Consider the following 57,671-nt stretch of genomic DNA (forward strand, 5'->3'; position numbering starts at 1 on the left):
CCACAATTGTACCTGTTAAATCTGTTAACTCTTCTGTTCCAATTCCACCAGTTACTGATGCATTGTTACCTTCTTGAGCATAATAACTACTTAAAAAATCGACTTCGGTAGTTTCTAAAACTCTTTTTTTATAAACATTGGTTGAGTCTTGCTGTGCAAATGAAAACCCAAAAAGTGAAATAAACACAAAAAATAAGATGTTCCTCATTAGATACCTATTATTAATTACAACCACATCCACCACCAGACTTACCACCATTTGCTCCTGATGCAGCTTCTCTATAGACTTGATAACTCGTTTCAAAGCGATCAAATTTCTTCTGAGCTAAAGCCATATCTGGATCACTTAAATTTACTTTCTCGTATTCTTTTACAGCCACACAAGATGAAAGTGTTGTTGTAATTAAGGCGATTATTAATAGCTTTTTCATAATTACTCTTTATTTTGTAATTCTATATTTGATGAAGATACAATTTTATTGTCTTGATTAACAATAATGCATTCAACTCCTTTTAATTGATTTATAAAGTTTAAGCCAGCTTCTTCTCCCATCACAAATACTGACGTTGCTAAAGCATCTGCTAATTCTGCATTTTTTGTAAAAATAGTAACACTTAAAATTCCTGTGGCTGGATAGCCAGTTCTTGGATCAATAATATGTGAATATAATACATCATTAAAGGTAATATACTTTTCGTAATTACCAGAAGTTACAACGGCACTATTTGTAACTGGCATCCAAGAAAACACTTTTTCTTTATTCAGCGGGTTCACAATAGCAACCATCCATTCTTTTCCATTAGGTTGTGTTCCCCAAGTATTTAAATCACCAGAAGCATTAATTATACCTGCTACCACACCAGAACTCATAAGTAAAGATTTAGCCCTATCTGCAGCATAACCTTTACCAATTGCTCCAAAGCCAATTTTCATACCTTTGAGCTTCAAAAACACAGTTTGTTTCTCTATATCTAAAACAATGTTTTCATAACCTACTTTCTCAACAGATTTTGTAATGGCTTCTTCTGAAGGCATTTTGGTCATAGAGCCATCAAATTTCCAGATTTTATCCATAGACGCATAGCTAATATCAAAGGCTCCATCTGTGAGTTTTGAAATCTTTAAAGCACGTTGAATAAGTTGAAACAATTCCGAATCAACTTTTACAGCTTTTATACCTGCAGCCTTATTTATTTGAGTTGTTTGTGAGTTTTCATCCCAAGAAGAAATAAGACGCTCAATTCTTATTATTTCATCTATGGCCAATGAAATGTACTTTTGCCCTTCAATAGAATCATTTGCTACGACAGAAATATCGAAGCGACTTCCCATTAATTTTAGAGATTTTGAATATACATCTTGACTATAGCCTAACGTATAAATAAAGACACTTAATATAAAAAGTTTAATCTTCAAAAGACACTATTTTTTCGAAATACTTAGTTGGTGTTGTTTTCTCGTAGCCTAAACTACCTATTTGGTTTCCATCAGAATCTAAAATTACAACATATGGAAAATATCCATTTTTATTGTATTTATCAGCTAACGTATTGTTGTGTTCTTGTTGTTCATTAGACAACTTATTCTTTTTACGTCTAGGAAAATCTGCCTGTAACATTATTAGCTTATCCTTAGCCAAATCTTGAAATTCTTGTGTATTCCAAACTTCTCTATCTAATTTAATACATGGTGCACACCAATCTGAACCTTGAAAAACGAGAACAATTATTTTATCACCTTTAGAAGCCAATTCTTTAGATGTTTCAAAATCAGTTTGCCAATTTTGCGAATATACTTGAATTGAAAGAAGTAGAAATATTATAAATATGAGTTTTGTTTTCATAGTTCAAATTGTATTATATAACTATTATTAAACGTAAACACTTCCTATAAATTATAATTACATAAAGTAATTGCTCCGTGTTTATTGTTTATTCTATTAAATCAATATGTCGATCGTGATAACCTAACAAATATAACACACCATCTAATCCTATGCTAGAAATAGAACTTTGTGCATTATCCTTAACTTTAGGTTTTGCATGAAAAGCAATACCTAGTCCTGCTAAGTTAAGCATTTGTAAATCATTTGCGCCATCACCAACAGCAATAGTTTGGCTAATATCAATTCCCATATCATCCGCTAGTAATTGCAAATACTCTGCTTTTTTACTACCGTCAACAATATCGCCAAGATATCCACCAGTTAAAGCACCGTTTTTAATTTCTAATTGGTTAGCAAATACGTAATCGATATCTAATTTTTTCTGTAAATAATGGCCAAAGTACGTGAAACCACCAGATAAAATAGCTGTTTTAAATCCGTAATTATGTAATGTATCTATTAGACGCCTTGCTCCTTTTGTAATCGGTAAACGTTCTGCAACTTCTTGTAAAACAGATTCGCTTAAGCCTTCTAAAAGTTTCATTCGTCTTTTAAAACTTTCATTAAAATCAATTTCACCTTGCATTGCAGATTCTGTAATCGCTTTTACTTCATCACCTACACCTGCCAATTCAGCTAGTTCATCTATAACTTCAGTTTGAATTAAAGTAGAATCCATATCAAAACAAACTAAACGCCTGTTTCTTCTAAAAATATTATCTTCTTGGAAAGCAATATCTACATCTAATTCATTTGAAATATCCATTATTTTCTGAGTAAAATTAGATTTATCATCAATTTTACCTCTAATAGATAATTGAATAGACGCTCTAGGATATTCTGTCTCTTTCACTAATGACAAACGACCTGTTAATCGTTTAATAGAATCGATGTTTAAATCTCTACTTGATATTACTTTTGTGACTTCAGAAATTTGTTCTGCAGTTAGCTTCTCACCCAGAATTGTTATGATATAACGATCCTTTCCTTGGAGACCAACCCAATTTTCATAATCTTGAAGCGAAATTGGCGAAAATTTAGCTGTAATCCCTAATTCATACGCCTTAAACAATAAGTCTTTTAGTACTGCTGCCGATTTTTTACCAGATTTTATTTCAAACATTATACCTAATGATAAGGTATCGTGAATATTGGCTTGTCCTATATCTAAAACTTTAGCATCATATTCTGCTAAAACACTTGTTAAACTAGAAGTTAAACCTGGTTTATCTTGTCCTGAAATATTAAGTAAAAAAATGTCTGTTCCCACTGTACTTTAAGTTAATGATTGTTGATTATGAATATTCTAATCTATTTTAAAAATCTACTATGCCAACTTTCGCTTGCCGGAACTTCCCAATTTTCATTAAATTCTGCAATATTGGTGACCAAATTGTTAAAAACGATTGTGTTTTTAGATACTGCTTTCTGTTGTGCCATTTTTTTAAAATCTAGCAATGGTTTGTATGCTATAAATTCACCTTGTTTATAAGAAACATTCATTTTATCCATTAAATCAACGTTATATTGCTTTTCTAATTGCTGAATAAAATTAACCGATGAGTCTATAGAACAACCTGTAGCATTATTTAAGTTTTGATCCATTGCTATCACAATAAACCTTTTGTAAACTATTTTATAGCCAGCTTTTAAATCTTTTCCATGTGCTGTCCAAGCTTCGATAAACGTTTCTAACTGCGAATTTAGCTGTTCTAATTCTGTATCTGAAAACGAACGATTGGCTTGGTATATCCAGACTCTAGATTCTTCTGGTAAGGTATTAAAATCAACTAGCATAAATTTCTTTTTTTATGAGCACAAAAATAAGGTTTTACATCCAATTTTTATCTTGAGATTCCACCTTATATAACAAGTAATTATAAATAGACAAAGCTTCAGTTTTTGTGATATAAGGAATTGTAACTGCTTTTGAAGCTGTTAAAATCACCAAAGAAGCAATACCGCTTCGCTTTTGAAATAAGGTTTGTTTTAATTTTATGCCTTGAATTTTATGAATTTCAAGAATGTTAGTAATTGTATCTATTACACCGCTTCCTATGGTAATATAATTATCCGAAATTCTGTAATACGCTTTTTTATAAGCAAAGTATACATACAAAACTGCTAATGGAACAAACACAAAATTTATCAATAGCATTTCAACACCAAATAAAAACAATAAAACTGTATTAATTAATATTCCTAAGGACAACATTTCCAAAGCCGAAATACGCATAAAATAAGTGCTCGGTTTTTCGGTTTCACCTTCAGCAATATAATTTAATAAAAGCTTATTAATTAAATAATTGAGCTGTTCCTTCTCTAATGCAACAATATTAAAATTCTTTTGCTGCTTTTGGTTAACCATTGCTTGTTTTACAGATAAACTATGTAATCCTAAATATTGCTTCACACGATTAGTTGTAATAACCAAATTCTGAATACGACTAGGCATTAAACTCAAAGACACTTTATTGAATAGTCCTTTGTTTATTTCTACTGTTTTTTGATGCTCAACAACTTCGAGATTAAAATTTATAATAAACGTTTTTACTACAGAGAATAAAAGCGAAATCAATACAACCACAATTACAATAATAACGTTTGTAATCAGTAAATTAAAAAGTGTATCCTCATCGAGTTGAACAAAGTCATCAATATGTTCTTCTAGTTTCAATTCTTGCAAATACTCCTCAAACTCATTATACAAACTAAATACAAAAGTGAAAATAAGTAAAAAGCTTTTAAAATGATTTTGAGACAAACCCTCTAATAACAAACGCTTTAAAGTTACTTTAAAGAAAATCTCTGGTTCTTCTATGTGATCTACTAAATCTAATTCTTCACTAGCAACAGATAACTTATTAAATAATCTCTTTTTAAGTAATATTGCCGTTGGTCTATCTAATGCACTTATTTCTATTTCAGATTTTTTATCTCCTGCCGTTTCTATTTTAAGAGAAACAACATTAATTATTTGTTGCAAGAAATTTTGTTTAATGTAGACATTCTGAATTTTGGACTTCGGAATAATAGTAGTGTCTTTATTTATAATTCCAGAGGATAAATGGAAATCCTCTTTACTTAAATAGAATTTAAAATTTAAATATTTTAAAATAGCAATAACTAGAATTATAACTATAATGCCAATAATACCTAGCAAAATCATTGTAGGTGTAATATTGGCAAAGGACTTCCCTCTTATTAAGGACACTCCAAATGCAATGAAAAGGACAAAGAATTTCTTAAAAAACTGAAAGACCTTGAACCCAAAAATTACGATTATACCTTTAGAAGATTGCCTTAAAGGCTGCGAGAAATCAGTTATTTCCATTGATTTTATCGCTAATAATTTCTTTAATTTGCTTTGCTTCTACATGTGGCAAACCCTTAATACTTAAATCACTACCTGTTTCGCCAGCCGTAAATATTTTTAGTGTTGAAAGCCCAAAATGCCTAGCTAACCAACTTCTTGATTCTTCAACATGCTGAATTCTAGAAATTGGTACAGTTATCATAGAATGAATAATTATACCTTTTGAGTAAATAACATCATGCTCTCTTATAGCATACTTTCGTTTTTTAAATGCTAATAAGCTTACAATTAAATTAAGGATACAAAATACTATGACTACAAATATCATGTACCATAAATTAAGCTCAACGTCTTCCTTTTTTTCAATAAAATATTTAAAACCAAACACTAAAGCAATTAAACCAGCATAAAGCGCCAGTTTATTGAGAATTATTATTTTTAAGTACGAGTTAGAAATTGGTTTTAAAACCAAATCTTCAACCTTGGGTAAGCTTTCGGTTTGTATTTGAAGGTTTGTAAAGTTCATTGGTTAACATAAGTTTTTTTGAAAGTGTTGAAGTTGAAATTAATTCAATTTTATGCGTTAATCATCCTCAGGATTACAAACCAAAAACACCTGTAAAAGAATAACTTATTCGGTAAAAATTATTATGCATCCGCAATCAACTCAGCAATATCCATTACTGTGATCTGACCTTCTTTTTCTTTAAATTTCACACCGTCTGTCATCATAGTGTTACAATAAGGGCAACCTGTTGCAATGATTTCTGGCTGTGTTTCTAAGGCATCTTCGGTTCTAAGCACATTGATTTCTTTATTCCCTGGTTCTGCATCTTTAAACATTTGTGCGCCTCCTGCTCCACAACATAAGGCTGTTCCTTTGTGTCGTTTCATTTCTATTAAAGTCGCGTTTGTTTTTTTAAGCACTTCTCTTGGTGCATCGTACACACTGTTTGCTCTTCCTAAATAACAAGGATCGTGAAAAGTAATGCGTTTCCCTCTAAATGTATTGCCATCTAATGTTAAACGGCCAGAACTCATTAGTTCTTTTATAAATTGTGTGTGATGAATAACATCGTAATTACCACCAAGACTTGGATACTCATTTTTAAGGCAGTTAAAAGAATGCGGATCACAAGTAACAATACGTTTTATTTCGTAAGCATTAAGTACTTCAATATTCATAACGGCTTGCATCTGAAATAAAAACTCATTACCAGCTCTTTTTGCTACATCACCTGTATTACTTTCTTCAGTTCCTAAAACAGCAAAATCTACGTTTGCTTTGTTTAATATCTTAACAAAAGCCCTAGTTATTTTCTTAGCTCTATCGTCGTAACTACCAGCAGAACCAACCCAAAACAAAATTTCTGGTTGTTTGCCTTCTGCCATCATTTCTGCCATGGTTGGCACTTTTAGTTGCTCGCTCATACTTTAATGTTTAATCGTTTATTTTTTAATTGTTAAACCGTTATCGCGCTCTTATCAGCAATGTTTTAACAACTAAAATTTTAACCTATTAACAATTCTATTCTTCGTCTTTCCAATTTAAACGGTCCATTTGGTTGTATGGCCATGGTGCTCCGTTGTTTTCTATATTGGTCATCATGTTATTAAGCTCCATTGGTGCTGCACTTTGCTCCATTACTAAATAGCGTCTCATTTCTAATATAATGGATAATGGATTGATGCTTACAGGACACTCTTCAACACAGGCATTACATGTTGTACAAGCCCAAAGTTCTTCGTTTGTAATATAATCTCCTAGAAGTTGTATACCATCATCTACAAACTTCCCTTTATTTAAATCAATATTTTTACCAACCTCTTCTAAACGATCACGCGTATCCATCATAATTTTACGAGGCGACAATTTCTTACCTGTAAGATTTGCAGGACAGGCAGAAGTACAACGACCACATTCTGTACATGTATAGGCATTTAATAGCTGAACCTGCGTTAAATCCATAACATCGCTTGCTCCAAACTTAGCAGGCACTTCATCTTCTGAAGTTTCTTCTGGTACGGCATAAGGATCTGCATCTGGATCCATCATAAGTTTTACTTCGGCTGTTACAGCTTCAAGATTATTGAGTTTTCCTTTTGGCTCAACACTTCCAAAATAAACATTAGGAAACGCTAAAAGAATATGTAAATGTTTAGAAAAATATAAATAATTTAAAAATATTAATATACCTACTATATGTAACCACCAAGCTGCTCTTTCTATAGTATGAAGTGTTTCTAATTCAAAACCATTAAACCAAGGTGCAATAAATTGTGATATTACGTTACCAGAATTGGCTGTTTGAAAAACAGTATCTGTTGCATTCATTACTAAAAACAAACACATTAATACAACTTCAAAATAAAGAATAATATTACCATCACTCTTTGGCCAGCCTTTCATTTCTGAACTTAAGAAACGTTTAATTTTAATCACATTTCTTCTTAGCCAAAACACAATTACAGAGACTAAAACCAAAACTGCTAGTACCTCAAATGCGCCAATTAAGAAACCATATAATGCTGCTGGCAAAAATTCTTGACCAATACGATGTGTTCCAAAAAGTCCATCGATAATAATTTCTAAAACTTCAATATTTATAATTACAAAACCAACATAAACGATAACATGAAGAAAGCCAGAAACTGGTCTTCTTACCATTTTACTTTGGCCTAACGCAATATTTACTACGTTTCTCCAACGTTCTGATTTGTGATTGTTGGCATCTACTTTATGACCTAATTTAATGTTTCTGATTAATTTTTTAACATTATTTGCAAAATAGCCAATGCCTGCAATTAATAATAACGCAAAAATTATATTTGGTAAATATTCCATAGAGTTGGATAGATCTAATTGTTGTTTAATTCAGCTTCTGTAGGTTCCTCGTAAGGAATTTCTTTTTTAGATAAAATACGTCTGTAACGTGCAGGATGTAATTTAATATCTAGAAGTAACAACTCTAATTCTTTAGTTGCATTTTCTAAATTATCGTAGAGATTTTTGTCTTTTAATAATTTACCCATAGACCCTTCTCCTGCTTCTAAACCAGATGCAATTTGATTAAATTTTAGAATCATTTCATCTAAATTCTTAACTGTATTTGAAAGCTTAGCCTCATTAAGGTCTTTCATTAAAACAGCTAATTCACTACTCGTTTTTTCAAAATTCTCTAATATAGTAGCAATTTTTTCATCATGTTGACTTAAAAGTTTATTGGCTTTTAATCCAACGCTGTTAAATGTTTTAAGAGTAGCATTAAGTTCTGCAATAGTTTGTTTTAAACCTTTTTCTGAATCGTCTTCTACCAATGCATTTAGATTAGTTAATAAGGTATCTGATGATCGTAATGTAGAACCTAAATCATCACTTATGCCTGAAAAATTCTTTTCTAAAGTAGTAATCATACCTGGTTTTACTTCAGACTTTATAAAATCTCCATTTTTGGCAATATCACCATCATTGGCATCAATAATAGATAGTGCGTTGCCTCCCATTAACCCATCTTGATATAATCTTATAATACTATTCTTTGAAAATTTTAATTCTGGAGTAACATTAAATGCTACTTTGGTTTTACCCGATTTAAAATCGTACTTTATTTCTTCTATTTTACCAATTTTATTGCCCTTTACTGTAACTGCTGAAGCCATAGACAAGGCATTATAATCGAATTCTGTATAGTAGGTATTTGTGTTTGTAAATAAATCCTCACCTTTAAGATATGTGAATAAATAAATACAAAAAGCAATACCAGCTATGACCAGTACGGCTGTTTTAACTTCTCTTGAAATTTTCAATGGGCTATTCTTTGGTTTAAAACAAAATTAGGAATAAATATATTAATAATATTCTTAATCCTTTGCGGATTTTAAAGCTTCCGTCATGCTAATTCTTTTACCGCCTTTAAATGCTACAATAAAAGCACCAGAATAATCTTTACGAGCCTCTACTAATTGCTTCTGAATCTTATTATAGTCTGAAGTTTTACCACAATAATACTTATAAATGTTTCCAGATTTTTCTCTAGAAATATCACTAAGCCCTTTAAAATTATAGGATTTAGCTTCTAATTCTCTAGAGCTAGCCGCAATCTGAATTTTAAAAGTAACATCTTTAATTATATGAGCAGTATCATCCTCTTTTTCATCTATTGCTTCCTCTCCAGCTATAGAAAATGAAGTACCTACATTTAAATCTAATTCTTTTTTATAATCTATAATAGCATCTTTTATCGCTGTTGCTATTTTGGTTTGTCCATTTTTAGAATTTAAAAAAGCACCTTCGGTTTTATTGGTAATAAAACCTGTTTCTATAAGTACACTAGGCATATAAGTATTATGTAAAACCCATAAACTTAATTGCTTAATTCCTCTACTCTTTCTTTTTAATTTTCCAGCAAAATTATCTTCTACTTTACGAGCTAAAACAATACTTTGCTCTACGTAAAACTCTTGCTCAATACCTAATGCTATTACAGATTCTGGTGAACTAGGATCAAAACCTTCATAATGCTCTTCGTGATTATCTTCTAAAAAAATCACTTCATTTTCTGCTTTCGCAACAGACATATTTCTTTCGTCATTTTTGGCACCTAAAACATAAGTTTCAGTACCATAAGCTTGCGTGTGATGAGCATTACAATGCACCGAAACAAATAAATCTGCATCTGCTTTATTAGCTATAGCAGAACGTTCATGCAACTCTAAAAATACATCTGTTTTTCTGGTATATATTACTTTAACATCTGGATCTTTTTCTAATTGTTTACCCAATTCTAAAACTACTTTTAACGCTATATCTTTTTCCTTATAACCATTTTTAGTAGGTCGACCTGGATCTTTACCACCATGACCAGCATCTAAAACCACAACAAACTTATCCGCTTGCGCATGCAAAACTGTATAAGATGTTAAAGAACTTATAAATAAAAGAAGTAAGAATACTATTAAAGGTTTTTGGTTCGTTTGCATATTTAATTAACGATTTATAATCTCGGATTATTACATTTCACTGATTGTTACAGCCTATTTATTAACTTTATTATTTTAATAAATTAATCACAAAAAATAACTGTACTTTTGGCGTTTCAAAAACCGAGCCATACTTTTACAAAAATACATTTAAAAGGATTGCGTACAAATAGAATAAACATACTTTTTCTCTTGAGTTTTACAGTGTTTATAAACACTTTGAGCTTCGCCCAAGAATTACCTAAACCCAACTCATCAATTCCGGCTGAAAAACAAAAAGACACCGTAACAATCCCTGTAGATTCTATTAAAATCCCTCCTGTTAATACAAAAGAAATAGATTCTACAAAAAAAGATTCCCTAAAGAAAAAAGAATTTTTAACAGGAATTGTTAGCTACAGAGCTTCAGATTATGTTTCTATGAACCAACGGAAACAAAAAATCTATATGTATAATGAGGCAGTAGTTACCTACGAAGATATGGAGATTACAGCAGGTGTAATAGAAATTGATTACAGCAAAAACTTAGTCTATGCAGGAAGAATAAAAGATTCTACAGGTTATTCTCAACGTCCTGTTTTTACACAAGGTGAAAATGTTATTGAACCAGATTCTATAGTCTTTAATACCGAAACAAAAAAAGCATTAGTTTTTAATTCTCGAACAGAACAGCAAGGCTTTAAAGTTTATTCTCCAATTACAAAAAAGGAAAATGACTCCGTTTATTTTATGAAAAAAGGTCGATTTACTACGGCCGAAAGTGAAGAAGACCCAGAATACCAATTTATTGCTTCAAAAATGAAGCTAGTTCCTAACAAAAAAGTTATTGTTGGACCAACTTATATGGAAATTTATGGTGTTCCAACGCCTATTGCATTACCATTTGCGTTTTTTCCTATGACACAAAAACAGACTTCTGGTATCATTTTCCCTTCCTTTGGTGAGGATTCAGGAAATGACAGAGGATATTTTCTACAAAATGGTGGTTATTATTTTGCAATTAGTGATTATTTAGATTTAGCTGTTCTTGGAGATTACTACACTAATGGTAGTTATGGCCTACGTATAGAAAACAACTATGCAGTTCGCTATAAATACAGAGGAAATATTAGTTTTAGATATGAAAACTTACTGAATAGCGAACGTGGTTTTTCTGATTTTAGTCAAAGTACCATTTATAATATTAGATGGTCACATAGCCAAGATACCAAAGCTAATCCTAATGCACGTTTTTCGGCATCTGTAAATTTAGGAAGTAGCTCTTATTTTCAAGAATCGGTTAACCAACTAAATCAATCTAGTTTTTTAAACAATACTTTAGCTTCTTCTGTTTCTTATTCAAAAACTTTTATTGGAGAACCACAAGTTAATTTAAGTTTAACAGCATCTCATAGACAAAACACAAATACAGGTGATATAGATGTCACCTTACCTACTTTGCAGGCCTCAATGGGTAGAGTTTATCCTTTTGCTCCAAAGTCTGGATCTAAGAAAGGTGCAATTCAGAATATTAATTTTCAAGTAACAACAAGAGGTGAATATTCTATTAGCACAAACGATTCTATATTTGGAAAAAGTGAAATGTTTGATGATGCCGAAATTGGTATGAAACACAGCATACCATTAACCACAAATTTTAAAGTGTTTGACTATTTTAGTGTTAGTGCTAATGCTAACTTAGATGAAAATTGGACACTTAAAACCGTGAGTAAATATTATGACCAAAATGAAGAAGAAGTCGTAGAAATAGACAAATACGGTTTTGATCGTTACATGACCTATAATTTTGGTGCAAGTATTGGCACTACAATCTATGGAATGTACAATTTTGAAAAAGAAGGTAAAGACCCAAAAGTACAAGCCATAAGGCATGTTATGAGACCCTCTTTAAGCTACTCTATTTCGCCTGCTTTTGACCAATATTACGAAACCTATGATGTTATAGATGCTGATGGAACAACCTCTGAAGTTGAATACACTCGTTTTGAGAATTCGTTATATGGCGTTCCAGGAAATCGATATTCTAGTAGCATAGGTTTATCTATAGGTAATAATCTCGAAGCTAAAATAAAACCTAAAGATTCAACAAAAACAGAACCAGAAAAAAGATTTATTTTAAACAACCTAAACTTTTCTACATCTTACGATTTAGCTGCGGATTCTCTTAATATAAGTCCGGTTAGAGTTACTGGAGGAACTCAAATCTTAAATAATAAGATGAGTATTAACTTTGGGATGACTTTAAATCCTTATGCTTTAGATAGTAACAACAGTGTTGTTAATACCTTTAATATTAATAATGGTGGTAGTTTATTTCGTTTAACCTCTGCCAATTTAACAATGAGTTACACATTATCTAATGAAAGTTTTTCTGGAGACGAATCTGCACAAGACTCGGCATCGTCTAGAGAATCTGCGCGATCCGGAGGAAGAACGGATGACTTATTTGGTACATCTGAGGATTATGCTGATAGAAGGCTCAACGATCAAGACAAAAGCAAAAAGGAAAAAGACGAAAAAAGTGATTTTTATAATTACAAAATGCCTTGGAGTCTAAGATTGGCCTACTCTGCAAATTATAACAATACACAGCGACAAAACGAAATTTCTTCGCACTCCTTAATGTTTTCTGGTGATGTAGACTTATCACCTCGTTGGACGGTAGGTGCATCATCTGGATTCGATTTTTTAAATCAAGGATTTACCTATACGCAATTACGTTTTGAACGTGACTTATTAAGTTGGCGAATGAATTTTAGTTGGATTCCTTTTAGCGAGCGTAGTTCGTGGAATTTCTTTATTGGTATTTCATCAAGTCTTCTTAAAGATTTAAAATACGATAAGCGTCGTCAAGCAGATAAAACTGTAGGAAATTAAATAATTTTCGAACTTTTTTAATGTTAAAAGACCGCATCGTTCGTTATTGAATTTATTCAAAAATATATTAAATTTGAAACTATATTTTATTAAGAATTACACACTACTTTTAAACGGAATAAAATCTAATTAAAATCAACTTAAGATGAAAAAAATAATAAACACTCCAAAAGCTCCTGCTCCAATAGGACCATATAACCAAGCTGTTTTAACAGGAAACACATTATATACATCTGGTCAAATAGCTTTACACCCAGAAACAATGGAGTTAGTTAATGAAGATATAAAAACAGAAACAAAGCAAGTAATGGAAAACATGAAAGCTGTTTTAGAAGCCGCAGATATGTCTTTTAATAATGTTATAAAATCTTCAATTTTTATAAGTGACATGAATACGTTTAAGCAAATTAACGAAGTTTACGGTAGTTATTTTGATGAAGCTACTGCTCCAGCACGAGAAACTGTAGAAGTCGCCAATTTACCAAAGTTTGTGAATGTTGAGATTAGCATGATTGCCGTAAAATAAAAGACCTACAATATTTTATTTCTAATTCTGATATAAACAATTGTTAATAAATCATTCTTACAAAAACACAAATTTTAGACCTGTAGATTTTAAAGAATTGTATTTTTGGTTGTAACCAAATTTTCTTCTAAAATGCGCATTGAACACGATATTAAGTTAGGCTTTAAAGATGTAATGATTAGACCTAAACGTTCTACCCTAAAAAGTAGATCACAGGTAACCTTAGAGCGCGAATTTAACTTTTTAAATAGCAATTCTAACTGGAAAGGTGTACCAATAATGGCAGCTAATATGGATACCGTTGGTACGTTTGAAATGGCTTTAGAATTATCACAACACAAGCTATTTACAGCTATACACAAACATTACAGTATTGAAGAGTGGAACAAATTTTTATCAGAAGCTCCAGATGGCCTTGAAGATTATATTGCCATTAGCACAGGAACAGGAAAAGAAGATGCCCTAAAACTGAAAGCTGTTTTTAAAAGTAACCCAAAATTAAAATTTATTTGTATCGATGTTGCCAATGGCTATTCTGAGCATTTTGCAGAATTTGTAAATCAAACGCGAAATCAGTATCCTGATAAAGTAATAATTGCTGGTAATGTGGTTACTGGCGAAATGGTAGAACAACTTATACTCTCTGGTGCAGATATTGTAAAAGTTGGTATTGGACCAGGTAGTGTTTGTACAACACGTGTTAAAACAGGTGTTGGTTACCCTCAATTATCTGCCATTATTGAATGTGCAGATGCTGCACATGGTTTAGGTGGACAAATTATTAGCGATGGTGGCTGTACAACTCCTGGAGACGTTGCTAAAGCATTTGGCGCTGGCGCAGATTTTGTAATGCTTGGCGGCATGTTTGCCGGACATACAGAAAGTGGTGGCGAACTGGTATTAAGACATGGAGAACAATACAAACAGTTTTATGGCATGAGCTCATCTACTGCTATGGATAAATATGTTGGTGGTGTTGCAGAATACAGAGCTAGTGAAGGCAAAACTGTAGAAGTACCATATAAAGGTGATGTTAAAGATACGCTACAAGATATTTTGGGCGGTTTACGCAGCACTTGTACTTATGTTGGTGCACAACGCTTAAAAGAATTAACAAAGCGCACAACATTTATTAGAGTTGCGGAACAGGAGAATCAGGTTTATAATTCTTAGAAATTGCTTGTTTCTACATATCATTATTTATCCAGATAGTTTTAAACCACTCACAAACAACTAACATATTTTCCGTTGGCTTTTTATTGCTGTCTATAAATACGCTTGAAAAAAAATCCCAATGTGCCTTTCTCCATTTCTTAAGTGGTTCAATATTGGTGCCTATATCTATAGAAGCATACTCTTTTGTTATTTTATTGAAAGGAATGGTATCAACTTTTACAATTTCAATAATGGCTTTTGCTTTTCCTGAAAAATTTGTAATAATATGTTTAGTTCCAGAACGCGGTAAATCTACTTTTGCTTCCTTATACATGTAATACAAACCTGAACCAGCTTTCTTTTTACCCGAAACAACTAATTCTGCCAATCGATTAGCATCAGCTTCGTTGTTATGAAAATACGAAGATTCTGGCATGTCATCATTTTTAAATTCAGGATTTGAACTTGTATAGGATTGCCACATATCCGTAACACTTTGGTCTATTGTATTTTTAGCATTTACTTCTGAATTTACTGTGTTTTCAACTGTATTTACAGTTTCGTTTTTACAATTTATCAAAATCAAAAGCAGAATTATTGCTGTTCTTTTCATACTTTATTTATTTTCATTTTTCTTTAAAATTTGTTCTTTCAGTTGCGTTATTATTAACGATGCTGTTTCATTTGCACTTAATTTACCTTTCTGTAATTCAGCAACCATTACAAAATTTGGTAACATACCTAAGTCTTCTTTTGGGTTAATTAAAGAATCAATTTTTATAATTGTATTTAATATATATATCGACTTTAAATTAGTTTTTAAGCTCTCGTTAATATCAAAATATAGATTACTAATTTTATTCTTAGACTGTTTTGTATGATGATTATTTAATTGTAATTCGTTAATTAACGAATCTAAAACTATATTATATTGTTGAATAGAATAATATATACGAGCAGAGTTTTCTCCTTCGAATTTTTTTATACGTTTTGAATTAATTTCCTTAAAACTCTTTTCAATTTTATTAAATTCAACCATACTAAGACTATCCATTTTATTACCTAAAATAGTAAAAGAATTCTCCACATCTTGTGATATTTTATTACAAGATACTAAAGCAAAAACAGAAAATAAATAAAGAATATTTTTCATAATAAAGTGAATTTACAACTTAAAAAAGTAACATAAAAAATTGCAATTGTTTTTAATATTTTTGTAGTACTTATGTCAAAACTAAAAAAACAAGAATTAAAAGACTTCTTAGAAGAAAAAGTTATTCTTTACAATAACCCTAAGTTTATTGAGAGTGACCCTATTCAAATTCCGCATCAATTTACAAAAAAGGAGGATATTGAAATTGCAGCATTTTTAACGGCTACAATTGCTTGGGGAAATAGAAAAAGTATTATAAAAAATGCTAACAGAATGATGGAAATGTTAGATCATTCACCTTTTGAGTTTATAACACAACACCAAGAATCTGATTTAGAAAAACTAAATCCTTTTGTTCACAGAACTTTTAACGGCAAGGATTTTATACAATTTGTACAAAGTCTACAGCATATTTATAAAAACCACCAAGGTTTAGAAGCTGTATTTACTGTAAATGCAGAGAAAGACTCAATTCAAAATGGTATACATTATTTTAAAACTAAATTCTTTGAAATTCCGCATTTAGATCGCACTAAAAAACATATTAGTGATCCACATAAAAACTCTGCTGCAAAACGAATTAATATGTTTTTGCGTTGGATGATTAGAAACGACAAAAATGGTGTTGATTTTGGTATTTGGAACTCACTTTCACCTTCTCAATTAAGTTGCCCTTTAGATGTACATTCTGGAAATGTAGCCAGAAAACTAGGTCTATTAAAACGAAAACAAAATGATGGAAAAGCATTGACTGAATTAGATAAAGCCTTAAGACAGTTAGATGCTAACGATCCTGTAAAATATGATTTTGCACTCTTTGGATTGGGTGTTTTTGAAGGCTTTTAGATATGCTTTTTATGCTATTTTCCATTCTAAATGAGAACCTAATAAATTCTCATAATTAAAAAACCTATAACCATTGATTTATCAAACAAAAAAGGCTTCCGTATTGGAAGCCTTTTAAATGATATAAAACTTATTGCTTTTAACTCATAAGTATAATCTATCCTTTTAACCAAGCAGCTCTTAAAGCTTTTTGAGCTTCAGTTGCATTTACATCTTCTATAATAGACTCGCCTGGCGCATAAGCTTTAGACAAGGTTGCTTTAATATGTATTGGTTGGCCATCTCTATCTAAATCCATTGTAATTTCTTGTCCTTCTTGCCATTCAAACATACCTGTTATAACATCATTAGCGTTCATTAATGTTAATTCGGTTCCGTTTACTTTTTTAATTACATCACCAGCTTTTATTCCTTGTGCTTTCCAGAAGGAATTTTTTAATGCCATTTCAGAAAAAACTATTGCCATTTTTGCTTGATCTCCATCAAAAATAATATTCTGTCCACCTGCAAAAATATAATTGGTTTCTACCTCTGCTTCTCCAATAGTTAAACCAACCATTTTTAAAAACTCATTGTAATTTATTGGTACATCACCTGCTACATATGTTGTTAAAAAATCTCCAACACTTGGGTAAGTCATTGCTGTGATTTCTTGTATTAATTTATCGTCTTCAAAAGGCTTGTCTTTTCCATATTTAGCAGACAGCTCTTTCATTAAACTTAACATGCTTCTGTTACCATCACTCTCTTTTCGCATTAAAATATCAATACACATACCAATTAATGCACCTTTCATATAAACATTATAATAATTGTGTGCATAAGGTTCTACCAATACGTTTTCGCTCATAATTGTAAAACTCATAGCGTCATCTAATCCTTTAGACGATTGTATTTTAGTGTACATGGTGTTATAAAATGAATTTGCATCAACTAAGCCTTCATATATCTGAAAATGTTGTGCAAAATATTCTGTTACACCTTCATACATCCATAAATGTTTAGAAAATGTTGGCTTGTTATAATCAAAATAGTGAATATCTTCAGAATGAACAGATAAAGGTGTTACTATATGAAAAAATTCATGAGATATCACATCAATCATAGATGCCTTAAGACCTTCGAGGCTGCTATCTTCGGCAAAAACAGCTACAGTGGATTTATGATGTTCTAAAGCACCATAACCCTTAGGAGAGGTTTCATCACCTCTAGACAAATACACATATATATCATAACGTGCTGTACTATTTACATCACCTAGATATTTTTTTTGTGCCTCCATCATCTTATAAACAGTTTCCTTTAAACTAACTGCAGTGTGTTTACCCGTTGGAGAATAAAGACTTAATACAATTTTTATGTCACCAACCATAAATTCTTCAACATCTAATTTCCCATACATCATTGGGTTATCTGTAATATCAAAATAACGTTGTGCAAAATAACTGCTTGTAATAGCTGTACCATCTGCACTCGATTTTGTTCCTTTATCTTCTAGAGCAGACGTTCTAACAAAATCTGCTGGTGCTGTAACATCAAGAGTATATTGATTATTTTTTAAAGAATCGAAATAGCCAATAAATCCGTGAAGATTTAATACAAAATTATCTTCCTCTATGTTTGTTCCGCTTGGTGAAAATGGATCTTCTCCTCCTATTCCACCAGTTATTTCAATATCGAAAGTATCATTAACATAATAATTAATTTTGTCTAATTTAGTAGCATCAGTAATAGTCCATGTATTATCATCAACTTTAGTAGAAGCTAATTCATTACCATCATAATCTAAAGCTTTAAAATCGTCTACATATTTCCCAAAATCACTAACAGAATAGGTTCCTTGCACAACTCTAGGTAATCTATATGTAACCGTTTCTGTAGTAAAACGACCAGGATTAATGGTTACCGGAACTCTATCATTATTTACTGCAGTTAAATCTAAGGTTGTAACTATTGGGTTGCTAACTGCTAAATCATCAGCATTTGGTTTTGCAGATCCACAACCTACTAAAACGACACTTAAGCCAAGAATGGCCAAATAATTCTTCATGTTTAAATTTTTAATTTTTTATAAGACGCACAAATCTACAATGAGTTACTATTAAAAACCTAAAGGTTTTGTTAAATTCGCAGTATGTTACAACCTTTAGTGAGCATTTTAATCCCTTTTAAAAACACGGAAGCATTTATTGCTGAGTGTCTTAATTCCATTTTAAATCAATCTTACTATAATTGGGAAGCCATTTTTATAGATGATAATTCTAATGACAATTCATATACTATTGTTGAGAATTATGCTGTTAAAGATTACAGAATCAAAGTTTACAAAAACCATAGCCAAGGCATTATAGAAGCTTTAAAAACGGCTTATCAGCACTGTTCTGGAGACTATATCACAAGAATGGATAGTGATGATATAATGACACCTATCCGACTTAATATTATGGTCGCTAATCTTGAAAAACATGGCAAAAAACATTTAGCCGTAGGCCAAGTAAAATACTTTAGAGCAGATGGATTAAGCGATGGCTTTGCTCGTTATGAAAGCTGGTTAAATGCTTTAACTGCAGTAGGAAAAAATTATTCCGAAATTTACAAAGAATGTGTTATTCCTTCCCCTTGCTGGATGCTTCATAAAGATGATTTTGAAGCATGTAATGGTTTTAATTCAGACATTTATCCAGAAGATTACGAACTAGCTTTTAGGTTTTATAAAGCAGGCTATACCTGTATTCCTTGTGACAAAATATTATTACATTGGAGAGATTATAGTACAAGAACCTCTAGAACTCACGAGCATTATGCAGAGAATTCCTTTTTAGACCTAAAAGTGAAATACTTTTTAGAATTAAATTACGATGCATCAAGACCATTAGCAATTTGGGGCGCAGGACACAAAGGCAAAACACTCGCAAAAATACTGTTGAAAGAAAATATTCCGTATTTCTGGATTTGCGATAACCCAAAGAAAATAGGAAAACACATCTACGACCAAGAGCTATTTAATTTTGATTATATAGCCGAACTTAAAAATCCACAAAGTATAGTTACGGTTGCCAATTCTAAAGCACAACAAGAAATTACTAGTTATTTTGAAACTCAAAAAATGCAATCTATGATTGATTATTTCTTTTTCTGTTAAATTTCTCAAAAGCTGAACGAGGTTATCTCTAATGATTATTTATATTTGAACAATTGGGACCTGCTAGGTTTTTTAAACTCTATATCTGTAGTTCCGTTAATTAATATGAAATTAAAACTATTAATTTTATTTCTCTTTTTTATTTCCTTCTCTGGATGGTCACAAACCAAAAAGCATGACTACAAAGATGGATATAATTTCATATCTAAAGCTGAAAAGTATTTTAAAAAAAATAAGATTATAAAAGCTGAAGAATATTTGATAAAAGCTAGAAATAGCAATTATGGTTTTTGCGGTAATGCTTGGGCTGGCGCTTTTAGTTCAATCCAGCTATTAGAAGCCGAAATCGAAAACAAAAAGGGCAATCATAATAACGCTTTAAAAATTTTAGATTCGATAAATGGATGCAGTTATGGTGCAGATTGCAATCGTAGGGACGTAATAAAAATTGAAACACTTTTCCTTAAACATGGCAAAAATATTGTGATTAACTCATTTAAAAATATATCAGAAGTAAAAGAGAATCCTGATGATGAGAATAATCCATATTCAGTATTTTTAAAAGAACTAAATTACAATTTTACTTTTGGCGGTAGTTTTACTTGGGTAAGTTTAGATGAAAATGGGGAACCAATTGAACAAGAACCGACTGATAATAAATTCATTCTTATTGCCAGAAAATATAATTTTTATAAATTAATTGAAAATTAAACTGTATCCAAAATGACAGTTGAATAAAAACTCAAACAACGAATGCAGTTTAAAAATCCCGAATTACTTTACGCACTATTTCTGCTGGTTATTCCTATTCTTATACACTTATTTCAGCTTCGTCGTTTTCAGAAAGTTGAATTTACCAACGTTAAGTTTTTAAAATCTGTAAAGCTACAAACACGTAAAAGTTCTCAACTAAAAAAGTGGATTACACTATTAACGAGAATGTTACTACTAGCTTGCGCCATTATTGCATTTGCACAACCATATATTCCTAATACAGCAAATTATAATGAAGCCCAAGAAACGGTTATTTACTTAGACAATTCTTTTAGCATGCAAGCCAAAGGCAATAATGGCACTTTGTTAAACGAATCTATTCAAGATATTATTAACACGCTACCAGAAGATGAAACTATTAGTTTTTTTACTAATGATAAAACCTATAAAAACACTACGGTTAAAGCTTTAAAAAATGACTTAATTCAATTAAAGTTTTCACCAGCACAACTTAGTTACGATGCAGCGTATTTAAAAGGAAAACAGTTATTCTCTAATAAAGGTGCTGCCACAAAGAATTTAGTTTTAGTTTCCGATTTTCAGCAAAAAGGAAACTCATTTAATTTTGAAAAAGATTCTACTGTTCAACTAAAATTAGTACAACCAAAATCTGAATTAGTAACAAATATTAGTATAGATAGTGTTTATATCTCAAATAGAACATCAGAAACATTAGACTTAAATGTAAGATTATCTAATGCAACTCAACCTGTTGACAACGTTACTATTTCAGTCTTTAATAACGATGTTTTACTTACAAAAAGTGCTGTTTCTATTGATAAAGAGGCTGAAGCCATATTTACAATTTCTAACAATGAAGTGATTAATGGTAAAATAGCAATTGAAGATGCTGGCTTGCAATACGATAATACATTTTACTTTAACATTAATAATAAACCAAAAATTAAAGTATTAGCTATTAATGAAGCTACTGATGATGATTTCTTAAATCGGATTTATACCGAAGATGAATTCGAATTTAAAAGCTTCAAGCTAAATGCGCTTAATTTTAATTTAATTCCTCAACAGAATTTAATTGTTCTCAATGAATTAGAAAATATTTCAAATGCATTAAAAACAGCTTTAGTTTCCTTTAAAAATGATGGTGGTAAATTATTAATAATTCCTTCTGATAAAATTGATTTGAATTCTTACAACCTATTACTTAAAGATATACAAACCAATACTTTTACTATTCAAAATTCAAATGAAAAACGAATTACAAGTATCAGCTATAACCATCCACTTTTAGCTAATGCGTTTTACTCTAAAGTGACAAATTTTCAATATCCAAAGGTTAAAAAATCGTATCGTTTTTCTTCAAATTCTAACGATGTTTTATCTTATGATGACGGTTCGGCTTTCTTAATAGGATACTCAAATACTTATGTTTTTTCTTCGGCTTTAAATTCTGATAATTCAAATTTTAAAAATTCGCAATTAATAATTCCTGTGTTATATAATTTAGGATTACAGAGTTTAAAACTTTCTAAATTATATTATACTATAGGACAGCCAAATTCTATTGCTATCCAAACCTCCTTAGGCCAGGACGATATACTTACTTTAGATTCTGATGAAACCTCAGTAATTCCACTTCAAAAAACATATAGCCAAGCGGTTGTTTTAGAAACTGAGAATTTTCCTGATGTAGCAGGTATAATGCATGTAAAAAACAAAGAAAACATCATCGAAAATCTTAGTTTCAACTATAACAGAGCTGAAAGCAACCTTAATTATTATAATTTAAATGCTTTGGTAGAAGCAGAAATTGAAACAAGTTTAGCAACTACAATTAATAATATAAAAAGTAACACAACTATTAATGCGTTATGGAAATGGTTTGTTATTTTTGCATTAATATTTCTAATAACTGAAATGTTACTTCTAAAATATCTTAAATGAACGCACTCATAAAATCTGCAACCATCGTTGATTCTAAAAGTGATTTTCACAATGAAACGGTTGATATTTTAATTGAAAAAGGTCGTATTTCCAAGATTTCAAAACGCATTACTAATCCCAATAATTACAAAGAAATTAAACTAGATAATTTGCATGTTTCGCAAGGTTGGTTTGATAGTAGTGTATCTTTTGGCGAACCTGGTTATGAAGAACGCGAAATCATTAGCAATGGTTTAAAAACTGCTGCTAATTCTGGTTTTACTGCTGTGGCTTTAAATGCCAACTCTAATCCTGTAATTGATAGTTATGCAGACATTACGTTTGTAAAATCTAAAGCCCAAGATAATGCGGTAAGTCTGTATCCTATTGGTGCTTTGACACGAGGCAGCCAAAGTGAAGATTTAGCGGAGTTGTTTGATATGACTAATGCTGGCGCTGTGGCTTTTTACGATTACCAAAAACCAATTTGCAATCCTAATTTAATGAAAATTGCGTTGCAATACGCAAGTAATTTTAATGGCTTGGTGTGTTCTTTTCCTCAGGAATCTAAAATATCTGGACTTGGTGTTGCTAACGAAAACATTAATAGTACCAAATTAGGTCTAAAAGGAAATCCGGCATTAGCGGAAGAATTGCAAGTAGCTAGAGATTTATTTATTTTAGAATACACAGAAGGTAAACTTCATATTCCTACTATATCTACAGCAAAATCAGTAGATTTAATCAGAACTGCAAAAAACAAGAAATTAGACGTCACTTGTAGTGTTGCCATACATAATCTAATATTTACGGACGATTCTTTACAAGAGTTTGACACCAATTTTAAAGTTCTTCCACCTTTAAGAACACTAAACGATTGTGAAGCCTTAATAGAAGGCCTAAAAGATGGAACTATTGATATGGTAACTACAGACCATAATCCTATTGATATTGAAGATAAAAAAGTGGAATTCGATTTTGCTAAATATGGTACAATTGGGCTTGAATCTGCTTTTGGAGCCATGCAGCATATTTTTACCACTAAGAAAACGATTAGCATTTTAACTCAAGGAAAGTCAAGGTTTGGCGTTTCAGAATCTACAATTAATGAAGGCGAATTAGCCGATTTAGCATTGTTTAATCCTGATAAAAATTACGAATTTAGTCTTAAACACATTACATCTCGCTCTAAGAATAGTATGTTTATAGGAGAACAACTTAAAGGTGAAACTTATGGTATCATTGCCAATAACAAAATTGTTTTAAAATAATGGATCAAAATACAATAGAAGACGGAAAAACTCTAGGTTTAGTCGCTTACTTAACTCTATTTGGGACTTTAATTGCCTTTTTTATGAACAAAGATAAACGTAATCCTTTTACTGCCTTTCATATAAGACAAGGTTTAGGTTTAGGATTACTTTATATTATAATTGGGTTTGGAATAACTGCTTTCGATAGCTGGATGATTACCTATTCGTTTTGGATATTTTTTTCCGTTTTATTCCTCTATGGAATTTTTGGAGCTGTTTCAGGAAAACTGAATAAAATACCTGTGTTGGGCGACTTCTTTCAAAATTTATTTAAATCTATTGGACAATAATTATGTCGAAATTACACTACATCACAAGACCTTCTTCTTTAAAGGAAAATGCACCTCTTTTAATAATGTGTCATGGTTACGGAAGTGACGAAAATGATTTATTTTCTTTTGCTTCAGAATTACCAGAAGAATTAATGGTTATTTCATTAAGAGCACCTTATGCTATGCAACCGTATGGTAATGCATGGTATGCTATTAATTTTGATGCGGATAAAGGTAAATGGAGTGATAATATACAAGCTAAAGAATCTGTAGATAAAATTGCCGAGTTTATTGACTATGCCTGTAGTACTTATGCAGTAGATTCTAAAAATGTAACGTTATTAGGATTTAGCCAAGGTACTATTTTAAGCTATGCTGTGGCTTTAACCTATCCGGAAAAAGTAAAAAATATTGTAGCATTAAGTGGCTATATTAATGAAGACATTTTACCGGAATCTATTAACAAAGCGCATGTATCGCATCTTAATTTCTTTTGCTCTCATGGCTCTGTAGACCAAGTAATACCTGTAAGTTGGGCACAAAAAACACCTGCTTTTTTAGAGGCTTTAAACATTAATCATATATATAAAGAATATCCTGTTGGACATGGAGTTGCGCCTCAGAATTTTTATGATTTAAAAGCTTGGTTAGAAAAACACCTTTAAACACTTCAAAAAAAAACATCTATTCATTAATGGTAGGATACATTAAATACTCTACCAATTTATATTTAAGATTATTGTTTTCATCAATTTCATAACTCACAAAAATTTCTCCCCAAAATTCGCCATCAGTAAAATTGGCAATAATCCATTTGTGATTTAAAACACGGATTTTATTGATTAATAATTTAGAATCCGTCATGGACACATAAGGTACAATTGGATGATCGTCACCTTCGTAGTTGTTCATGTTATAAAGTCCATCAATTATTGTTGGTATTAATTTTTCTGTATTATATCCTTGAGCTTCAAAATACGTTAACGCGTCTTCATTACCTTCTATATTAAAATAACTTAATTCAAAATTCTCATTTTCTAAAGCTTTTACGGTTTCTTCACTTTTGGCAAGTTTAGATTTCACTTTAACTATATCTTCTTCATATTTATCCAAAATGTTTTTTGAATTTACATATTGAAAAATTAATAATAAGACCGTAAAAATGAATAAATACATTAAAATTTTATTCTTCATATCTAAATTGTAATTTGTAAGTTATCGTATGCTAAAAAAACGTTTTCTGGTAAGGTTTGTTGTACATCATCATGAAATCCTAAATGATGACTAATATGAGTTAAATATGCACGTTTAGGTTTTAATTTTTTAATAAGACCTAATGCTTGTTCTAAATTAAAATGTGATATATGCTCTTTATGACGCAATGCATTAACCACTAAAACATCTAAATTTTGAAGTTTTTCAATCTCAGAATCAATAATTGTTTTCATGTCTGTTAAATAGGCAAAATTATGAAAACGGAAACCAAAAACCTGAAGCTTATAATGCAATCCATCAATAGGAATTACTTTAAGATTTCCTGCTAAAAAAGGCTCGTTTTTAACTTCAATTTTAGTGACGCTTGGTACACCAGGATATTTCTCTCCATTGGTAAAAATATAGTCAAAACGCTTCTCTAACGATTTAAAAACACGCTGATGTGCAAATAAATCTATATCACCTTGTCTAAAGAAAAAAGGACGTATATCATCTAATCCCATGGTATGATCAGCATGCTCATGTGTAAAAATAATACCATCAATTTTAGTGACATTTGCTCTTAGCATTTGTTGCCTAAAATCTGGTCCGCAATCCACCACAAAAGTATAATTATCCCACTCTACCAAAATAGAAACTCGTAAGCGTTTATCTTTAGGGTTTTCACTTAAACACACAGGATGATCGCTACCAATTATTGGAATCCCTTGGGATGTACCAGTACCTAAGAATGTAATTTTCAAGTTAGATTAGTTTAAAAACAAAAATAAACTTATTTTTTTGTTTGCGTTAGTAAATTGATACCTTTGCGAAAACGATGTAAATCCCAGATTCCATGAAGGACATAACGTATAAAGGTGACACAATAATTGAAAATATCCCATCACTTAAAGACAAAGCATTAAGAATTAATCTAAATGCAGACATCTATGGGACCTTTTCCGAAATTGGAGCAGGACAAGAAACTGTGCGTCATTTCTTTAGAGCTGGTGGTGCTTCAGGAACCATCGCAAAGGCCATGTCTGCTTACGATAAAAACTTTAGCGATGCTATTTATGGCATTGAAGATGATAAACGTTATGTTACTGAGGCTAGACTTAGAAAAATGTTAAATCATGAAGTTCGCCTTATGGAAGAGCGAATTACAAGAGATAGCAATCCTCATAAAATATTCTTCTCTTATGCTAATACTGTAGCCACTATAGATTTTGCTAAAAAATACAAAGGCCATGGTTGGGTTGGTATAAAATACCAAGTAGCTCCAGAAGAAGAGTACAATGATATTATTATACATGTACGTTTTAAAGAAACTGATGCACGTTTACAACAAGAAACCTTAGGTAAATTAGGAACTAACCTTATTTATGGTGCATTTTACAAATACAATCAACCGCGTAAATTATTACGTTATTTATATGATCATTTAGATAAAGACCAATTAGAAATTGATACAATTAACTTCTCTGGTCCAGCTTTTAAAGACGTGGACAATCGTTTAATGAGTTTACAACTCGTTAAAAATGGAATGACTGATGCCGTAATGTTTGCTCCAGATGGTAATAATGTTTTGCCAGCGCGTGTACTGTACAAAAAGAATATATTAACTCTTAGAGGAAGTTTTAGACCTGTAACTAAAGTTAACATGGACATGCTAGAGAAATCTTTAGAAATGTTTGTGAAAGAAAACAAGGTTGAAAAAGAAAAAACACAAGTTATTTTTGAAATTACGTTATCTAACTTAAGAGCAGAAGGAGAAATTGATGAGCAAGATTTTATGGATCGTGCAAAACTTCTATGTTCTTTAGGGCAAACGGTATTAATTTCTAACTTCCAAGAATATTATAAACTTGTTGAATACTTCTCTCAATATTCTAGAGCAAGAATGGGATTAGCAATGGGTGTAAATAACCTTATTGATATTTTTGACGAAAAGTACTATCGTCATTTAAGTGGTGGAATTTTAGAGGCTTTTGGTAAACTCTTTTATAAAGATTTACGTGTCTATCTTTACCCAATGCAAAATGAAGATGGCAGCTTAACAACTAGTGAAAATTTAAAAGTACATCCACGTATGAAAGAACTTTACAAATTCTTTAAATACAACGGAAAAGTAGTTGACATTGCAGATTATGATCGTTCTAACCTATCTGTATTCTCTAGAACTGTTTTAAAAATGATTTCTAAAAATGAAAATGGCTGGGAAAAAATGCTTCCTGAAGGTGTTGCCAAATTAATTAAAGAAAAAAGTTTATTTGGTTGCGAAACCGAAGAGACAATTCATAAACATTAAGCATAAGCTAAATGATAAAAAAAGCGTATTGAAAGTTTCAATACGCTTTTTTTATAGTCTTTTTTAATAACTATTTATAGCTTTAGATATTTAGCTCCACAAGGTTCAATACACGGAAAATATATAATAAGTTTATCTCCATTTATTACAAAAGAATAGTCCCAATTTGGAATACTCCCTTCACATAACTCTGGCGTTATTGTAGATTCTATTTCAGAGTAAATACCTGTTGATGGTGAACCAGAAACATCTAACATATTACAAAAATCTCCATTAGCAGTAAATGTTCCATCATCTAAAAATGAAATAACAAAATCACTATCAACCGCATTATAGGTGCCACTTCCATCACCAGGATCAGATAGCATTTCTATCAATTTCCAATCTCCTACTATATCAACATCTCTATTATTTTCATCGTCATTATTGCATGACACAATAAACAATATTAACGTAAACATTAAAACTAACTTTTTCATATAACCCTTTTATTAATTAGATGTAAAAATCTCAAAAGGTTGCACGCAATGAGAAAAAAATTAGAAAATAATACTTAAACGTCTAATATTTGCTCTGCATGAGCCTTAGTCTTTACTTTAGCAATCACATCTTCAATAATACCACTTTCATTAATAACAAAGGTCGTTCTATGGATGCCATCATATTCTTTTCCCATAAACTTCTTTGGTCCCCAAACTCCAAAAACTTCTATAACCGCTTTATCTTCATCTGCTAATAAAGGATATTGCAAACTATATTTAGCTTTAAAATTAGTTTGGCGTTTAGCACTATCTGCACTAACTCCTAAAATTTCATAACCAAGAGATTGAAAACGCTCATAGTTATCATTAAGATTACAAGCTTCAGCTGTACAACCTGGTGTACTTGCTTTTGGGTAAAAGAAAACTACTAATTTTTTCCCTTTATAATCTGATAATGAGATTCTATTACCTTGTTCGTCTAATGCTGAAAAATCTGGAGCCTTATCGCCTACTTTTAAGTGTGTCATATTGTGTAAATTTGTATATAATGTCTTAATCGTAAAAATACAAAATGACAAAACAAGAAAAAGTTAATTTCGTTATAAATACTTTATATAAATTATATCCAGAGATTCCAATTCCGCTAGATCATAAAGACCCTTACACTTTATTAATTGCCGTTTTAATGTCTGCGCAAAGTACAGATGTGCGCGTTAATCAAATTACACCTTTGTTGTTTGAACGCGCTGATAATCCGTACGATATGATTAAGTTAAGTGTTGAAGAAATTAGGGAGATTATTAAACCTGTTGGTTTGTCGCCTATGAAAAGTAAAGGAATTCATGGTTTATCTCAAATATTAATTGAAAAACATAATGGTGAAGTTCCTAAAACGTATGAAGATTTAGAAGCACTACCTGCTGTAGGGCGCAAAACAGCTGCTGTAGTATTATCGCAAGCTTTTGGTATTCCGGCTTTTCCGGTAGATACGCATATTCATCGTTTAATGTACCGTTGGAATCTAACTAATGGCAAAAATGTAGTACAAACCGAAAAAGATGCTAAACGCTTATTTCCTAAAGAACTCTGGAATGATTTACACCTTCAAATTATTTGGTATGGCAGACAATATTCTCCTGCTCGTGGTTGGGATTTAGAGAAAGATATTATCACTAAAACTATTGGTAGAAAATCGGTTTTGGAAGACTATTATAAAAAGAAAAAATAATGTTTAATTGGTATAATAGTTGATGCGTTATTATAAATAGCCAACCTATGAAAAAGCTCATCCTTCTAATTTCTACTTTAGCAATCACATCTTGCATACCTTTAAAAGTTGCTCCTAAATTTAAAAATCAAGATTATAAAGTAATGTCGGCTAAAAAATTTCAAAGGAAGATGTCAAAGGAAATGTCTTTTATATTTAAGGACCCTAAAGATGCTTATGATTTTTATAACTATATCAATAAAAAATATAGATTAAATGATATTGATGTTGGCTATAATGTTCCTTTTCAAATAGATGGACAAACGTTATTTTTAACATATCATGAAACTGAGCGAGAAGACAAATCATTAAATTTACCTTTAGTTGCAGCAGATGAAGTTCTGGATCGCAAAGCTGGCATTAAAATATTCGAGAAAAATTACACAAGTCGCACAGGGCATTGGTATATTATCCTAACAGTTTTTGACAAAGACCTAAATAACTGTTTAAAAGACAACCATCAATTAAAAGAAAAAACAATTCAATATTTAAAAAAATTAAAACAAGAATACCTTACAACTCACAATTATGAAGAGTTGTTATTTTCAAAAAAATCCTGATATTTTCACATCAGGATTTTAATTCAACTTAATTTAGAAGTGCTTCAAACTTCAACTTATTATAATTTATAACACTTAAAGCCTTAGAGTAATTCAAAAGATGACTTATCGTTTCATCTTTTGGTTTTAGGTTATCATTTTTTGGAAAAGGGTTAGAGTAAATTTTTGCCATTTTAATAATTTAAAAGTTTATATATAGCAAAAACGTACTTAAGTACACTTTATTGTATCAATTTGTTAAAATAATATTATTTTGTTCAATTACCTTACGCATATTAATGAGTGCATAACGCATTCTGCCCAACGCTGTATTGATACTTACACCCGTTCTTTCCGATATTTCCTTAAAACTCATATCTTGATACATACGCATCAATAACACTTGTTTTTGGTCTTCTGGCAGTTCTTCAATTACACGACGAACATCAGACTCTACTTGGTTTTTTATAATTGTTTTCTCAGCATTTAAGCTAGAATCACTTAACACAGAAAAAATACTAAACTCACCCGTATTATCAAATTTTGGCATACGCTTGTTTTTTCTAAAATGGTCTATTACCAAATTATGAGCAATTCGCATAACCCAAGGTAAAAATTTACCTTCTTCATTATACTTACCACGTTTTAAAGTTCTAATAACTTTAATAAAAGTATCCTGAAATACATCTTCAGTGATATCTCTATCATAAACTTTAGAATAAATAAAACTGTAAATTTTCTGCTTATGCCTTTCTATTAATATTGAAAGTGCATTTTCATTGCCGTTAATATAATCGCTAACCAAAGCTGCGTCTTGGATAAGTTCTTTGTTCATAATTATTACTTTAAAGCTTAGAAGTTGCCTACTAAGTTTGGGGTTAAAAAGCTGTTTTTTAAAGTAATATTATATTATACGCAGTTGTATTTATTTTTGAATAGATTTCAAATATAACAACAATCATTCCGAAAAAACAAAAAAAAAGTATAAAATTTAACATTTTGTCGGATAAAGTGTCCCTTTAATAGATGAAATAGTTATAGTATCTTTGCAAAATTAGATACCAAAAATCACCTATGAATACTACTGTTTTAGACGTAAGCCCAAAGGAAAACATCATCATTAAAGGCGCAAAATTGCATAACCTAAAAAATATTGATGTGGTTATCCCAAGAAATAAATTGGTAGTTATTACTGGTTTATCTGGTTCTGGAAAGTCTAGTTTAGCTTTCGATACACTTTATGCTGAAGGTCAAAGACGCTATGTAGAAAGCTTAAGCAGTTATGCGCGACAGTTTTTAGGAAGACTTAATAAACCTAAAGTAGATTATATTAAAGGTATTGCGCCTGCTATTGCTATTGAGCAAAAAGTAAACTCTACAAATCCACGTTCTACAGTAGGTACTACAACAGAAATCTATGATTATTTAAAGTTATTATTTGCAAGAATTGGTAAAACCTACTCTCCTATTTCTGGAGAAGAAGTAAAAAAACATACCGTTTCTGACGTCATTAACTTTATTTCAAAATTTAAAGAAGGTTCAAAATTATTACTCTTGGCACCGATTATTTTGGAAGAAGGACGAACCCTAGAAAACAAACTTCAAACCCTACAACAACAAGGTTATGCTCGTATTAAAGTAAAAGACGATGTTGTTAGAATAGATGAAGCGTTAAAACTGAACATAAAATCCGATAAAAACTTATTTTTAGTTGTAGATAGAATTGTTTTTAAAAATGATGAAGATTTCCTTAACCGCTTAGCAGATGCCGTTGGAACTGCTTTTTTTGAAGGCGTTGGCACTTGTATTATAGAATCACTTTCAGACAAAAAACAAAGCATTTTTAATAATAAGTTTGAATTAGATGGCATGTCTTTTTTAGAGCCGAATGCCCATTTATTCAGTTTTAATAACCCTTATGGTGCTTGCCCAAAATGCGAAGGTTATGGCGATGTCATAGGCATTGATGATGATTTAGTAATACCTAATACTGCATTATCAGTATATGAAAACGCTATTTTTCCATGGAGAGGTGAAAGCATGAGTTGGTATAAGGATCAATTAGTAAATAACTCTCATCATTTCAATTTTCCTATTCACAAACCATATTTTCAATTAACAGATGAACAAAAAGCATTGATATGGAAAGGAAATAAATACTTTGAAGGATTAGATGCTTTTTTTGAAGAGCTAGAATCTAAAGCTTATAAAATTCAAAATAGAGTAATGCTATCGCGTTATCGTGGTAAAACTAAATGTAGTTTTTGTAAAGGAAAACGATTAAGAGAAGAAGCCAATTATGTAAAAATTAATGAATCAACTATTACAAATCTTGTTGATCTACCTATAGATGAATTAACCCTATTTTTTAAAAATCTAAAGTTAAGCGAAAGTGATACACAAATAGCAAAACGCCTGTTAACCGAAATTAACACTCGACTAGAGTTTTTATCTAACGTTGGGTTGAGCTATTTAACGCTTAATCGAAAATCTAATACGCTCTCTGGTGGAGAAAGTCAACGTATAAACTTAGCAACCTCTTTAGGCAGCAGCTTAGTTGGTTCTATGTATATTTTAGATGAACCTAGTATTGGTTTACATCCAAAAGATACCGAACGTTTAATCGAGGTATTAAAATCGCTACGAGATTTAGGTAACACAGTTATTGTGGTTGAGCATGATGAAGATATAATGAAAGCAGCTGATTCTATTATTGATATAGGACCAGAAGCAGGAACCTTTGGTGGTGAGATCGTTGCAGTTGGTGATTTTAAAGCCATCTTAAAATCTGAAAGTTTAACAGCTAAGTATCTCAACGGTCAATTAGAAATTGAAGTTCCTAAAAAACGAAGAACTTCAAAGTATAGTGTGGAAGTTGTTGGCGCTCGCGAAAATAATCTACAAAATATAGACGTAACTTTTCCTCTAGAAATGCTTACAGTTATTACAGGAGTTTCTGGTAGTGGAAAAAGTACATTGGTGAAAAACATTTTGTTTCCTGCCATACAAAAGAAACTAACCGGTTTTAGTGATAAAATTGGTCAGGTTTCGGAAGTAAAAGGAAATTATAGTAATATTCAGCATGTAGAATTTGTTGATCAAAATCCTATTGGTCGTTCATCGCGTTCTAATCCTGTGACTTATATTAAAGCTTATGATGATATAAGAGCGCTATTTGCTTCTCAAAAATTAAGTAAAATTAGAAATTATGCTGCCAAACATTTTAGCTTTAACGTAGATGGTGGACGTTGCGAAACCTGCAAAGGTGAAGGCGAAGTAACCATTGAAATGCAGTTTATGGCAGATGTGCATTTAACTTGTGATACTTGTGGAGGAAAACGATTTAAAAAAGAAGTATTAGAAGTTAAGTTTGAAAACAAATCTATAGACGATATCTTAAATCTAACTATTGATGATGCCATTGATTTCTTTAAAACCTATAAGCAAACCAAGATTCAAGGTAAATTACAACCGCTTCAAGATGTTGGTTTAGGTTATGTTACTCTAGGGCAGTCTTCTTCTACCCTTTCTGGTGGTGAAGCACAACGAATTAAATTAGCTACATTTTTAGGAAAAGGAAGCAAAAGTGACAATGCACTTTTTATTTTTGACGAACCTACAACAGGTCTTCATTTTCACGATATTAAAAAATTATTAAAGTCGTTTCAGGCTTTAATTGCTAAAGGTCATTCTATTGTAGTAATTGAGCACAATATCGATTTAATAAAATGTGCCGATTATATTATTGATTTAGGACCAGAAGGCGGTAAACATGGAGGAAAACTCGTTGCCTTTGGTACTCCTGAAGAAATCGTAAATAATAAAAATTCGGTAACAGGTAAATATCTTCAAGAAAAATTATAGCATGAAACCTAAAGAGCTAGATTCTCTGCTAAAAGATTTACAACACAAAGTAGATACTTCGCCGTTAAAAGGTGGAGGTGCAAGTTTTAAAACCAATGTACTTATTGAAGAATCGAGTTCAAAATTATATTACAAACCTTCAATTGGTGTTGGTTTTTTTAGTTTCATATTTTTAGCTGCAGGTTTAGGTATATTGTTTTTAGCTATTAATCCTCTATTTAAAAACAACTTTAATTTTGCTGAAGTGGAATGGTTTTTACTATTATTTGGGTTAGTTTTTGCTTCTGCTGGAGGGTTTATGTTTTATTTCTTTTACATGCCTAGAGTTTTTGACAAACAATTAGGTGTATATTATAAAGCATACAAACCCAACATTCATAGAATAAAAAAAGACGCATCAAATAAATATATTCCTTTAATATCAATTGTTGCTATCCAGATTATTGGTGAACATATAAAAAGCAATAAAGGTTCTTACAAAAGTTTTGAACTCAATTTGATACTTCAAAATGGATCTAGAAAAAATGTTATAGATCATGGCAATTTAAAATCTATAATAATTGATGCGGAAATTTTAAGTGATTTTTTAAATGTTCCTATTTGGCATGCTGGCTCAATTAATTAATAGAACATAAAGGCATAAAATAATATTATTAATGCCGTTGTTGGTATAACAATTGCCATAAATGTAAATGTAATAATACTGCATTTAAACCAACTTAAAATCCAACTTTGACCATAAAATCGTTTTAAAGCAATCATTAAATACACAAAAGTGGACAAAGCTATGCAAATGTCTATCCAATTTGCAATATCCCAAAATTGATTAACACCAAAAATGATGCTAAAAACTGTAAACAGAAATGAAAAGAAATAAAAACTAAATACTAAATGGTGCGCGTATCGCCCTTTTTTAAAATATAGTAATTTTATAATGAGTGCAAAAATTGGCAATAAAAAGAAAAGTGCTATTGGTATGGTATCATAAAATGCATGTAAAATATTACCTCCATCTCTAGCTTTGTAAAATTTTAATACTTGCGCATATAACTTTTTCATAAACCATCCATCATCCTTATCTAAGCCCATGGCTTTATAGATTTCACTATCTGGAGCATTTGTTTTAATTAAGGAGTCTATTTCAGCTTCATTAAAATCAAAAGAAATATCATTCTTTTTAGGTAATTTTTCAAGGGAAACAATTGAATCTATTTCGGCATCTGTCATTCTGGTATAAATCTGACTTTCTTCTAAAGCCTCTCTTATTTCTATTCTTTTTAATGAATCTATTTTTATTACTTCCAAAGAATCAACAATTGTAATATTTTCTTTATCTAAAGTTTTCTTAAGCTCTTCATTAATAAACTGAGTATGTTTTCTTGCAGTAAATGAAAAAATAAAAAAGAAAACCACGGAAATAAACAAATACATCTGCGCAGGATGCAGATATAACAAACGCTTACCCTTTATAAACTCTTTTGCTAAATAACCAGGTTTAAATAATAATGGGATGAAACTTTTTAGAAAACGTGCATCAAACGAAAAGTAGTTACTAATGGTATTATAAAATAAAACTCCTAAAGTAAGTTCATCGTTTGTTTTTTGACCACAATGCGGACAGAATTGAAATCCTTCGTCGTAAGGTTGTTCACAATTTTTACAGTTTATTTGGTTGGGTTTCATATTTGGTCGGTACTTCACTTTAAAAGTAATACTTTTTCTGCAATAGTTTTATAATTTCTAATTCGCTTGAGTTAAAAAAAATGATAACACAACACATTTACACATACACAAACAACTAACAGACAAGTTTTTAAGTATTTTGGCACGCTGTTTGTTTACTACTAAATGAGTTTAATTTAAAACCCAATTATTATGAAACGAATACTATATTTATTTGCAGCTTTAGTAGCTATAAGCACAACTGCATTCGCAACCAGCACAACATCAGCAGAAGCAGATGCTTCAATTAATAACTATGTGAGAGGTTATGGTAAATCTTTCATATTTAATGAAGCAGGAATTGAGTTTTCAGTATTTGCAGATGGACAATTTGATTTTTATATTCCAAATTACGGACCAGACGTTAGTGTAAACATCGATAGACCTGGATTTAGTTTAAGTTTTAACTCTGGTTACAACTACAACCCATATGTTCAGTATGACGAGTTTGGCGCAATTATACAAATTGAAAACACACCTATATATTATGATTATTATGGACGTGTAAACCAAATAGGAAATATTTTTATTAACTATAATGGTCGTGGTAGAATTAACAGAATTGGCGGACTTAACGTTTATTATAGAAATAATGCTTTCTGGAGATATGATGGTTTTATTAACCAGTACAACAGAGTTTATGTTTATAGACCATGGCACAGATTTTATGCAACGCCACATATAAACTTCTGTATTGTACATGTTAATCCATACAGACAATATTATGCACCTGTAAGACATATTTATTACAGACCATATACTAATAATGTTAGACATTATAATATTGTAAGACGCGATAATGGCCATGTAACTAGACGTAATAATTCTGCGAGAAACACACGTAGATATGTACAAACACCTAGAAACAAAACAGAAAGAGCTATTAGAACACGTGTAACACGCAACAACAAAACAATTGCAACTACTAGAGCAACACGTTTAAGTGAAAACAATGTAACTAGAGGAACTCGCAACACAAATGCAACAACAAGAACAAGCACAAGACGTGTATCTGATAAAATAACACCAACACGTTCTAATACAAGAGTTGCAACGCCTAATAGAACAAGTACAACTAGAACAACAACGAGAACTAGTACAAGAGTGAAAGCTCCAAATAGTACAACTCGAAATAGCAACACTAGTGCAACAAGAAGTACACGTAACAATAAAGTGACCAGAAGTACAAATTCTGTGTCTAATAGAAGAACTGTAACAAGTAAACCGAGAACAACTACAACAAGATCAAGCAATAATGTAAGGTCTCAAAGTAAAAGACAAGGAAGTTCAGTTCAGAATAAAAGAACATCATCGTCTTCTAAGGCAAGATCTAATACTAGTAAAACAAGCAAACAAAGTTCTACAAGATCTAGCTCAAGACGAACAAGAGGATAAAAAGATTTTTTTTGGTTGGTTAGGATGTCCCGTATGTTGTATGCTTTATAGCACCTTACGGGACATTCTTTATTTACTTTATTCTTAAATACTTATTTATTTGATTAGAAATATCTTCAGAAACATTTAATTTGTAAATTAAAATCAAATAAACAATTCCAATTAATATCGATTTTAAAATAATATTAATTAGAGGAAGAAATGGAAATTCCCAGAAGTAGAAACCTACTGATAATAAACCTAATGTTAATACAATTTTAGCTGAACCAGACGTAAAAGGTAACATATTAAACTTTCGTTTTACAAAAATAATTTTAATAGTGTTATAAATAAAAACAGCCAAAAAAGTAGCAAAAGCAGAACCTTCAATTCCAAAAACAGGAATAAAAACAGCATTTAAAATAACTGCCATTATTGCCAGTAAAATACCAAAGAACAAAACCATTTTGTAATAATCACTATTAAATAAAATAGCATTATTGTTTCCTAGACTATTATCATAAAGTTTAGCAACACTTACAATTAAAACAACAAAAAGTCCACCTGTAAATTTGGCTGGTAGAATTTCATAAAGTTGATTGATATTTAAAATAATCAATAAAAAAATAAATCCACTAATAACTAACAAAGTCATGGAACTACGTTTATATAAATCTTCTAAAGAATCATAGTCCTTTTCATTAAGATATTTAGCCGTTAGTGGTAACATTATTTGGTGCATTGCACGCTGAGGAACTGCAATTACTGTTGCTATAAAAATAGCAACGCTATAATAGGCTACTTGTTCAATATCTGGCAACATTAAGCCTATCATAAATTTATCTATATCTAATATTAATGTGGCAATAGATCCTGCAATTATCATTAATGCCGCATATTTTAGAATAGAAAATTGATGTTCTAATTTCCGGAAGATTAACTTAGGGAATCTTACAGAAAAAGCATAAAATTTCATAATTACCATTCGTAAAACATAAACACCAACGAGAGCTGTTATAAATTGATTAACCGTTAACCATTTAAAATAAACAGCAAATAGCAAAGCCATTATACAAACTCTATGAAAAATCTCCTTCATTAGATTACCAAACACGGTTTGCAGTTGCACTTTTGTCCACGCAAAAAATATTTCGAAATAGGCCATTGAAACTGCTAAAATGAAAATATGCCAAATGTAATGCTCAACGATTTGATTCTCGTTTGAAAGCCAATCCACTACACTATCATACGCTAAATAGCCAATAAATGTAGCCGGAATTATAAACAACAAAGGCAAGAATAGCATTAGTGTTAAAAAACTATTGATACTATTTTTAGATTTAAACGTAGAATAGAATTTTACAATAGCATTATGTACACCAAAAGCCATAAATGGCATCATAATATTTGCCGCTGATAATAAAAAAGCGACTAAACCATAATACTTGTCCGTTAAAAAATTTGTGTATAGAAAAAGTGTATTTATTGCTCCAATACCAAAACCCAAGTATGTGGTTATTGTATTTTTGAAAGATTGATTTAAAACGATTCCCATATTGAAGCAAAATACAACTATTAAATTCAAAATTGAATTTAATAAATCAGCAATCTTTTATAATTTCACTTAGTTTTTTTGTCAATGCCCTTCTACTGTAAGGCTGTAATCCAATAGCATTTACTTTTAAACTGTTATTTTGAAACGCTTCAAAATAGTTAAGAATTTGTAGTTTTAATTCAACCTTTTGTTGATAATTAAAATACGTTCCTGTGTTTGTAGATTTTATGATTTGCTCAACATCCGCATCTCTTGGACCTATGGCCAGAATTGGTGTTTCAGAAATTAAATATTCAAACACTTTACCAGGAATAATTGCTTTGGTATCTTCTGAATTAATTTCTATGAGTAATAATAATTGTGATTTCATTTGAAACTTAATAGCGATATCATGGCTCACATATCCTACAACATTTAAGTTCTTTTCCAATCCGTTTTGATGAATAGATTCTATAACATCATCGCTTACCACACCTATTAATTGCAATTTAAATGCTTTAGAAAAAGCATCATTTTCTTTTATCAATTCAGACAATACTTCCCATAAAACCATTGGGTTTCGTTCAGATAATAAAGATCCTATATGAGATAAAGTAAACTTCTCGTCCTTCTCTTTTATACTAACGTTATGAGAATCATATCCATTAGTAACAACCTTTATCGGTTGGTTAGTTTTAGATTTAAATTCATTTTTAGTATGATGGCTAGTAACTATAATTTGGTCTGCGCTAGTTAAAACTTTTAGTTCTAAATCTATATGCTTTGCTTTAGAAGATTCTGTTAGTTTTAAATCTTTATGATAACCAATAGTGGTCCAAGGGTCTCTAAAATCGGCCAGCCATTTTATATCCAATTTAGCGCGCAATTGTAATCCTATTAAATGTAAACTATGAGGAGGACCAGTTGTAATAATAGTTTCGATTTGATGTTCTTTTATATAATCTGAAAGAAATTTCACAGAAGGTTTAATCCAGTTTTTTCGAGCATCAGGAATAAAAAAATTACCACGCACATAAAGCATTGCTTTTTCAATAAAAGATTGCTTTTTAGTTTTAGGAATTACGCCAGAACTAATTTTTTTAGAACTCCCTTTTGAAAAAATACTAGCTAAACCATAAGGTTCATTGATGGGTTCTTTTAAAATAGTAATGTTTTCAGGAATCTCATTTACCAAACTCTCATCTAATATTGGATAATTTGGATTTTCAGGGCAATAAACAACAGGCTCTATTCCAAAATCAGGTAAATACTTAACAAATTTTAACCAACGTTGCACGCCTGGACCTCCTGCAGGTGGCCAATAATAGGTTATTATAAGTACTTTAGATTTCATGATTAAGCTTTCGCTTCTTTTCCTTTTAACTCATAAAACAAGCCTAATAAAAATAAAATTCCCAAAATGGTAGTACTTGCTAATGCTACTTTACTTCCAGTTGCCACAACTTGAGATTCAAATTTAAATTCTATAGTGTGATTACCTTTAGGAACCTCTAATGCTCTCAACACATAATTCACTCTAAAATGAGGTATTAATTTACCATCTATATACGCATTCCATCCTTGAGCATAGTAAATTTCAGAGAATACAGCTAAACCTTCATTTTTATTATTAGACGCGTATTTTAAATAATTTGGTTTAAATTCTTTTAACTGAATTGAAGCCGTAGAATCAACTTGGTAAGCAGTTTTTAAGTCATTTTCAATCTGAACGCTTTTTTCTGCTACAGCCATAATTTTAGTATTTAAACTATCTAAAGCCATTATTTCTTGGTTGGCATCATCAACAATTTTTAATTGAGAAATAAACCAAGCATTTCCATTAGGATTAGTATAATAAGTAACAGCTACTGGCTTTCCTTGTTGTCCTTCTTCAATGACATATTTTGTATTTAACATGTTTAAAACATTAGGATTGTTTTTATAAACATGAAATTCTAACAAGTCATCTACACGTCCTAGTTTTGCTGCACTATAACCAAATAAAGAATTATGAAAATATGCTGCTCTTGCTGGTTGCCTTTGTCCATCTCTAGAGGCATCTAAAACTCTAAAATGTCCTTTATCCTTTAAAATTTCTTTATCAGCGCTATTTGGCTGATACGGTTTATCAACGCTTATTGCCGATATAAAATTATCATTATTAACATATTGTCTATCTACAGTTACTAAATCAAAAAGTATTAAGACGGCAAATACAACTACAACCAGAGTTTCGTTCATTTTTTTCTTTAAAAATAAATAAATGGTTCCTGCAGAAAGTAGTACCAGAATTAATGTTCTTAAGGTGTCTGCTGTCATTAAAGATTTTCTGTCTTCTATTACAGCATCAATAAATGCTTGTCCGTAAGCCTCAATATATTGGTTATCTCTTAAGCCTTCAAAATCAAATAAGGAAGATTTGAATACTAAAAAGACTAAAGCTAAACCTGCTGTAATTGCAACAGAATATAACAATGCTTTTAGTTTTTCTTCATCTTTCTGAAAATCGTTAAATAATCTCGATAACGCAAAAATACCTAACACAGGTATACACAATTCTAATATAACTTGTATGGAGCTGACAGCTCTAAATTTGTTATATAAAGGCACGTAATCAATAAAGAAATCCGTTAAGAAACCCAAGTTTTTTCCATAAGACAATAAAAGTGACAAAATGGTTCCGCCAACTAACCACCATTTTAATCTTCCTTTTACTAAAAACAAACCTAAAACAAAAAGAAAAATTATAACAGCACCTACATAAGCTGGTGCTTCTACAATTGGTTGATTTCCCCAATACATTGGTGCATTTCTTGCTGCATCTAACGCTTCAATAGGCGAAGCTCCTAAATTAATATAAGCTTGGTACGTTTCAGAATCCTTACCGACATCTTCGTAATTTCCGCCTCCCATAAATTTTGGAATATAGAGATTAAAAGTTTCTAAAATACCGTAACTGTATTCCGTAATGTAATCTCTATCTAAACCTGACGTGGCTTCTTTAGTTGAACCGTCAGTATTTATAGTTAAATCGCTTGGACCTCGAGCACTTTCTTTTGCATACTCTTGTGTTGCCATTATACCTGTAGCATTTAGACCAACGGCTAGGATAGCTGCAATTGTTAATAAACCAACAGATTTAAAGAAATGAGGTAATACTTTTTTTCGGTAAGCATCTACCAAATATGCTAAACCTAAAACTAAAATAAGCAACAAAAGATAGTAGGTCATTTGTGGGTGATTAGCCACTAACTGCAAACCTAACGCAACAGAAGTTAATAAAAACCCAAAGATATATTTCTTTCTAAATGTGAGGACAATTCCGGCTAAAACCAATGGCATATAGGCTATTGCATGTGCTTTAGAATTATGACCAACGCCAAGAATTATTATTAGATATGTCGAAAATCCAAAAGCTAAAGCACCTAATGCTGCAAGTTTAAAATCGACCTTTAGAGCTACTAAAAGTATGTAAAAACCTATAAAATAAAGAAATAAATAATCTGCTGGTCTTGGTAAAAAACGTAAGGCTAAATCTAGTTTTTTAATGTAATTGTGAGGGTATTTTGCACCTAATTGGTAAGTAGGCATACCTCCAAAAGCACTATTTGTCCAATAGGTCTCTTCTCCTGTAGTTTTGGCAAACTCTTTTTGTTGTTGAGCCATACCAATGTAATGCATTATATCACTTTGGTTAATCTTTTTACCTTGCAAAACAGGACTAAAATAAGCTAAAGACACTATTACAAACCCTATTAAAACTAGGACATGTGGCAATAAACGTTTTATTGAAAATGACATGAGAATACTTTAAGTTGAATGATTTTGAAAAGTAGTTATTTTTTTTGAAACAACTATTAAGATTCCTACAATAGCAAAAAATAACCTAATCTATTTCTTCGTAATCGATATACTCGCCTACTTTTTCTTTTGAAGATCTCTTTGTATTTGGCATTTTATCTATAACCGTTTCACCTTCTTTTTGCTTCTGTTGCTCTCTTTGCTGGTTTGGATTTTGGAATCCGCCAAACTGACCACCAAATTTTTCTTCGGCTTTTTTAGCAACAAAACGCACCAATAAAGGTGCAAAAAGACGAGATAATACCTTAAAACCGTAGTAAACCAATAAAATAATTAATATAATTTTCAATAATCCCATGGACCAATCTTCTTAAATGATAAAATTTTATATTATTCAAAAATACAATTATCGACATTTATAATACGTTATAATTCCTTAAAAAAAGTATAAAATCAATATATTTGACTCAAATCTTCAATAAACTGAATGGTTTTAAATCCTTAAAAAAAATGAGAATACTCAAATCTGCCTTATTTATAATATTTATTATTTCTTTTAATGTTACCTCTGCACAATATACAGAGGTCATTAATTCTAATCGTCCTGGTGTATCAAAAAGTGCCTTTTCAGTTGGCACTGGAGTTGTACAGTTTGAAACAGGTGCCTTTACAGTAAAAGAAGAACATGCCTTACTAGATTATGATGTTTCTGGATTTGGGCTAGACTTTGGATTGAGATACGGCTTGTTTTTTGAACAATTAGAGTTATCTCTTGAAGGTGTTTATCAGAATGATACTCAAACTTATTATAGTTCAACGATACCAACAGAAAATAAACGTTCTAATTTTAAAAATTTAACATTAGGTGCTAAATATTTAATTTATGACCCTTATAAAAATGTAGAAGAAGCAAAGCCAAACCTCTATAGCTATCATGCCAACAGAAAATTTAGTTGGAAATCTTTAATACCAGCTATATCAGTATATGCAGGCGCAAATTTTGACACCAAAAACAATCCTTATACCGATTACGGCATTGAAGGCTTCAGCCCAAAAATAATGATTGCAACTCAAAACAATTTTAATGGTGGTTGGGTTTTTGTAATGAATTTAATTAAAGATAGAATTGGCACTGATCAATCAGACTTTTCATATATTTTAACATTAACGCATTCCTTTACACCACAATGGGTTGTCTTTGGAGAAACACAAGGAATTAACAGTGATTTTTACGCAGATAATATATTTAGATTTGGTGGTGCTTACCTTTGGACAAAAGATTTTCAGTTAGATGCCAATATTGCATTTAACACAAAAGATACACCAACCGTTTTTAATATTGCCTTTGGAGCATCCTACCGATTAGACTTTCATAAAGACAAGAAAATTGACAATGGAAACTCTAACAACGATGGAAACGGCAAAATGCGAAAAAACAAAAAAAAGAAGAAGAAAAAAACAGAAGATTTTGATTCTTAATTAACAGCTCTCCTAATTATATGATTACAATAAAAGAAGCCATTTCTAAAAAGGAATTGAAAGCATTTGTGCAATTTCCTTTTTCTATATATAAAGACTCAAAATATTGGGTTCCACCAATTATAAAACAAGAACTTGAAACTTTTAATAAAGATAAAAATCCAATATTTAAAGATGCAGAAGCTCGTTTTTTCTTAGCCTATAAAGGAGATAATATTGTTGGAAGAATTGCTGCAATTGTTAATTGGTTAGAAATAGATAAACAAAACATCAAAAAAATGCGTTTTGGCTGGTTTGACTTTATTGACGATTTTGAAGTGAGTAAAACTCTATTAGAAACCGCTGAAAACATCGGAAGAGAACACCAATTAAGCTTTATTGAAGGTCCTGTTGGGTTTTCTAATTTAGATAAAGTTGGTGTAATGACAGAAGGTTTTGACCATTTGGCTACAATGATTACATGGTATAATCATCCATATTATATTAAACATTATGAGAAGCTGAATTATAAAATTGAGAAAGAATATGCAGAAAGTAAGTTCCCGTTTGCTAATGTAAAACCAGAATTTTTTAAAAAAGCACAGGGCCTAATTAAACGTCGATATAAATTAAAAGCTCTAAAGTTTACTAAAACCGAAGAGGTAATGCCTTATGTAGATCGTATGTTTGATTTGTTTAATGAAAGTTATGCTTCTCTATCTTCTTTTGTTGAAATTACAGATATTCAAAAAGAATATTTCAAAAAGAAATTTATCAGTTTTGTAAATCCTGAATATATCAAATTTGTTGTTGATGAAAACGACAAACTTATAGGTTTTGCTATCGTTATGCCAAGGTTTGCAGAAGCACTTCAAAAAACAAAAGGAAAACTATTTCCATTTGGATTTACGCATATTCTTAAAGCTAAGAAAAATAGTAAAGACGTCATTTTTTATCTAATAGGTATTCATCCAGATTATCAAAACAAAGGAGTACATGCCGTAATATTTAATGAATATTACGAAACCTTTAAAGAGAAAGGTATTAAAACCTGTTATAGAACTCCAGAATTAGAGGATAATTATGCTATAAAACAAATCTGGAAACATTTTGACCCTAAAGTTTACGCGAGACGAAAAACGTATAAAAAAGTTTTATAGTTTTAGCTGTTAGCGAAAAAAAAAAAAAACGGTCATTGCAAATTGCAATGACCGTTTTATTTTATATTAAAGTGAATAATTATTCACCCATTGCAGCAATTAAAGCTGCAGACATTCTTTTATAAGTTCCGTTTTCTAAACGACTTCTAATTGCATCAAAAGCATCTAATGTTTCTTTTACATCTTCTAATGTATGTGTAGCTGTAGGTATCATTCTTAGTAAAATTAATCCTTTAGGTATTACAGGATAAACCACTATAGAACAGAATATTCCGTAATTCTCACGCAAATCTCTTACTAAAGCCATTGCTTCAGGAATACTTCCTTTTAAATATACAGGAGTTACACAACTTTGAGTTGTCCCAATATCAAAACCACGTTCCGTTAAACCAGATTGTAAAGCATTAACAACCGTCCATAGATTCTTCTTAAGCTCTGGCATTGTGCGCAACATATCTAAACGTTTTAATGCACCAACAACCAACTGCATTTGTAAAGATTTAGCGAACATTTGAGAACGCAAATTGTATTTTAAATAATCAATAATTTCTTGATCTGCAGCAATAAAAGCACCTGTACTTGCCATAGACTTAGCAAAAGTTGCAAAATACACATCAATATCATCTTGTACGCCTTGTTCTTCTCCTGCTCCTGCTCCTGTAGCACCTAGTGTACCAAAACCATGGGCATCATCAACGAAAAGTCTAAAACTAAACTTTTTCTTAAGCTCAACTATTTCTTTTAATCGACCTTGTTCGCCTCGCATACCAAAAACACCCTCAGAAATCACTAAGATGCCTCCACCCGTTTGCTCTGCCATTTTTGTAGCACGCTCAAGATTTTTCTCCAAACTAGCTACATCGTTGTGCTTGTATGTAAAACGCTTACCCATATGTAAACGCACACCATCTATAATACATGCATGTGCATCAACATCATAAACAATTATATCATCTTTACCAACTAATGCATCAATGGTAGAAACCATTCCTTGATATCCAAAATTTAATAGATAAGCCGCTTCTTTACTAACAAAAGCTGCAAGTTCGTTTTGTAACTGCTCGTGTAATTCTGTGTGACCAGACATCATACGTGCACCCATTGGGTATGCTGATCCATAAGCTGCAGCTGCCTCAGCATCTACTTTTCTAACCTCAGGATGATTAGCTAAACCTAAATAATCATTTATACTCCAAGTAATTACATCTTTCCCTTGAAATTTCATTCTATTAGAGATTTCACCTTCAAGTTTAGGGAAAACGAAATAACCTTCTGCTTGTGCAGCCCATTTTCCTAGAGGTCCTTTATCTCTATAAATCTTTTCAAATAAATCCTTCATGCCCATTCTTTGCTATCAATCGTTTTTTCTATGCTTTAAGCCCATAGAATCAACTAAAATTGTTGTTAATTTAATTTTGTCAGTGCTTGCAAAATTAGTTAATAATATTATGAATGCATAATTTATTTATTCTAACTATTAACTAAGTTTTAAACAAAAAAACCTATCACAAAAATTTATGATAGGTTCTTCTTTATTTATTATAATTTACTTTATATATTCTATAGTGTCTTGTACTTCTGACTTAGCATCAAAAAAGCCTTGATCTTCCATCCACTTGTCATTATAAACTTTACTCATATAACGAGATCCATGATCAGGAAATATTACAACAATTTTATCAGTAGGTTTAAATTCACCTTCCTCTTGCAATTGTTTTATAGCTTGCATTGCTGCTCCACTTGTGTAACCTACAAAAAGTCCTTCTGTGTTAGAAATCTCTCTTGCTGTATGCGCACTTTCTTCGTCAGTAACCTTAACAAATTGATCTATTAAATCAAAATCGGTAGCGGTTGGAATAAGATTTTTACCCAAACCTTCTATTCTATACGGATATATCTCTTTGTCATCAAACTCACGTGTTTCATGATATTTCTTTAATACAGAACCATAAGCGTCTACACCTATAACTTTTACATTAGGGTTTTGCTCCTTTAAATATTTAGAAATTCCAGAAATTGTTCCGCCTGTTCCACTACAAGCAACGAGGTGCGTTATTTTACCTTCTGTTTGATGCCAAATTTCTGGGCCAGTAGAGTTGTAATGTGCATCAATATTTAATTGATTAAAATATTGATTAATATATATAGAACCTTTATTTTCTTCGTGTAGGCGTTTTGCTACTTCGTAATAAGAACGAGGATCGTCTGCTTTTACATGCGCAGGACAAACATAAACCTTTGCTCCCATAGATTTTAACATATCTATTTTATCTGCAGAAGATTTTGAACTTACAGCCAAAATACAATCGTATCCTTTAATAATACTTACTAAAGCAAGACTAAAACCAGTATTTCCAGATGTAGTTTCAATAATAGTGTCTCCAGGAGTTAATATTCCTTGGCGTTCTGCTTCTTCTATAATATGTAGTGCAATCCTATCTTTTGAAGAATGACCTGGATTAAATGCCTCTACTTTTGCATAAAAATCGCCATTGTAGTCAGCAGTCATTCTGTTTAATTTGATAAGTGGCGTATTGCCTATTAATTGAAGTACATTATCAAATACATTTTTGTTTTGCTTCATAAAAAATATTTTTCAGTAACCTATATTATTAGACACCTAAAACCTCGCAAATGTAACACTTTTTTTAAAACTAACAGGAAATGCCCTCCAAATCAAGCAAAAAAGCAAACTCCTCTGCATCTTCCTTTAAACTTTCAAAACGTCCAGAAGCACCACCATGACCAGCATCCATATTTGTTTTTAAATACAATTGATTGGAGTCTGTTTTTATTTCTCTCAATTTAGCAACCCATTTTGCTGGTTCCCAATATTGCACTTGAGAATCGTGCAGACCTGTTGTAATTAACATATTAGGATAGGTTTTTGCCTCAACATTATCGTATGGCGAATAAGATTTTATATAATTATAATATAAAACATCATTAGGGTTTCCCCATTCATCATACTCACCAGTTGTTAAAGGAATAGAATCATCTAACATCGTTGTAACCACATCTACAAAAGGAACAGCCGCAATAATACCATTATACAATTCTGGCGCCTTATTAACAATTGCTCCCATTAATAATCCTCCTGCGCTTCCACCCATAGCATATAAATGCTTTGATGATGTGTATCGTTCTTTTATTAAATTAATAGAACAGGCTATAAAATCTGAAAACGTATTTTTCTTATTTAATAATTTACCGTCTTCATACCAATTACGACCTAAATATTCTCCACCTCTAATGTGCGCAACAACATAAATGAATCCTCTATTTAAAAGACTTAATCTAATGGTTGAAAAATAAGGATCAACAGTAGATCCGTAACTTCCGTATGCATATTGTAACAAAGGATTTGTTCCATCTTTTTTAATTCCTTTTTTATAAATTACCGACATTGGTATTTTAGTACCATCTTCTGCAGTTGCCCATAAACGCTCCGAAACATAATTATCCTTATTAAAACTCTTATCTAAAACTTCTTGCTCTTTTAAAATCGTTTTAGTTTTAGTACGCATGTTAAACTCAATAACCGATGATGGCGTTGTCATTGCATTATATCCATAACGCAATAATTCTGTTTCAAAATCTACATTGGTACCTGTATACGCTGTATAGGTTTCATTATCAAATGGCAAGTAGTAATCTTCAGTGCCATCCCAACGTTTAATTCTAATTTCATTGAGACCATTTTTTCGTTCACTAACAACTAAATAGTCTTTAAAAATATCTATACCTTCTAACAGCACATCTGTTCTGTGCGCAATGACCTCTGTCCAACTTTCAACTTTAGTATCAGTTTCTAAAGTTTTCATTAATTTAAAGTTGGTTGCTTTATCTTTATTTGTTAGAATATAAAAGTGATTCTCATAATGCGAAATACTATATTCTAAACCTCTAATTCTTGGTTGAAATACTTGAAACTTTCCTTCAGGATTATTGGCATCTAAAATGTGGTACTCGTTAGTTAAGGTACTATAACAAGCAATTATAATGTACTTTCTCGATTTAGACTTGTACACAGCCACACCAAATGTATCGTCTCCTTCTTCAAAAACAAGTGCGTCCTCTGATGTATCTCCTAATCGATGTTTATAAATTTGAAATGCTCTAAGTGTTACTTCATCTTTTTTAGTATAAAACAAAGTAGCATTATCGTTTGCCCAACTTGAAGAACCTGTAGTACCTTCTATTCTATCTTCAGCAACTTTATGGGTCTTTAAATCTTTAATAAAGATGGTGTAATTTCGTCGTCCTGTAGTATCAATTCCGTATGACACTTTTTTATTATCAGGACTAATACTAATACCTGATAATTTAAAATAAGATTCTCCCTCAGCCATTTTATTACAATCAAATAATAATTCTTCAGGATTATCTAAACTATCTTTTTTACGCGTGTAAATTGGGTAATCTTTCCCTTTTTCGAATTTAGTAATATACCAATACCCATTGTATTTATAGGGCACAGAAGAATCATCTTCTTTAATTCTGGCTTTCATTTCTTCAAACAAATCCTTCTGAAAGTCTTTTGTATGTGCCATTTTAGCATCACAATACTCATTTTCTGCGTTGAGATAATCAATAACTTCTGGGTGCTCTCTATCTTTCATCCAAAAATAATTATCAATACGCACATCTCCATGCTTTTCTAATTGATGCGGAATCTTTTTGGCAATTGGTGGATTTATATTTGAATTCTTTGTCATTTGTTTTAAGAAAATTTTAATCTAAAAAGTCGAGCAATTTACTAATTTTACACCGTAAAAAATTAAAAGACACAATTATGTTTGGAGATATGATGGGAATGATGGGCAAATTAAAAGAAGCTCAGAAAAAAGTTGAAGAAACTAAAGAACGCTTGCACACTGTTTTAATTGATGAAGTAAGCAATGACGATAAACTTAAAGTAACGATTACTGCTAATAGAACTATAAAATCTATTGACATTGCTGATGAATTGCTTGAAGATAAAGATATGCTTGAAGATTATCTAATTCTTACACTAAACAAAGCCATTGAAAAAGCAACTAATGTACACGAAACAGAAGTTGCTGCTGTTGCAAAAGAAGGCATGCCAAATATTCCTGGTATGGATATGTTTAAATAGAAGCCCCTTTAATTCCCCAAAGGGGAAAACTAATACTTTAAATATACTGTTGCAACTGTAACTTTTTTTTAGGTGGATTCCATTTATAAAACCTTTAAAACTTCCAATAACTTGTCATGCATTTGGTCAGTATAATCCAAATGCGTGACCATGCGAAGCTTATTACTTCCCATGCCTATAATTCTAATGTTTTTTTCATTCAAACTATTTAGGAACTTAGCCTCATCCACATCATCATTTAATTCAAATATAACGATGTTAGTCTCAATTGGTTCTACTTTTTTAATGCTAGATATAGTGTTTAACATCGCTCCAATTTCTTTTGCTTTTCTATGATCTTCTGCTAAACGGTCAATATTATTATCTAAAGCATATAAACCTGCTGCAGCTAAATAACCTATTTGTCTCATATTACCACCAAATAGTTTTCTTAGACTTAAAGATTTTCTCATAATATTCTCATCACCAACCAACACAGAACCAACAGGACAGCCTAAACCTTTACTTAAACAAACCGAAATAGTATCGAAAACCTTTCCGTATTGCAACGTGGTTTCATTTTTAGCCACCATTGCATTCCAAAGTCGAGCACCATCTAAATGAAAACCTAAATTATTGGTTTTACATACTTGTTTAATCTTTTCAAGTTCTTTAAAATCCCAACAAGCTCCACCTCCTTTATTAGTAGTATTTTCAACTTCTACCAAACTCGATTGGCTATAATAATATTCTGGAGGATTAATTGCTTCTTTAACTTGTTCTGCGGTAAACATACCACGATTACCATTAATTAATTTACAAGATGCACCACTATGAAAAGCAACACCTCCAACTTCATAATTATAGATATGTGCATATTTATCGCAAATTACTTGTTCTCCAGGATTGGTATGTAGTTTAATTGCAATTTGATTTGCCATACTACCAGAAGGAAAAAACAACGCCTTTTCTTTTCCAAACATTTTTGCTAGTCGGTCTTCTAACGCATTTACAGTTGGGTCTTCTCTAAAAACATCATCACCAACTTGTGCTGACATCATTGCATCTAACATGCCTTTTGATGGCTTTGTAACCGTATCGCTTCTTAAATCTATAATCATTTATTTCTTCTAAATTTTAAAAGATAAAATTACGGAATTTCTAAAAAACCGTTTCAAAATTATGGCACTTTAACTCCACTACATATATTTGTAAAAATTACTATAATATATGATAACATCAGATCAAATAAAAGATCTTAATTCCCGTCTAGACATACTTAGACAATATCTTTGACTTAGATGCTAAGCTCATAGAAATCTCAAACGAAGAAGAACAAACTTTCGACCCAAATTTCTGGAATGACTCTAAAGCTGCCGAACTGGTAATGAAATCCATTAGAGAGAAAAAAAGTTGGGTTAAAGATTATAACGATGCTAAATCTCTTTTTGAAGACCTAGAAGTTATTTACGAATTCTACAAAGAAGACGAAGCTCCTATGGAAAATGTTGAGAATCGTTTCGATTCTGCCCTTAATGCCATAGAGAAACTAGAATTTAAAAACATGCTTTCTGAAGAAGGGGATAGTTTAAGTGCTGTTTTACAAATTACAGCCGGAGCTGGCGGAACAGAGTCTTGTGACTGGGCAAGTATGCTAATGCGTATGTATTTAATGTATGCAGAAAAAAGTGGTTTTAAAGTTAGAGAACTCAACATGCAAGAAGGCGATGTTGCTGGTATAAAAACAGTAACGCTAGAGATTGAAGGCGACTTTGCCTTTGGATGGCTTAAAGGTGAAAATGGCGTGCATCGTTTAGTGCGTATTTCTCCTTTTGATAGTAATGCAAAACGCCATACTAGCTTTGCTTCAGTATATGTTTACCCATTAGTTGACGATTCTATTGAAATAGACATTAATCCATCGGATATTGAAATAACAACCGCAAGATCTAGTGGAGCTGGTGGGCAAAATGTTAATAAGGTAGAAACAAAAGTACAGCTATTACATAAACCTTCTGGCATACAAATTCAATGTTCCGAGACACGTTCTCAACACGATAATAGAACTAGAGCAATGCAAATGTTAAAATCTCAATTATACGAAATTGAGCTGCAAAAACAAATGGCACAGCGCGATGACATTGAAGCTGGAAAAATGAAGATTGAATGGGGAAGTCAAATTAGAAATTATGTTATGCATCCCTATAAATTAGTAAAAGACGTGCGCTCAGCTTATGAAACAGGTAATGTAGATGCTGTTATGGATGGTGACATAGAACCATTTTTAAAGGCCTATTTAATGATGATGGGCCAAAAAGAAGATTCGGCATTATAATTGTAATACACAAAATAAAATGATTAAAATATACCATAACCCACGATGTTCAAAATCTAGACAAGGTCTTGCAATTTTAGAAGATTCAGGTAAAGATTTTGAAACAATAAAGTATCTAGAAGAGACTTTAACGGCTAAACAGTTAGAGACTATTATTTCAAAATTAGGAATTAAACCAATGGATTTAATTCGTAAAAACGAAGCTATATGGAAATCCGATTTTAAAGGAAAAATACTTTCAGATTCAGATATTATTGCAGCTATGGTAAAACATCCTAAATTAATTGAAAGACCAATTGTGGTAAATGGAGATAAAGCTGTGGTTGGCAGACCTCCAGAATCTATATCAGATATTATATAATACATTACATATGAAAAAGTCAATTTTACTATTATTTGCACTATTGTTTGCTATAAGTACTCAAGCCCAAATGCGCAGAAATACGAGTAGAGTTCCACAAACTAGTAGTGAGCCGACGGAAGAGCAGCTAAAAAAGCGTGCTCAAGAAATGGAAGAAAGAAAAGATGAATATATAGATAACTTCTTAACCACTTTAGAGGCTGATGAATTTCAAAAACATATAATTAAACAAAACATTAATAGTTTTTTTGAAGCTAAAGTTGCGCTTTTTAAAATACAATATGAACATAGTATAGATCGTAAAACTGCTGTAGAGAATTTAGAAAACACTCATTTTAAAGACTTAGAGGAACTTATTTCCGAAAGCGACATGGCCAAAATTAAAGAAATGATTAAAGGTGGTTTTGATGAAAAAGAAGTTCTAAAAGAAAAGAAAGAGAAACGCAAAAAAAAGAAACGTAAGAAGGATAAAAACTAATCCTCTATTATAAAAACATATTTTCATTTTTAATATTTTGCTTTAACAAAAGATTAACCTCTTGCAATTAAACTAAGGGTATTTTTGCTAGTCTAACAAAGACTAACATTTAACCAAAAATTGTAATGAAGTTTAATTTTTACTTAGTATTAATATTTATTTTAACCTTTTCATTTACAAATGCACAAAAAAGCATAAAAATAGAAGGCATAGTAGTTGAAGAAGGATCTAACATTCCCTTAGAATACGCTACTGTTGTTGTTAAAACAAAAGAAAACAGCAAAATTATAACAGGAGGCATAACAGACGCTAAAGGAAAATTTAAAGTAGAAATTCCATCTGGCAACTATATAATTTCCATAGAATATATCTCTTACAAGACCAAAACTTTTCCTGAACAAAACATCTCAAAACACACTGATTTAGGCACCATTAAACTAGCTTTAGATGAAGAATCTTTAGACGAAGTTATGGTTGTTGCAGAACGTACTACTGTAGAAATTAAACTCGACAAAAAAGTCTATAACATTGGCAAGGATTTAACAACTGCAGGAGGTACCGTCAGTGATGCATTAAATAATGTTCCTTCTGTAACAGTAGATGTAGAAGGTGCAATTAGCCTAAGAGGAAATGAAAATGTACGTATTTTAATAAACGGAAAACCATCTGCAATGGCCGGTTTTGGAGACAGCAATGTACTAAGCCAATTACCTGCTGATGCCATTGAACGTGTTGAAGTTATTACATCGCCTTCCGCTAGATATGATGCAGAAGGAACTGCAGGTATTCTAAATATAATATTAAGACAAAAGGAAACATTAGGATTTAACGGCTCAGTTACACTTACTGCAGGTAACCCAGACAATGTTGGAGTTTCCGCTGCATTAAATTACAGAAAAGAAAAATACAACCTCTTTTCTAATTTTGGTTGGCGTTATTTTGATGCTCCAAGAACTTCTTTAATAGATGTTAATTATTTTGATAGCGTGGAAGATGATGGTTCAATTTCAGAACCAGAATATAGAAGAATCATAGAAAACCAAGATGTAGATCGCATTAGAAGAAATTACAACGCTAATGTTGGTATGGAATATTTTCTAAGCGAAACCTCATCTATTACAGGTAGCATATTCTATAATTTTGGTACAGATGCGGATGTTGGTCTAAACTCGAGTGAAAGAATAAACAATGCTATAATTGTTGAAGAAACCTTAAGAAGAGAAAGAGAAACTGAAGAAAGTGACGGCTACCAAATAGCCGTTAATTATGCAAAACAGTTTGGTGAAGATTCCGACCATAAGTTAACGGTAGATTTTCAATTTGAAAAAGACAAAGAAGATGCATATACCTATTTAAACGAAGATTACGTATTTACTAATGATACAGATGCAGAAGCATTTCAAATAGAACAAGAATTTACAAATGAAGATCAAAAGGAATACTTAATCCAAGCAGATTATGTATTACCACTAGGAAAAAGTTCTAGATTTGAAGCTGGTTACCGCGGAAATTTCAAAAACAGCATCACAGATTATCAGTTAGACCAAGAAAATTTTGATACTGGAGAATTAGAATTAAATGAATCTGTTTCTAATATTTTTGATTACAATGAAAATGTGAACGCGTTTTATACCCAATACGGAACTAAACTAGGTAAATTCTCTTTTTTATTAGGCCTACGATTAGAAAACACTCAACTTAAAGGTGATATAGATTCGAGATTAACAGAAGAAGAATTAAATGACTATTTTGGTTTCCCAATAGAAACAAATTTTGATAAAAATTATTTAGGCTTATTCCCTACCGTTAATTTAATTTATAACCTCAACAAAGCAGATTCAGACATTGAAGAAAGTATTACTCTTGGTTTTAACAGAAGAATAAATAGACCTCGAGGACGCTATATAAATCCGTTTCCGTCGCGTTCTAGTAGAACCAACATTTGGCAAGGTAACCCTAATTTAGATCCTGCGTTTTCTAGCACTTTTGATTTAGGATATTTAAAACGATGGGAGAAATTCACATTAACATCTTCTATTTATTACCAGCACGAAACAGACTCTTTTGAGCGTGTACAAGAAAATACTGGACAACAAACTACGGATGGTATTGACATAATTAGAACAATACCTATAAACTTATCGTCTAATGATCGTACAGGAGTAGAACTAGGATTAATGTATACACCAGCTAAATGGTTAAGATTAAATTCTAGCTTTAATTTCTTTCAGTTTGAAACAGAAGGTGAATTTAATGGTGTAGATTATAGTGCTAAAAACACAAGTTGGTTTGCACGCTTTAGCTCTAAAGTTTCGTTGCCTCTAGCAATAGATTGGCAAACTAGTGCTTTTTACAGAGGTCCAAGACAAGAAGCACAAACAGATGCTAAAGGTATATTTTCTTTAGACTTAGCTTTTAGTAAAGAAATATTAAAGAAAAAAGGAACATTGGCCTTAAACGTAAGGGATTTATTTAACTCCAGAAAATATAAGGCAACAACAACGACAGATTTCTTTGAACGTTACAACGAATTTCAATGGAGACAAAGACAAATAAACGCTTCATTCACTTACAGGTTTAATCAAAAACTAAACAAACGTGAGCGCTCTGGTCAAAGAGGAAATGATGGTGATGATTTTGACTTTGAAGGATAAAAATCATTTTTAATTCAAAAAGGCACAAATTGTAAATTAAATACATTTTGTGCCTTTCTTTTTTATGCAAAACTTAGATTATTTCACTTCTTTTAAAGCGTTATCTATTAATGTGCGTAAATGTTGCTTATGTGCCTTACTTGAAACATTACCACTTGGTGCGGCCATATTTCTAATTTGTTTTAAGTTATACAACGCCATTGATTTTGCGTTATTTGTATAACGGCCATTTTGCTTTCCAATTAACATTTCTATAAGCATATTAGTGTAAGCCAATTGTAAATTTTGTCTAAACGAATTTACATTTCCAAAAATATCAGCTTTAAAAATAGACGTATTCAAATCAGTCATAAACTTAGACAAACTATAGTCATTACCATACAATTCGCTATCAGTAATTCTCTGTAACGTATTACGATGTAACAAATGTCTTAATACATTACTCTGATAAGTTAAAACTTGATTATGAATTTTTGGGTCTTCTGGTCCTCTCATAAAACCATAACCTCTTCTTTGCATTGCTAAACTATTGTACAAATCATTTGGTGCATTAAAGGCATCAGGTGCAAAAGCATATTTCTTTAATGCATCCATAGCTCGTTTTTGATCTTCTAAACTTACAGGTGTGTAAGGTTGCGTACCTCCTTCTTGTCCAATCATTGCGCGATCTACATAAACTCCACCAATAAATCTTGAAATCACATTCACAGCAGTTGCTCGCTGACCACTTAAAATATAGTATGCACGTCTTAGCTCTTGATACGATTCTCCTTTTTTAGAAAATTTAGATTTTACATCTTTCATCATGCTATCTACCAACTTAATTCTGTCAATAGAATAACCTATTTGATCGTTAGATAAATCACCAATCATTACTCTTGGGTCAATTGCTTTTCCTGGAGCACGCATATCATCTGCGTCATTACCAAATATTAATTGTGGCTCAGTAGACCTATTAAGTAAGGCTATCTTTTCTTCTTCAGATTTAAAAGGTGTATATCCAAACTGAATTGCCCAAACATCGTATGGTCCAACAGTAGTATCATAATATTGACCTTGGTCTGCTCTGTTTTTAGTAAGATTAATTCCGGCATAATCCATTACAGAACCTGTTAAACATTTTCCTTCAATAAAATCTTTGTTTGCTAATTCTTCAGGTGAAAATAACTGACTAGCCTTCATGTTGTGGTTTAAACCTAAAGTGTGACCAACCTCGTGCATAATTAAAGCTAACATAGCCTCTTCTTTCATACGAGCCATTTCTAGTTCAGAACCACTTGCTGCTTCAATTACAGCTTGGCCAAACATTGTATTCTCATGCATTACATGACCAAATGAACATAACACTTTATTTTTCTGTAAGTAATCTGTTGCATCAAATTCTGCATCTGCTTTTGCCAAATCAAATAATTGATCATAGAATACTCTATTTGTAAAATGTACATATTCTAACATAATATCTGCTCCAATAATCTCACCAGTTTTAGGATTAACAAAACTAGGTCCATAACCTCCAAATGGTGGATTTGGTGAAGACGTCCAACGTAACACATTATAATTAATATCTCCAGCATCCCAATCCGCATCATCTGGCTGTAATTTTACAACCATTGCGTTTTTAAACCCAGCTTTTTCAAAAGCCTTATTCCATTCTAAAACACCTTGAGTAATAGTTTCTCTCCACTCCACAGGTGTTGAGTTCTCCATCCACCAAGTTATTGGCTTTACGGGTTCTGAAATTGCAGCATTTGGATCTTTCTTTACTAAATTCCAACGATGTACTAAATCTTTATATGGCGCTGAATTGGTAGCTGTTTGATCATTAACCTGTGTTGTAAAATAACCAACTCTTGGATCGTCTAAACGAATCTCATAATCATTCTCTGGCATCGCGATTAAACTGTGAAATACTTTA

The 57,671-nt window shown here is 31.3% G+C and carries 54 protein-coding genes (2 of these 54 cut by a window edge); 23 read left to right on the forward strand and 31 right to left on the reverse strand.

Annotated elements, in window-relative coordinates; genetic code table 11:
• From HNV10_RS04215 to HNV10_RS04270, 12 genes are all read right to left on the reverse strand, one after another.
• Positions 1 to 208 carry the start of a DUF3570 domain-containing protein gene (locus HNV10_RS04215; protein WP_173300107.1) on the reverse strand. Its footprint begins 1,178 nt before the window's first position, so only the first 208 of its 1,386 coding nucleotides appear in the window; the start codon lies at positions 206 to 208; its stop codon lies beyond the left edge, outside the window.
• Positions 209 to 221: 13 nt separating this feature from the next.
• Entirely contained in the window at positions 222 to 431 is a 210-nt protein-coding gene (locus HNV10_RS04220; protein WP_173300108.1) for a DUF4266 domain-containing protein, read from the reverse strand.
• Between the two features lie 2 nt (positions 432 to 433).
• Positions 434 to 1,417, reverse strand: a complete 984-nt coding sequence (locus tag HNV10_RS04225) for an FAD:protein FMN transferase (RefSeq protein WP_241695455.1) — start codon at positions 1,415 to 1,417, stop codon at positions 434 to 436.
• Positions 1,407 to 1,844, reverse strand: coding sequence for a thioredoxin family protein (locus HNV10_RS04230; RefSeq protein WP_173300109.1), 438 nt, complete (start codon positions 1,842 to 1,844; stop codon positions 1,407 to 1,409). Before HNV10_RS04230 ends, HNV10_RS04225 begins: the two co-directional genes overlap by 11 nt.
• An 88-nt stretch (positions 1,845 to 1,932) precedes the next feature.
• Positions 1,933 to 3,156 (reverse strand): phosphoserine phosphatase SerB, encoded by a 1,224-nt coding sequence (gene serB, locus HNV10_RS04235; RefSeq protein ID WP_173300110.1) that lies wholly within the window; start codon positions 3,154 to 3,156, stop codon positions 1,933 to 1,935.
• A gap of 41 nt (positions 3,157 to 3,197) precedes the next feature.
• Positions 3,198 to 3,683 carry an ABC transporter ATPase gene (locus HNV10_RS04240; protein WP_173300111.1) on the reverse strand — a complete coding sequence of 162 codons (486 nt, stop codon included), beginning with the start codon at positions 3,681 to 3,683 and terminating at the stop codon, positions 3,198 to 3,200.
• 34 nt (positions 3,684 to 3,717) lie between these two features.
• Complete coding sequence (locus HNV10_RS04245) at positions 3,718 to 5,220, reverse strand: PH domain-containing protein (RefSeq protein WP_173300112.1); 1,503 nt, start codon at positions 5,218 to 5,220, stop codon at positions 3,718 to 3,720.
• Positions 5,207 to 5,728 (reverse strand): PH domain-containing protein, encoded by a 522-nt coding sequence (locus tag HNV10_RS04250; RefSeq protein ID WP_173300113.1) that lies wholly within the window; start codon positions 5,726 to 5,728, stop codon positions 5,207 to 5,209. The genes HNV10_RS04245 and HNV10_RS04250 overlap by 14 nt, the downstream gene beginning before the upstream one ends.
• Before the next feature lie 122 nt (positions 5,729 to 5,850).
• Positions 5,851 to 6,633: a (Fe-S)-binding protein gene (locus HNV10_RS04255; RefSeq protein ID WP_173300114.1), complete on the reverse strand. Its 783-nt coding sequence runs from the start codon at positions 6,631 to 6,633 to the stop codon at positions 5,851 to 5,853.
• Positions 6,634 to 6,730: 97 nt separating this feature from the next.
• Complete coding sequence (locus HNV10_RS04260) at positions 6,731 to 8,047, reverse strand: (Fe-S)-binding protein (protein ID WP_173300115.1); 1,317 nt, start codon at positions 8,045 to 8,047, stop codon at positions 6,731 to 6,733.
• 14 nt (positions 8,048 to 8,061) lie between these two features.
• Positions 8,062 to 9,009, reverse strand: coding sequence for an MlaD family protein (locus HNV10_RS04265; RefSeq protein WP_173300116.1), 948 nt, complete (start codon positions 9,007 to 9,009; stop codon positions 8,062 to 8,064).
• A gap of 54 nt (positions 9,010 to 9,063) precedes the next feature.
• Positions 9,064 to 10,182 (reverse strand): N-acetylmuramoyl-L-alanine amidase family protein, encoded by a 1,119-nt coding sequence (locus HNV10_RS04270; protein WP_173300117.1) that lies wholly within the window; start codon positions 10,180 to 10,182, stop codon positions 9,064 to 9,066.
• A gap of 108 nt (positions 10,183 to 10,290) precedes the next feature.
• On the opposite strand from HNV10_RS04270, the gene HNV10_RS04275 reads away from it, so the two are divergent.
• From HNV10_RS04275 to HNV10_RS04285, 3 genes are all read left to right on the forward strand, one after another.
• On the forward strand, positions 10,291 to 13,059 hold the full coding sequence (locus HNV10_RS04275; protein WP_173300118.1) for a putative LPS assembly protein LptD: 2,769 nt from the start codon (positions 10,291 to 10,293) through the stop codon (positions 13,057 to 13,059).
• Between the two features lie 145 nt (positions 13,060 to 13,204).
• The gene (locus HNV10_RS04280; protein WP_173300119.1) at positions 13,205 to 13,585 is read left to right on the forward strand and encodes a RidA family protein; all 381 of its coding nucleotides are present in this window, start codon (positions 13,205 to 13,207) and stop codon (positions 13,583 to 13,585) included.
• A 132-nt stretch (positions 13,586 to 13,717) separates the two neighbouring features.
• Positions 13,718 to 14,758: a GMP reductase gene (locus HNV10_RS04285; protein WP_173300120.1), complete on the forward strand. Its 1,041-nt coding sequence runs from the start codon at positions 13,718 to 13,720 to the stop codon at positions 14,756 to 14,758.
• A gap of 13 nt (positions 14,759 to 14,771) precedes the next feature.
• On the opposite strand, the gene HNV10_RS04290 is transcribed toward HNV10_RS04285, so the two are convergent.
• Together HNV10_RS04290 and HNV10_RS04295 are read right to left on the reverse strand one after the other, a co-directional pair.
• On the reverse strand, positions 14,772 to 15,353 hold the full coding sequence (locus tag HNV10_RS04290; RefSeq protein WP_173300121.1) for an ASCH domain-containing protein: 582 nt from the start codon (positions 15,351 to 15,353) through the stop codon (positions 14,772 to 14,774).
• A gap of 3 nt (positions 15,354 to 15,356) precedes the next feature.
• On the reverse strand, positions 15,357 to 15,893 hold the full coding sequence (locus tag HNV10_RS04295) for a hypothetical protein (RefSeq protein ID WP_173300122.1): 537 nt from the start codon (positions 15,891 to 15,893) through the stop codon (positions 15,357 to 15,359).
• A gap of 72 nt (positions 15,894 to 15,965) precedes the next feature.
• Between HNV10_RS04295 and HNV10_RS04300 the strand changes: the two genes are divergently transcribed.
• Entirely contained in the window at positions 15,966 to 16,739 is a 774-nt protein-coding gene (locus HNV10_RS04300; RefSeq protein WP_173300123.1) for a TIGR02757 family protein, read from the forward strand.
• 157 nt (positions 16,740 to 16,896) lie between these two features.
• Here the strand turns inward: HNV10_RS04300 and HNV10_RS04305 are convergent, their stop codons facing one another.
• A complete protein-coding gene (locus tag HNV10_RS04305) occupies positions 16,897 to 18,789 on the reverse strand; it encodes a M61 family metallopeptidase (RefSeq protein ID WP_173300124.1) in 1,893 nt (630 codons plus the stop codon).
• Positions 18,790 to 18,873: 84 nt separating this feature from the next.
• Here HNV10_RS04305 and HNV10_RS04310 point away from each other — a divergent pair, with 84 nt between their 5' ends.
• From HNV10_RS04310 to HNV10_RS04335, 6 genes are all read left to right on the forward strand, one after another.
• Positions 18,874 to 19,881 carry a glycosyltransferase family 2 protein gene (locus HNV10_RS04310; RefSeq protein ID WP_173300125.1) on the forward strand — a complete coding sequence of 336 codons (1,008 nt, stop codon included), beginning with the start codon at positions 18,874 to 18,876 and terminating at the stop codon, positions 19,879 to 19,881.
• Between the two features lie 105 nt (positions 19,882 to 19,986).
• The gene (locus HNV10_RS04315) at positions 19,987 to 20,592 is read left to right on the forward strand and encodes a hypothetical protein (protein WP_173300126.1); all 606 of its coding nucleotides are present in this window, start codon (positions 19,987 to 19,989) and stop codon (positions 20,590 to 20,592) included.
• 42 nt (positions 20,593 to 20,634) lie between these two features.
• Positions 20,635 to 22,560: a BatA domain-containing protein gene (locus tag HNV10_RS04320; protein ID WP_173300127.1), complete on the forward strand. Its 1,926-nt coding sequence runs from the start codon at positions 20,635 to 20,637 to the stop codon at positions 22,558 to 22,560.
• Positions 22,557 to 23,810: a dihydroorotase gene (locus tag HNV10_RS04325; RefSeq protein WP_173300128.1), complete on the forward strand. Its 1,254-nt coding sequence runs from the start codon at positions 22,557 to 22,559 to the stop codon at positions 23,808 to 23,810. The genes HNV10_RS04320 and HNV10_RS04325 overlap by 4 nt, the downstream gene beginning before the upstream one ends.
• Positions 23,810 to 24,142: a DUF4870 domain-containing protein gene (locus HNV10_RS04330; protein ID WP_173300129.1), complete on the forward strand. Its 333-nt coding sequence runs from the start codon at positions 23,810 to 23,812 to the stop codon at positions 24,140 to 24,142. Before HNV10_RS04325 ends, HNV10_RS04330 begins: the two co-directional genes overlap by 1 nt.
• A 2-nt stretch (positions 24,143 to 24,144) precedes the next feature.
• Positions 24,145 to 24,789 carry an alpha/beta hydrolase gene (locus tag HNV10_RS04335; protein ID WP_173300130.1) on the forward strand — a complete coding sequence of 215 codons (645 nt, stop codon included), beginning with the start codon at positions 24,145 to 24,147 and terminating at the stop codon, positions 24,787 to 24,789.
• Positions 24,790 to 24,808: 19 nt separating this feature from the next.
• Here the strand turns inward: HNV10_RS04335 and HNV10_RS04340 are convergent, their stop codons facing one another.
• Both HNV10_RS04340 and HNV10_RS04345 read right to left on the reverse strand, forming a co-directional pair.
• Complete coding sequence (locus tag HNV10_RS04340) at positions 24,809 to 25,318, reverse strand: hydrolase (RefSeq protein ID WP_241695456.1); 510 nt, start codon at positions 25,316 to 25,318, stop codon at positions 24,809 to 24,811.
• A 2-nt stretch (positions 25,319 to 25,320) separates the two neighbouring features.
• Positions 25,321 to 26,082 (reverse strand): MBL fold metallo-hydrolase, encoded by a 762-nt coding sequence (locus tag HNV10_RS04345; protein ID WP_173300131.1) that lies wholly within the window; start codon positions 26,080 to 26,082, stop codon positions 25,321 to 25,323.
• A 92-nt stretch (positions 26,083 to 26,174) separates the two neighbouring features.
• Between HNV10_RS04345 and HNV10_RS04350 the strand changes: the two genes are divergently transcribed.
• Positions 26,175 to 27,629: a TonB-dependent receptor gene (locus HNV10_RS04350; RefSeq protein WP_173300132.1), complete on the forward strand. Its 1,455-nt coding sequence runs from the start codon at positions 26,175 to 26,177 to the stop codon at positions 27,627 to 27,629.
• A gap of 74 nt (positions 27,630 to 27,703) precedes the next feature.
• Here the strand turns inward: HNV10_RS04350 and HNV10_RS04355 are convergent, their stop codons facing one another.
• Together HNV10_RS04355 and bcp are read right to left on the reverse strand one after the other, a co-directional pair.
• Complete coding sequence (locus tag HNV10_RS04355; RefSeq protein ID WP_173300133.1) at positions 27,704 to 28,108, reverse strand: hypothetical protein; 405 nt, start codon at positions 28,106 to 28,108, stop codon at positions 27,704 to 27,706.
• Positions 28,109 to 28,182: 74 nt separating this feature from the next.
• Entirely contained in the window at positions 28,183 to 28,638 is a 456-nt protein-coding gene (gene bcp, locus HNV10_RS04360; protein ID WP_173300134.1) for a thioredoxin-dependent thiol peroxidase, read from the reverse strand.
• Between the two features lie 44 nt (positions 28,639 to 28,682).
• Here bcp and HNV10_RS04365 point away from each other — a divergent pair, with 44 nt between their 5' ends.
• Complete coding sequence (locus HNV10_RS04365; RefSeq protein ID WP_173300135.1) at positions 28,683 to 29,339, forward strand: endonuclease III domain-containing protein; 657 nt, start codon at positions 28,683 to 28,685, stop codon at positions 29,337 to 29,339.
• Between the two features lie 47 nt (positions 29,340 to 29,386).
• Entirely contained in the window at positions 29,387 to 29,938 is a 552-nt protein-coding gene (locus HNV10_RS04370) for a hypothetical protein (protein ID WP_173300136.1), read from the forward strand.
• Between the two features lie 28 nt (positions 29,939 to 29,966).
• Here the strand turns inward: HNV10_RS04370 and HNV10_RS04375 are convergent, their stop codons facing one another.
• Together HNV10_RS04375 and HNV10_RS04380 are read right to left on the reverse strand one after the other, a co-directional pair.
• Positions 29,967 to 30,110, reverse strand: a complete 144-nt coding sequence (locus HNV10_RS04375; protein WP_173300137.1) for a hypothetical protein — start codon at positions 30,108 to 30,110, stop codon at positions 29,967 to 29,969.
• 57 nt (positions 30,111 to 30,167) lie between these two features.
• Positions 30,168 to 30,752, reverse strand: a complete 585-nt coding sequence (locus tag HNV10_RS04380; RefSeq protein ID WP_173300138.1) for an RNA polymerase sigma factor — start codon at positions 30,750 to 30,752, stop codon at positions 30,168 to 30,170.
• A 239-nt stretch (positions 30,753 to 30,991) separates the two neighbouring features.
• Between HNV10_RS04380 and uvrA the strand changes: the two genes are divergently transcribed.
• Both uvrA and HNV10_RS04390 read left to right on the forward strand, forming a co-directional pair.
• On the forward strand, positions 30,992 to 33,781 hold the full coding sequence (gene uvrA / locus HNV10_RS04385) for an excinuclease ABC subunit UvrA (RefSeq protein WP_173300139.1): 2,790 nt from the start codon (positions 30,992 to 30,994) through the stop codon (positions 33,779 to 33,781).
• A gap of 1 nt (position 33,782) precedes the next feature.
• Positions 33,783 to 34,406 carry a hypothetical protein gene (locus HNV10_RS04390; RefSeq protein WP_173300140.1) on the forward strand — a complete coding sequence of 208 codons (624 nt, stop codon included), beginning with the start codon at positions 33,783 to 33,785 and terminating at the stop codon, positions 34,404 to 34,406.
• Here the strand turns inward: HNV10_RS04390 and HNV10_RS04395 are convergent.
• Complete coding sequence (locus HNV10_RS04395) at positions 34,403 to 35,482, reverse strand: DUF3667 domain-containing protein (RefSeq protein WP_317166877.1); 1,080 nt, start codon at positions 35,480 to 35,482, stop codon at positions 34,403 to 34,405. The genes HNV10_RS04390 and HNV10_RS04395 overlap by 4 nt on opposite strands.
• Positions 35,483 to 35,656: 174 nt before the next feature.
• Here HNV10_RS04395 and HNV10_RS04400 point away from each other — a divergent pair, with 174 nt between their 5' ends.
• Entirely contained in the window at positions 35,657 to 36,898 is a 1,242-nt protein-coding gene (locus tag HNV10_RS04400; RefSeq protein ID WP_173300141.1) for a hypothetical protein, read from the forward strand.
• A 73-nt stretch (positions 36,899 to 36,971) separates the two neighbouring features.
• Here the strand turns inward: HNV10_RS04400 and HNV10_RS04405 are convergent, their stop codons facing one another.
• The 4 genes from HNV10_RS04405 to HNV10_RS04420 all read right to left on the reverse strand — a co-directional run bounded on the left by HNV10_RS04405 (position 36,972) and on the right by HNV10_RS04420 (position 42,570).
• Entirely contained in the window at positions 36,972 to 38,432 is a 1,461-nt protein-coding gene (locus HNV10_RS04405) for an oligosaccharide flippase family protein (protein ID WP_173300142.1), read from the reverse strand.
• A 46-nt stretch (positions 38,433 to 38,478) separates the two neighbouring features.
• Complete coding sequence (locus HNV10_RS04410) at positions 38,479 to 39,765, reverse strand: glycosyltransferase family protein (RefSeq protein ID WP_173300143.1); 1,287 nt, start codon at positions 39,763 to 39,765, stop codon at positions 38,479 to 38,481.
• 2 nt (positions 39,766 to 39,767) lie between these two features.
• Complete coding sequence (locus tag HNV10_RS04415) at positions 39,768 to 42,212, reverse strand: YfhO family protein (RefSeq protein WP_173300144.1); 2,445 nt, start codon at positions 42,210 to 42,212, stop codon at positions 39,768 to 39,770.
• An 85-nt stretch (positions 42,213 to 42,297) separates the two neighbouring features.
• Positions 42,298 to 42,570 carry a DUF4834 family protein gene (locus HNV10_RS04420; RefSeq protein ID WP_173300145.1) on the reverse strand — a complete coding sequence of 91 codons (273 nt, stop codon included), beginning with the start codon at positions 42,568 to 42,570 and terminating at the stop codon, positions 42,298 to 42,300.
• A 152-nt stretch (positions 42,571 to 42,722) separates the two neighbouring features.
• On the opposite strand from HNV10_RS04420, the gene HNV10_RS04425 reads away from it, so the two are divergent.
• Both HNV10_RS04425 and HNV10_RS04430 read left to right on the forward strand, forming a co-directional pair.
• Entirely contained in the window at positions 42,723 to 43,691 is a 969-nt protein-coding gene (locus tag HNV10_RS04425; RefSeq protein ID WP_173300146.1) for a transporter, read from the forward strand.
• A 20-nt stretch (positions 43,692 to 43,711) separates the two neighbouring features.
• Positions 43,712 to 44,830, forward strand: a complete 1,119-nt coding sequence (locus HNV10_RS04430; protein ID WP_173300147.1) for a GNAT family N-acetyltransferase — start codon at positions 43,712 to 43,714, stop codon at positions 44,828 to 44,830.
• A gap of 79 nt (positions 44,831 to 44,909) precedes the next feature.
• Here the strand turns inward: HNV10_RS04430 and HNV10_RS04435 are convergent, their stop codons facing one another.
• From HNV10_RS04435 to HNV10_RS04445, 3 genes are all read right to left on the reverse strand, one after another.
• Positions 44,910 to 46,169 (reverse strand): aminotransferase class I/II-fold pyridoxal phosphate-dependent enzyme, encoded by a 1,260-nt coding sequence (locus HNV10_RS04435; RefSeq protein ID WP_173300148.1) that lies wholly within the window; start codon positions 46,167 to 46,169, stop codon positions 44,910 to 44,912.
• Positions 46,170 to 46,376: 207 nt separating this feature from the next.
• A complete protein-coding gene (locus HNV10_RS04440) occupies positions 46,377 to 47,414 on the reverse strand; it encodes a PLP-dependent cysteine synthase family protein (protein WP_173300149.1) in 1,038 nt (345 codons plus the stop codon).
• A gap of 70 nt (positions 47,415 to 47,484) precedes the next feature.
• A complete protein-coding gene (locus HNV10_RS04445) occupies positions 47,485 to 49,548 on the reverse strand; it encodes a S9 family peptidase (RefSeq protein ID WP_173300150.1) in 2,064 nt (687 codons plus the stop codon).
• A gap of 77 nt (positions 49,549 to 49,625) precedes the next feature.
• On the opposite strand from HNV10_RS04445, the gene HNV10_RS04450 reads away from it, so the two are divergent.
• Complete coding sequence (locus tag HNV10_RS04450; RefSeq protein ID WP_173300151.1) at positions 49,626 to 49,949, forward strand: YbaB/EbfC family nucleoid-associated protein; 324 nt, start codon at positions 49,626 to 49,628, stop codon at positions 49,947 to 49,949.
• Between the two features lie 83 nt (positions 49,950 to 50,032).
• Here HNV10_RS04450 and HNV10_RS04455 read toward each other — a convergent pair whose 3' ends face one another.
• Entirely contained in the window at positions 50,033 to 51,049 is a 1,017-nt protein-coding gene (locus tag HNV10_RS04455; RefSeq protein WP_173300152.1) for a threonine aldolase family protein, read from the reverse strand.
• 109 nt (positions 51,050 to 51,158) lie between these two features.
• Between HNV10_RS04455 and prfB the strand changes: the two genes are divergently transcribed.
• From prfB to HNV10_RS04475, 4 genes are all read left to right on the forward strand, one after another.
• Positions 51,159 to 52,263, forward strand: a protein-coding gene (prfB, locus tag HNV10_RS04460; RefSeq protein WP_173300153.1) for a peptide chain release factor 2 whose coding sequence is annotated in 2 segments (ribosomal slippage) — positions 51,159 to 51,221 and positions 51,223 to 52,263 — 1,104 coding nt in all. Because the reading frame shifts where the segments join, the coding sequence is not laid out codon by codon here.
• Positions 52,264 to 52,282: 19 nt separating this feature from the next.
• Complete coding sequence (arsC, locus tag HNV10_RS04465) at positions 52,283 to 52,624, forward strand: arsenate reductase (glutaredoxin) (protein WP_173300154.1); 342 nt, start codon at positions 52,283 to 52,285, stop codon at positions 52,622 to 52,624.
• 10 nt (positions 52,625 to 52,634) lie between these two features.
• Positions 52,635 to 53,102, forward strand: coding sequence for a hypothetical protein (locus tag HNV10_RS04470; protein ID WP_173300155.1), 468 nt, complete (start codon positions 52,635 to 52,637; stop codon positions 53,100 to 53,102).
• Positions 53,103 to 53,227: 125 nt separating this feature from the next.
• Entirely contained in the window at positions 53,228 to 55,756 is a 2,529-nt protein-coding gene (locus HNV10_RS04475) for an outer membrane beta-barrel protein (RefSeq protein WP_173300156.1), read from the forward strand.
• A gap of 78 nt (positions 55,757 to 55,834) precedes the next feature.
• Here HNV10_RS04475 and HNV10_RS04480 read toward each other — a convergent pair whose 3' ends face one another.
• Positions 55,835 to 57,671 carry the 3' portion of a zinc-dependent metalloprotease gene (locus HNV10_RS04480; protein ID WP_173300157.1) on the reverse strand. 755 nt of this gene lie beyond the right edge of the window, so 1,837 of the gene's 2,592 nt are visible here — the last part of the coding sequence; its start codon lies beyond the right edge, outside the window; the stop codon is at positions 55,835 to 55,837.

Origin of the sequence: Winogradskyella litoriviva (genome assembly GCF_013249065.1) — a bacterium.
In the GTDB taxonomy this organism is placed as follows: Bacteria; Bacteroidota; Bacteroidia; order Flavobacteriales; family Flavobacteriaceae; genus Winogradskyella; species Winogradskyella litoriviva.

Bases quoted from the DNA above. Each gene is read 5' to 3' on its own strand.
- HNV10_RS04310 (WP_173300125.1), top strand. From the start codon at position 18,874: ATGTTACAACCTTTAGTGAGCATTTTAATCCCTTTTAAAAACACGGAA.
- HNV10_RS04255 (WP_173300114.1), bottom strand. From the start codon at position 6,633: ATGAGCGAGCAACTAAAAGTGCCAACCATGGCAGAAATGATGGCAGAA.
- HNV10_RS04380 (WP_173300138.1), bottom strand. From the start codon at position 30,752: ATGAACAAAGAACTTATCCAAGACGCAGCTTTGGTTAGCGATTATATT.
- HNV10_RS04400 (WP_173300141.1), top strand. From the start codon at position 35,657: ATGAAACGAATACTATATTTATTTGCAGCTTTAGTAGCTATAAGCACA.
- HNV10_RS04315 (WP_173300126.1), top strand. From the start codon at position 19,987: ATGAAATTAAAACTATTAATTTTATTTCTCTTTTTTATTTCCTTCTCT.
- HNV10_RS04260 (WP_173300115.1), bottom strand. From the start codon at position 8,047: ATGGAATATTTACCAAATATAATTTTTGCGTTATTATTAATTGCAGGC.
- HNV10_RS04270 (WP_173300117.1), bottom strand. From the start codon at position 10,182: ATGCAAACGAACCAAAAACCTTTAATAGTATTCTTACTTCTTTTATTT.
- HNV10_RS04415 (WP_173300144.1), bottom strand. From the start codon at position 42,212: ATGTCATTTTCAATAAAACGTTTATTGCCACATGTCCTAGTTTTAATA.
- HNV10_RS04375 (WP_173300137.1), bottom strand. From the start codon at position 30,110: ATGGCAAAAATTTACTCTAACCCTTTTCCAAAAAATGATAACCTAAAA.
- HNV10_RS04280 (WP_173300119.1), top strand. From the start codon at position 13,205: ATGAAAAAAATAATAAACACTCCAAAAGCTCCTGCTCCAATAGGACCA.
- uvrA (WP_173300139.1), top strand. From the start codon at position 30,992: ATGAATACTACTGTTTTAGACGTAAGCCCAAAGGAAAACATCATCATT.
- HNV10_RS04350 (WP_173300132.1), top strand. From the start codon at position 26,175: ATGAAGGACATAACGTATAAAGGTGACACAATAATTGAAAATATCCCA.
- HNV10_RS04430 (WP_173300147.1), top strand. From the start codon at position 43,712: ATGATTACAATAAAAGAAGCCATTTCTAAAAAGGAATTGAAAGCATTT.
- HNV10_RS04470 (WP_173300155.1), top strand. From the start codon at position 52,635: ATGAAAAAGTCAATTTTACTATTATTTGCACTATTGTTTGCTATAAGT.
- HNV10_RS04220 (WP_173300108.1), bottom strand. From the start codon at position 431: ATGAAAAAGCTATTAATAATCGCCTTAATTACAACAACACTTTCATCT.
- HNV10_RS04440 (WP_173300149.1), bottom strand. From the start codon at position 47,414: ATGAAGCAAAACAAAAATGTATTTGATAATGTACTTCAATTAATAGGC.
- arsC (WP_173300154.1), top strand. From the start codon at position 52,283: ATGATTAAAATATACCATAACCCACGATGTTCAAAATCTAGACAAGGT.
- HNV10_RS04320 (WP_173300127.1), top strand. From the start codon at position 20,635: ATGCAGTTTAAAAATCCCGAATTACTTTACGCACTATTTCTGCTGGTT.
- HNV10_RS04290 (WP_173300121.1), bottom strand. From the start codon at position 15,353: ATGAAAAGAACAGCAATAATTCTGCTTTTGATTTTGATAAATTGTAAA.
- HNV10_RS04305 (WP_173300124.1), bottom strand. From the start codon at position 18,789: ATGAAGAATTATTTGGCCATTCTTGGCTTAAGTGTCGTTTTAGTAGGT.
- bcp (WP_173300134.1), bottom strand. From the start codon at position 28,638: ATGACACACTTAAAAGTAGGCGATAAGGCTCCAGATTTTTCAGCATTA.
- HNV10_RS04230 (WP_173300109.1), bottom strand. From the start codon at position 1,844: ATGAAAACAAAACTCATATTTATAATATTTCTACTTCTTTCAATTCAA.
- HNV10_RS04300 (WP_173300123.1), top strand. From the start codon at position 15,966: ATGTCAAAACTAAAAAAACAAGAATTAAAAGACTTCTTAGAAGAAAAA.
- HNV10_RS04475 (WP_173300156.1), top strand. From the start codon at position 53,228: ATGAAGTTTAATTTTTACTTAGTATTAATATTTATTTTAACCTTTTCA.
- HNV10_RS04285 (WP_173300120.1), top strand. From the start codon at position 13,718: ATGCGCATTGAACACGATATTAAGTTAGGCTTTAAAGATGTAATGATT.
- HNV10_RS04410 (WP_173300143.1), bottom strand. From the start codon at position 39,765: ATGAAATCTAAAGTACTTATAATAACCTATTATTGGCCACCTGCAGGA.
- HNV10_RS04435 (WP_173300148.1), bottom strand. From the start codon at position 46,169: ATGAAGGATTTATTTGAAAAGATTTATAGAGATAAAGGACCTCTAGGA.
- HNV10_RS04365 (WP_173300135.1), top strand. From the start codon at position 28,683: ATGACAAAACAAGAAAAAGTTAATTTCGTTATAAATACTTTATATAAA.
- HNV10_RS04450 (WP_173300151.1), top strand. From the start codon at position 49,626: ATGTTTGGAGATATGATGGGAATGATGGGCAAATTAAAAGAAGCTCAG.
- HNV10_RS04335 (WP_173300130.1), top strand. From the start codon at position 24,145: ATGTCGAAATTACACTACATCACAAGACCTTCTTCTTTAAAGGAAAAT.
- HNV10_RS04295 (WP_173300122.1), bottom strand. From the start codon at position 15,893: ATGAAAAATATTCTTTATTTATTTTCTGTTTTTGCTTTAGTATCTTGT.
- HNV10_RS04325 (WP_173300128.1), top strand. From the start codon at position 22,557: ATGAACGCACTCATAAAATCTGCAACCATCGTTGATTCTAAAAGTGAT.
- HNV10_RS04240 (WP_173300111.1), bottom strand. From the start codon at position 3,683: ATGCTAGTTGATTTTAATACCTTACCAGAAGAATCTAGAGTCTGGATA.
- HNV10_RS04245 (WP_173300112.1), bottom strand. From the start codon at position 5,220: ATGGAAATAACTGATTTCTCGCAGCCTTTAAGGCAATCTTCTAAAGGT.
- HNV10_RS04250 (WP_173300113.1), bottom strand. From the start codon at position 5,728: ATGAACTTTACAAACCTTCAAATACAAACCGAAAGCTTACCCAAGGTT.
- HNV10_RS04370 (WP_173300136.1), top strand. From the start codon at position 29,387: ATGAAAAAGCTCATCCTTCTAATTTCTACTTTAGCAATCACATCTTGC.
- HNV10_RS04445 (WP_173300150.1), bottom strand. From the start codon at position 49,548: ATGACAAAGAATTCAAATATAAATCCACCAATTGCCAAAAAGATTCCG.
- HNV10_RS04330 (WP_173300129.1), top strand. From the start codon at position 23,810: ATGGATCAAAATACAATAGAAGACGGAAAAACTCTAGGTTTAGTCGCT.
- HNV10_RS04355 (WP_173300133.1), bottom strand. From the start codon at position 28,108: ATGAAAAAGTTAGTTTTAATGTTTACGTTAATATTGTTTATTGTGTCA.
- HNV10_RS04390 (WP_173300140.1), top strand. From the start codon at position 33,783: ATGAAACCTAAAGAGCTAGATTCTCTGCTAAAAGATTTACAACACAAA.
- HNV10_RS04340 (WP_241695456.1), bottom strand. From the start codon at position 25,318: ATGAAGAATAAAATTTTAATGTATTTATTCATTTTTACGGTCTTATTA.
- HNV10_RS04420 (WP_173300145.1), bottom strand. From the start codon at position 42,570: ATGGGATTATTGAAAATTATATTAATTATTTTATTGGTTTACTACGGT.
- HNV10_RS04425 (WP_173300146.1), top strand. From the start codon at position 42,723: ATGAGAATACTCAAATCTGCCTTATTTATAATATTTATTATTTCTTTT.
- HNV10_RS04405 (WP_173300142.1), bottom strand. From the start codon at position 38,432: ATGGGAATCGTTTTAAATCAATCTTTCAAAAATACAATAACCACATAC.
- HNV10_RS04455 (WP_173300152.1), bottom strand. From the start codon at position 51,049: ATGATTATAGATTTAAGAAGCGATACGGTTACAAAGCCATCAAAAGGC.